48 protein-coding genes and 2 pseudogenes (1 of these 50 running past the window's edge) are annotated in these 56,720 nt (G+C 69.1%); 30 read left to right on the forward strand and 20 right to left on the reverse strand.

Translation table 11 applies throughout. The annotated features are described in order from the left end of the window. The coding region (locus tag ABB34_RS15545; protein ID WP_211258203.1) for a hypothetical protein at positions 1-224 on the reverse strand (224 nt) is incomplete at its 3' end. Positions 225-238: 14 nt separating this feature from the next. On the opposite strand from ABB34_RS15545, the gene ABB34_RS11685 reads away from it, so the two are divergent. Both ABB34_RS11685 and ssb read left to right on the forward strand, forming a co-directional pair. Next, positions 239-832: a DUF2239 family protein gene (locus tag ABB34_RS11685; RefSeq protein ID WP_057641507.1), complete on the forward strand. Its 594-nt coding sequence runs from the start codon at positions 239-241 to the stop codon at positions 830-832. Positions 833-968: 136 nt separating this feature from the next. Then, on the forward strand, positions 969-1,499 hold the full coding sequence (gene ssb / locus ABB34_RS11690; RefSeq protein WP_057641508.1) for a single-stranded DNA-binding protein: 531 nt from the start codon (positions 969-971) through the stop codon (positions 1,497-1,499). Between the two features lie 151 nt (positions 1,500-1,650). On the opposite strand, the gene arsH is transcribed toward ssb, so the two are convergent. After that, positions 1,651-2,382, reverse strand: a complete 732-nt coding sequence (gene arsH, locus ABB34_RS11695) for an arsenical resistance protein ArsH (protein WP_057641509.1) — start codon at positions 2,380-2,382, stop codon at positions 1,651-1,653. Between the two features lie 17 nt (positions 2,383-2,399). On the opposite strand from arsH, the gene ABB34_RS11700 reads away from it, so the two are divergent. From ABB34_RS11700 to arsB, 3 genes are read left to right on the forward strand one after another with little or no spacing between them, the layout of a single operon-like run. Beyond that, the gene (locus tag ABB34_RS11700) at positions 2,400-2,732 is read left to right on the forward strand and encodes an ArsR/SmtB family transcription factor (protein WP_057641510.1); all 333 of its coding nucleotides are present in this window, start codon (positions 2,400-2,402) and stop codon (positions 2,730-2,732) included. Between the two features lie 54 nt (positions 2,733-2,786). Next, positions 2,787-3,299, forward strand: a complete 513-nt coding sequence (locus ABB34_RS11705; RefSeq protein WP_057641511.1) for an arsenate reductase ArsC — start codon at positions 2,787-2,789, stop codon at positions 3,297-3,299. A gap of 13 nt (positions 3,300-3,312) precedes the next feature. Next, on the forward strand, positions 3,313-4,344 hold the full coding sequence (gene arsB, locus ABB34_RS11710) for an ACR3 family arsenite efflux transporter (RefSeq protein WP_057641512.1): 1,032 nt from the start codon (positions 3,313-3,315) through the stop codon (positions 4,342-4,344). Between the two features lie 44 nt (positions 4,345-4,388). Here the strand turns inward: arsB and ABB34_RS11715 are convergent, their stop codons facing one another. Continuing rightward, entirely contained in the window at positions 4,389-6,167 is a 1,779-nt protein-coding gene (locus ABB34_RS11715) for a peptide MFS transporter (protein WP_057641513.1), read from the reverse strand. 170 nt (positions 6,168-6,337) lie between these two features. On the opposite strand from ABB34_RS11715, the gene ABB34_RS11720 reads away from it, so the two are divergent. From ABB34_RS11720 to ABB34_RS11730, 3 genes are all read left to right on the forward strand, one after another. Then, positions 6,338-8,296 carry an OPT family oligopeptide transporter gene (locus ABB34_RS11720; protein ID WP_057641514.1) on the forward strand — a complete coding sequence of 653 codons (1,959 nt, stop codon included), beginning with the start codon at positions 6,338-6,340 and terminating at the stop codon, positions 8,294-8,296. A gap of 163 nt (positions 8,297-8,459) precedes the next feature. Next, positions 8,460-10,568, forward strand: a complete 2,109-nt coding sequence (locus ABB34_RS11725; protein WP_057641515.1) for a S9 family peptidase — start codon at positions 8,460-8,462, stop codon at positions 10,566-10,568. A gap of 294 nt (positions 10,569-10,862) precedes the next feature. Beyond that, positions 10,863-12,113: a DUF819 family protein gene (locus ABB34_RS11730; RefSeq protein WP_057641516.1), complete on the forward strand. Its 1,251-nt coding sequence runs from the start codon at positions 10,863-10,865 to the stop codon at positions 12,111-12,113. A 182-nt stretch (positions 12,114-12,295) separates the two neighbouring features. Here the strand turns inward: ABB34_RS11730 and ABB34_RS11735 are convergent, their stop codons facing one another. Both ABB34_RS11735 and ABB34_RS11740 read right to left on the reverse strand, forming a co-directional pair. Beyond that, entirely contained in the window at positions 12,296-12,520 is a 225-nt protein-coding gene (locus ABB34_RS11735) for a YbdD/YjiX family protein (protein WP_057641517.1), read from the reverse strand. Further along, positions 12,520-14,586, reverse strand: a complete 2,067-nt coding sequence (locus ABB34_RS11740; protein WP_057641518.1) for a carbon starvation CstA family protein — start codon at positions 14,584-14,586, stop codon at positions 12,520-12,522. The genes ABB34_RS11735 and ABB34_RS11740 overlap by 1 nt, the downstream gene beginning before the upstream one ends. A gap of 223 nt (positions 14,587-14,809) precedes the next feature. On the opposite strand from ABB34_RS11740, the gene ABB34_RS11745 reads away from it, so the two are divergent. Next, positions 14,810-15,655 carry a pirin family protein gene (locus ABB34_RS11745; RefSeq protein ID WP_057641519.1) on the forward strand — a complete coding sequence of 282 codons (846 nt, stop codon included), beginning with the start codon at positions 14,810-14,812 and terminating at the stop codon, positions 15,653-15,655. A gap of 110 nt (positions 15,656-15,765) precedes the next feature. Here the strand turns inward: ABB34_RS11745 and ABB34_RS11750 are convergent, their stop codons facing one another. From ABB34_RS11750 to nfi, 4 genes are all read right to left on the reverse strand, one after another. Then, positions 15,766-16,221 (reverse strand): hypothetical protein, encoded by a 456-nt coding sequence (locus ABB34_RS11750; protein ID WP_057641520.1) that lies wholly within the window; start codon positions 16,219-16,221, stop codon positions 15,766-15,768. A gap of 214 nt (positions 16,222-16,435) precedes the next feature. After that, positions 16,436-17,158, reverse strand: a complete 723-nt coding sequence (gene aqpZ / locus ABB34_RS11755; RefSeq protein WP_057641563.1) for an aquaporin Z — start codon at positions 17,156-17,158, stop codon at positions 16,436-16,438. Between the two features lie 171 nt (positions 17,159-17,329). After that, positions 17,330-18,193 (reverse strand): pirin family protein, encoded by an 864-nt coding sequence (locus ABB34_RS11760; protein WP_057641521.1) that lies wholly within the window; start codon positions 18,191-18,193, stop codon positions 17,330-17,332. A gap of 94 nt (positions 18,194-18,287) precedes the next feature. Further along, a complete protein-coding gene (gene nfi / locus ABB34_RS11765; RefSeq protein ID WP_057641522.1) occupies positions 18,288-18,968 on the reverse strand; it encodes a deoxyribonuclease V in 681 nt (226 codons plus the stop codon). Between the two features lie 108 nt (positions 18,969-19,076). Between nfi and gpmA the strand changes: the two genes are divergently transcribed. From gpmA to ABB34_RS11795, 6 genes are all read left to right on the forward strand, one after another. Continuing rightward, a complete protein-coding gene (gene gpmA / locus ABB34_RS11770) occupies positions 19,077-19,826 on the forward strand; it encodes a 2,3-diphosphoglycerate-dependent phosphoglycerate mutase (protein ID WP_057641523.1) in 750 nt (249 codons plus the stop codon). Between the two features lie 263 nt (positions 19,827-20,089). Continuing rightward, positions 20,090-22,219 (forward strand): TonB-dependent siderophore receptor, encoded by a 2,130-nt coding sequence (locus ABB34_RS11775; RefSeq protein ID WP_057641524.1) that lies wholly within the window; start codon positions 20,090-20,092, stop codon positions 22,217-22,219. Between the two features lie 19 nt (positions 22,220-22,238). Then, positions 22,239-24,383, forward strand: a complete 2,145-nt coding sequence (locus ABB34_RS11780; RefSeq protein ID WP_083490178.1) for a TonB-dependent siderophore receptor — start codon at positions 22,239-22,241, stop codon at positions 24,381-24,383. 200 nt (positions 24,384-24,583) lie between these two features. Then, positions 24,584-24,904 carry a hypothetical protein gene (locus ABB34_RS11785; RefSeq protein WP_057641526.1) on the forward strand — a complete coding sequence of 107 codons (321 nt, stop codon included), beginning with the start codon at positions 24,584-24,586 and terminating at the stop codon, positions 24,902-24,904. 26 nt (positions 24,905-24,930) lie between these two features. Beyond that, positions 24,931-26,604 carry a PepSY-associated TM helix domain-containing protein gene (locus ABB34_RS11790; RefSeq protein ID WP_057641564.1) on the forward strand — a complete coding sequence of 558 codons (1,674 nt, stop codon included), beginning with the start codon at positions 24,931-24,933 and terminating at the stop codon, positions 26,602-26,604. Continuing rightward, the gene (locus ABB34_RS11795) at positions 26,597-26,926 is read left to right on the forward strand and encodes a DUF3325 domain-containing protein (protein ID WP_057641527.1); all 330 of its coding nucleotides are present in this window, start codon (positions 26,597-26,599) and stop codon (positions 26,924-26,926) included. The genes ABB34_RS11790 and ABB34_RS11795 overlap by 8 nt, the downstream gene beginning before the upstream one ends. Before the next feature lie 101 nt (positions 26,927-27,027). Here the strand turns inward: ABB34_RS11795 and ABB34_RS15270 are convergent, their stop codons facing one another. Beyond that, positions 27,028-27,441, reverse strand: coding sequence for a helix-turn-helix domain-containing protein (locus ABB34_RS15270; protein ID WP_057641528.1), 414 nt, complete (start codon positions 27,439-27,441; stop codon positions 27,028-27,030). A 192-nt stretch (positions 27,442-27,633) separates the two neighbouring features. On the opposite strand from ABB34_RS15270, the gene ABB34_RS11805 reads away from it, so the two are divergent. Both ABB34_RS11805 and ABB34_RS11810 read left to right on the forward strand, forming a co-directional pair. Beyond that, a complete protein-coding gene (locus ABB34_RS11805) occupies positions 27,634-28,005 on the forward strand; it encodes a PilZ domain-containing protein (RefSeq protein WP_057641529.1) in 372 nt (123 codons plus the stop codon). A gap of 234 nt (positions 28,006-28,239) precedes the next feature. Beyond that, a complete protein-coding gene (locus tag ABB34_RS11810) occupies positions 28,240-30,339 on the forward strand; it encodes a M13 family metallopeptidase (RefSeq protein WP_057641530.1) in 2,100 nt (699 codons plus the stop codon). Between the two features lie 257 nt (positions 30,340-30,596). Here the strand turns inward: ABB34_RS11810 and mfd are convergent, their stop codons facing one another. From mfd to ABB34_RS11825, 3 genes are all read right to left on the reverse strand, one after another. Then, entirely contained in the window at positions 30,597-34,121 is a 3,525-nt protein-coding gene (gene mfd / locus ABB34_RS11815; RefSeq protein WP_057641531.1) for a transcription-repair coupling factor, read from the reverse strand. A 170-nt stretch (positions 34,122-34,291) separates the two neighbouring features. Further along, a complete protein-coding gene (locus tag ABB34_RS11820) occupies positions 34,292-34,837 on the reverse strand; it encodes a GNAT family N-acetyltransferase (RefSeq protein ID WP_057641532.1) in 546 nt (181 codons plus the stop codon). A 93-nt stretch (positions 34,838-34,930) separates the two neighbouring features. Further along, positions 34,931-35,788 carry a 23S rRNA (adenine(2030)-N(6))-methyltransferase RlmJ gene (locus tag ABB34_RS11825; protein WP_057641533.1) on the reverse strand — a complete coding sequence of 286 codons (858 nt, stop codon included), beginning with the start codon at positions 35,786-35,788 and terminating at the stop codon, positions 34,931-34,933. Positions 35,789-35,833: 45 nt separating this feature from the next. Here ABB34_RS11825 and creB point away from each other — a divergent pair, with 45 nt between their 5' ends. Then, complete coding sequence (creB, locus tag ABB34_RS11830; RefSeq protein ID WP_057641534.1) at positions 35,834-36,526, forward strand: two-component system response regulator CreB; 693 nt, start codon at positions 35,834-35,836, stop codon at positions 36,524-36,526. Between the two features lie 471 nt (positions 36,527-36,997). Next, complete coding sequence (gene creC, locus ABB34_RS11840) at positions 36,998-38,434, forward strand: two-component system sensor histidine kinase CreC (protein WP_057641536.1); 1,437 nt, start codon at positions 36,998-37,000, stop codon at positions 38,432-38,434. Positions 38,435-38,519: 85 nt separating this feature from the next. Here the strand turns inward: creC and ABB34_RS11845 are convergent, their stop codons facing one another. Next, the gene (locus ABB34_RS11845) at positions 38,520-41,549 is read right to left on the reverse strand and encodes a bifunctional diguanylate cyclase/phosphodiesterase (RefSeq protein WP_057641537.1); all 3,030 of its coding nucleotides are present in this window, start codon (positions 41,547-41,549) and stop codon (positions 38,520-38,522) included. 217 nt (positions 41,550-41,766) lie between these two features. Here ABB34_RS11845 and creD point away from each other — a divergent pair, with 217 nt between their 5' ends. Further along, positions 41,767-43,095, forward strand: a complete 1,329-nt coding sequence (gene creD / locus ABB34_RS11850; protein ID WP_057641538.1) for a cell envelope integrity protein CreD — start codon at positions 41,767-41,769, stop codon at positions 43,093-43,095. Continuing rightward, positions 43,092-43,478, forward strand: a complete 387-nt coding sequence (locus tag ABB34_RS11855) for a hypothetical protein (RefSeq protein ID WP_057641539.1) — start codon at positions 43,092-43,094, stop codon at positions 43,476-43,478. The genes creD and ABB34_RS11855 overlap by 4 nt, the downstream gene beginning before the upstream one ends. 182 nt (positions 43,479-43,660) lie before the next feature. Here ABB34_RS11855 and ABB34_RS11860 read toward each other — a convergent pair whose 3' ends face one another. Then, the gene (locus ABB34_RS11860; protein WP_057641540.1) at positions 43,661-44,488 is read right to left on the reverse strand and encodes an inositol monophosphatase family protein; all 828 of its coding nucleotides are present in this window, start codon (positions 44,486-44,488) and stop codon (positions 43,661-43,663) included. Positions 44,489-44,608: 120 nt separating this feature from the next. Between ABB34_RS11860 and ABB34_RS11865 the strand changes: the two genes are divergently transcribed. From ABB34_RS11865 to ABB34_RS15855, 4 genes and pseudogenes are all read left to right on the forward strand, one after another. After that, positions 44,609-45,376 (forward strand): RNA methyltransferase, encoded by a 768-nt coding sequence (locus ABB34_RS11865; protein ID WP_057641541.1) that lies wholly within the window; start codon positions 44,609-44,611, stop codon positions 45,374-45,376. Positions 45,377-45,440: 64 nt separating this feature from the next. After that, positions 45,441-46,361, forward strand: coding sequence for a phosphate/phosphite/phosphonate ABC transporter substrate-binding protein (locus tag ABB34_RS11870; protein ID WP_057641542.1), 921 nt, complete (start codon positions 45,441-45,443; stop codon positions 46,359-46,361). 53 nt (positions 46,362-46,414) lie between these two features. Beyond that, positions 46,415-47,671, forward strand: a pseudogene (locus ABB34_RS15850) (diguanylate cyclase domain-containing protein); the annotation flags it as partial. A gap of 69 nt (positions 47,672-47,740) precedes the next feature. After that, a pseudogene (locus ABB34_RS15855) lies at positions 47,741-48,493 on the forward strand (putative bifunctional diguanylate cyclase/phosphodiesterase); the annotation flags it as partial. Positions 48,494-48,789: 296 nt separating this feature from the next. On the opposite strand, the gene epmB reads toward ABB34_RS15855, so the two are convergent. Continuing rightward, entirely contained in the window at positions 48,790-49,833 is a 1,044-nt protein-coding gene (epmB, locus tag ABB34_RS11880) for an EF-P beta-lysylation protein EpmB (RefSeq protein WP_057641544.1), read from the reverse strand. A gap of 101 nt (positions 49,834-49,934) precedes the next feature. On the opposite strand from epmB, the gene efp reads away from it, so the two are divergent. The 5 genes from efp (at position 49,935) to ABB34_RS11905 (ending at position 54,164) form a co-directional block, all read left to right on the forward strand. Beyond that, positions 49,935-50,501, forward strand: coding sequence for an elongation factor P (efp, locus tag ABB34_RS11885; RefSeq protein ID WP_057641545.1), 567 nt, complete (start codon positions 49,935-49,937; stop codon positions 50,499-50,501). Between the two features lie 194 nt (positions 50,502-50,695). Next, complete coding sequence (locus ABB34_RS11890) at positions 50,696-52,033, forward strand: TRZ/ATZ family hydrolase (protein WP_057641546.1); 1,338 nt, start codon at positions 50,696-50,698, stop codon at positions 52,031-52,033. A 26-nt stretch (positions 52,034-52,059) separates the two neighbouring features. After that, complete coding sequence (gene ubiG, locus ABB34_RS11895) at positions 52,060-52,782, forward strand: bifunctional 2-polyprenyl-6-hydroxyphenol methylase/3-demethylubiquinol 3-O-methyltransferase UbiG (RefSeq protein WP_057641547.1); 723 nt, start codon at positions 52,060-52,062, stop codon at positions 52,780-52,782. Further along, a complete protein-coding gene (locus ABB34_RS11900) occupies positions 52,779-53,456 on the forward strand; it encodes a phosphoglycolate phosphatase (protein ID WP_057641548.1) in 678 nt (225 codons plus the stop codon). The genes ubiG and ABB34_RS11900 overlap by 4 nt, the downstream gene beginning before the upstream one ends. Before the next feature lie 24 nt (positions 53,457-53,480). Further along, positions 53,481-54,164, forward strand: coding sequence for a hypothetical protein (locus ABB34_RS11905; protein WP_057641549.1), 684 nt, complete (start codon positions 53,481-53,483; stop codon positions 54,162-54,164). Between the two features lie 26 nt (positions 54,165-54,190). Here the strand turns inward: ABB34_RS11905 and ABB34_RS11910 are convergent, their stop codons facing one another. The 4 genes in view from ABB34_RS11910 to ABB34_RS11920 are tightly spaced (at most 53 nt apart) and all read right to left on the reverse strand, a layout consistent with a single transcriptional unit that may run on beyond the window. Continuing rightward, positions 54,191-54,583 carry a GFA family protein gene (locus ABB34_RS11910; RefSeq protein WP_057641550.1) on the reverse strand — a complete coding sequence of 131 codons (393 nt, stop codon included), beginning with the start codon at positions 54,581-54,583 and terminating at the stop codon, positions 54,191-54,193. Positions 54,584-54,636: 53 nt separating this feature from the next. Further along, positions 54,637-54,759: a hypothetical protein gene (locus tag ABB34_RS15795; protein WP_275452845.1), complete on the reverse strand. Its 123-nt coding sequence runs from the start codon at positions 54,757-54,759 to the stop codon at positions 54,637-54,639. Further along, the gene (locus ABB34_RS11915) at positions 54,759-55,604 is read right to left on the reverse strand and encodes a M23 family metallopeptidase (protein WP_057641551.1); all 846 of its coding nucleotides are present in this window, start codon (positions 55,602-55,604) and stop codon (positions 54,759-54,761) included. Before ABB34_RS11915 ends, ABB34_RS15795 begins: the two co-directional genes overlap by 1 nt. Next, positions 55,604-56,720: the 3' portion of a dihydroorotase gene (locus ABB34_RS11920; protein WP_057641552.1), read on the reverse strand. Its footprint extends 230 nt past the window's final position; 1,117 of the gene's 1,347 nt are visible here — the last part of the coding sequence; its start codon lies beyond the right edge, outside the window; the stop codon is at positions 55,604-55,606. The genes ABB34_RS11915 and ABB34_RS11920 overlap by 1 nt, the downstream gene beginning before the upstream one ends.

Below are 56,720 nucleotides of genomic sequence, written 5' to 3' on the forward strand. Positions count from 1 at the left end.
TTTTTGCCCTTGATGACCACCTTTGCCGGCAGCGTGAAGAAGCCGGCCATCATGCCATGCGCGATTGCTTCCGCGGCCGGTGGTGGCGTGGCGCTCCCTCCCTCCCTCCCTCCCTCGATGGACGGGCCGGGTCGCGCGATGCCTGCGACAACCTGCGTTGCTGGCGTCGTCGCATCAAAAATATTGCCCGGGTAAAAACATGGCGTTAATATCATCCGGGTCAAATTAGGAGGAAGCCATGAACGACACATTGGAAGCCCCCCACGCGCTGTTCGCGGGCAACCGCCTGCTGGCCCGGGGCAGCTTGCAGGACGTGGTGCAGGAAGCCGCCGCACGCGCGGGCGTCGGCGCGGACGGACGTCCCTTGCTGCTGCTGGACGACCGCAGCGGCCAGACGCTGGATGTCGACTTGCGGGGCGATGCCGGGACGGTGCTGGAGCGCCTGCGGGCGCGGTTCCCGGCCGCCGACGACAAGGCCACGCCCGCGCCGAGGGAGCGCGGCCGGCCCCGGCTGGGCGTGGTGGCCCGCGAGGTCACCCTGCTGCCGCGGCACTGGGAATGGCTGGCGGCGCAGCCCGGGGGCGCCTCGCAGGCGTTGCGCAGGCTGGTGGAAGAAGCGCGGCGGCGCGAGGGCGGGGCCGGCGAGTTGCGCCAGCGCCGCGAGGCGCAGTACCGGGCGATGCTCGCCCTGGCGGGCGACCTGCCGGGCTTCGAGGAAGCCAGCCGCGCCCTGTTCGCCGGCGACGAGGCCGCTTTCGCCGGATTCCTCCGGCAATGGCCCGCCGACGTAGGCGATTACCTCGCCAGCCTGTCGGCGCAGGGCGCCGGATGAAGGAAGCAGGGTGGGCGCGGGATGGCGGGGTTGCTACCATCCCACGTCCCGTTCCCTCCCGGCGCCTGCACCGGGAACCACGGATGCCGGCCGCAGCCGGCATAAACCCCGGCACACAACGCAAAGAGCGAATCACATGGCCCGCGGCATCAACAAAGTCATCCTGGTCGGCAACCTCGGCAACGACCCGGACGTGAAATACACCCAGAGCGGCATGGCCGTGACCCGCATCAGCCTGGCCACCACCAGCGTGCGCAACGATCGCGACGGCAACAAGCAGGAGCGCACCGAATGGCACCGCGTGGTGTTCTTCGGCAAGCTCGGCGAAATCGCCGGCGAGTACCTGCGCAAGGGCTCGCAGGTCTACGTCGAGGGCGAGCTGCGCTACGACAAGTACACCGGCCAGGACGGCGTGGAGAAGTACAGCACCGACATCGTCGCCAACGAGATGCAGATGCTCGGCGGCCGCGGTGAAGGTGGCGGTGGCGGCTACGGCGGCGATCGCCCGCAGCGCCAGCAGGCCCCGCGCCAGCAGGGCGGCGGTGGCGGCTACGGCAATCAGGATCAGGGCGGCGGCTACGGCCAGCGCCCGCAGCGCCAGGCCCCGGCCCAGCAGCCGGCCGCACCGCCGATGGACGACTTCGCCGACGACGACATCCCGTTCTGAATGACATCTTCCTGAAGTTGTCTGGTTTTTCCCGGAAAGCCCTCGGTTTCGAGGGCTTTTTCTTCGTCCGGCTTTTGGAGGTTGCCTTGCCCTCCACCTCCAAAAGCCGGGGGTGCCCTGCATGCCGGGTGTCCGGTACCGCGGCAGGGCGTTACTCTGCGACTGCCGCGGCCCTCGATATGTGCCGCGCTTCCTCCGCTCCCTTGCGTTCGCTGTAGCGATCGACGAGGTAGTCACTGCGGCCACGCACCAGCAGCGTGAACTTCATCAGTTCTTCCATGACGTCCACCATGCGGTCGTAATAGGCCGATGGCTTCATGCGGCCGTCGTCGCCGAACTCCTGCCAGGCCTTGGCGACGGAGGACTGGTTGGGGATGGTGACCATGCGCATCCAGCGGCCGAGGACCCGCAGGGAGTTGACCACGTTGAAGGACTGCGAGCCGCCGTTGACCTGCATCACCGCCAGGGTCTTGCCCTGCGTCGGCCGCACGCTGCCGTCTTCCAGCGGCAGCCAGTCGATCTGGTTCTTGAACACGCCGGTGATCGTGCCGTGGCGCTCCGGCGACACCCAGACCTGGCCCTCCGACCACTGCGACCACTCGCATAGCTGCCCCACCTTCGGGTGGGTCTTGTCGACGCTGTCCAGCATCGGCAGGTCGTGCGGATCGAACACCCGGGTCTCGGCGCCGAGGTGCTGCAGGATGCGCTCGGCTTCCAGCGCCAGCTTTCGGCTGAAGGACTGCGGACGCAGCGAGCCGTACAACAGCAGGATACGGGGCGGGTGCATGTCGCTGGTGCCCAGTACCTCGTGCACAGGCGTGGGGAGCAGGCCGGCGTCCAGGTAGGTGGGAAGGTCTAAGGGGGATTGTTCGGACTTGTTCATTCTATTATTCTAGAAAAATGGAAATGAAAGATGCAATCGCCTCCCTGACTGCCCTGGGCCATGCGACCCGCCTAGCTGCCTTCCGTCTGCTGGTCGAAGCCGGCCCCGCAGGCCGCATGGCCGGTGACATCGGCGAGGCACTGGGCGTTCCCGGCGCAACGCTGTCCTTCCATCTGAAGGAGCTGGTACATGCCGGCCTGGTGGAGGGCGAGAGCCAGGGCCGCTATGTCTGTTATCGCGCCAACTTCCAGGCAATGAACGGCTTGATCGAGTACCTCACCCACAACTGCTGCGCCGGTTCGGGCGATGCCGAATGCGCGCAGGTGACCGATTCCACCTGCGGCTGCTGACCAAGCGACCGTTCTCCTGCGGCGTCCCGCCTTCCTCCACACGACACCCTCGCCATGACCCACAACGTCCTCTTCCTCTGCACCGGCAACAGCGCCCGCAGCGTCCTGGCCGAGGCCACGCTGCGCGCGTGGGCCGGTAACCGTTTCAAGGTGTTCAGCGCCGGCAGCCAGCCCACCGGCACCGTAAACCCGTTCGCGCTGGCCCAACTGCAGGCGGAGGGGATCTCCACCGCCGGGCTGCGCAGCAAGTCCTGGGACGAGTTCACCACGCCGGGGGCGCCGCGCATGGACTTGGTGGTGACGGTGTGCGATTCGGCAGCAGCAGAAACCTGCCCGGTGGTGTTTGGGGATTTCCTACGCACCCATTGGGGGTTGCCTGACCCGGCGGCGACCGGTGGCAGCGATGACGACAAGCGTGCGGCGTTCAAGCAGGCCCATCGTGTCATCCAGGCCCGACTGATGGCCTTCTTGGCGCTTCCTTCATCGGTCTGGGAGGACCGCGCACGACTCAAGGTCGCCCTGGACAGGATCGGTTTTGTCGAAGCCGGGGACGAAGCCGGTGAGTGACGCTGCGCCCCGCATGGGGTTCTTCGAGCGCTACCTGACCCTGTGGGTGGCGCTCTGCATCGTGGTGGGCACGTTGCTGGGCCACCAGTGGCCTTCCGTTTTCATACGCCTGGGAAGCATCGAGTGGGCGCAGGTGAACCTGCCCGTGGCCGTGCTCATCTGGGTGATGATCGTGCCCATGTTGATGAAGGTCGATTTCGGCGCGTTGCGCCAGATCGGCCAGCACTGGCGCGGCATCGGCGTCACCTTGTTCATCAACTGGGCGGTGAAGCCGTTCTCGATGGCCCTGCTGGGGTGGTTCTTCCTGCGCCATGTCTTCGCGCCGTGGCTGCCGGCCGAGCAGGTGGATTCCTACGTCGCCGGCCTCATCCTGCTGGCGGCCGCACCGTGCACCGCGATGGTGTTCGTGTGGAGCAACCTGTGCCGCGGGGATGCGGCCTTCACCCTCAGCCAGGTGGCCTTGAACGACGCCATCATGGTGGTGGCGTTCGCTCCGCTGGTCGCGTTGCTGCTCGGCATTTCCTCGATCATCGTGCCGTGGGCCACGCTGGCCATCTCGGTAGGGCTGTACATCGTGGTGCCGGTGATCATCGCCACGTGCCTGCGCGCCTGGGTGATGCGCAATGGTGGACAAGCGCGGCTCGACCGCTGGCTGGCCAGGCTCGGCCCGCTTTCGCTGACGGCCCTGTTGCTGATGCTGGTATTGCTGTTCGGCTTCCAGGGCCGGCAGATCATGGCGCAGCCGCTGGTCATCGCCATGCTGGCCATACCCATCCTCATCCAGGTCTATTTCAATTCCGGGCTGGCCTACCTGCTGAACCGCAGGCTGGGCGTGGCCCATTGCGTGGCGGGTCCATCGGCCCTGATTGGCGCGAGCAATTTCTTCGAGCTGGCGGTGGCGACGGCGGTAAGCGTTTTCGGTGTCCACTCGGGGGCTGCGCTGGCAACGGTCGTCGGCGTGCTGGTCGAGGTGCCGGTGATGTTGTCCGTGGTCCACATGGTCAACCGGTCACGGGGTTGGTATGACCGGCGCAGCGTGGGCTGAAGGGCGGCTTGCCGGGGCCCGTGTCCGCGCGCGGCGGGGGCGGCTCAGCGCATCCCGTGCATCATCCGCTTGAGCAGCGGCGAGGCCAGCAGGGCGAGCAGGGCGCAGCCCAGGCCGATCCACATCAGCAGCCAGAACAGGTGTTCGTAGCGGGCGGCGGCCTCGGCGAGGTTCATCACCTCGCCTTCGGGCACGTCGATGGCGGCGAGCTTGCCGAACAGCGCGGCCAATGTCTCGGAGAACGCGGTGGCGAGGAACCAGGTGCCCATCATCAGGCTGACCACGCGCGGCGCCGCCAGTTGGGTGACCGCCGACAGGCCCACCGGCGACAGGCACATCTCGCCGATTTCGAGGATCAGGTAGGCCAGCACCAGCCACCACACGCTGGCCATCTGCCCGGTGGCGCCGACGTGCTGCGCGGCCAGCGCCAGCGGCACGAACGACAGCGCGCCGAACAGCAGGCCGAACGAGGACTTCACCGGCTTGGACGGGTCCAGCCGGCGCTTGTCCAGCCACGCCCACAGCGCGGCGAACAGCGGTGCCAGCAGCACCAGGAACAATGCGCCGAGGTAGGTCAGCGAGCCGGCGCTCTGCGGCAGCACCAGGCAGTCGCGCACCAGCATCACCAGCATCGCCGCGACGATGATGGCGAACAGCAGGCGCGGCGCGTTCGAGGCCGGGTTGCGGTCGGACAGCCTTGCCGCCACCACGAAGCCCAGCGGTGCCAGCAGCAGCGAGGCGATCGACCACGGCAGCGGGGTGCCGTCGCGCACCACCAGCGCCGGCACCAGGTCCTTGCTCAGCAGGCGGTCGGTGAAGGTGACCCACGAACCATAGGTCTGCTCGTACAGGGTGAAGAACACCAGCGCCATGAAGATCAGCACCATCAGCGCGATCATCTGCTGGCGCTGCACCGGCGTGCACTGGGTGCCGGTGAACCAGGCGAACCACAGCAGCACGCCGGCCAGCACCACGATCATCAGCATCAGCGCCAGGCTGAGTTCGCCGCCCAGCGCGAACGCGCCGTTGGCCGCGGCCCACATCAGCGCCGCCACCGGCAGCACGCCGACGAGGGCGGCGGCATAGATCAGCCATTCGCGCGGCAACCCGGCCACGCGCTCGCGCAGCGCCACCGGTTGCGGCGGCTCGGCATGGCCGTGCAGGTATTTCTGGCCCCACAGGAACATCGCCAGGCCCACCAGCATGCCGATGCCGGCGGCGCCGAAGCCGTATTTCCAGCCGTAGGCCTCGCCGATGAAACCGCACACCAGCGAGGCGAACAGCGCGCCGAGGTTGATGCCGGCGTAGAACAGCGAGAAGCCCGAGTCGCGGCGCGGGTCCCCGCTTCCATCGGCACGGTCCGGGTAGAGCTTGCCGACGATGGTGGAGATGTTGGGCTTGAGGAAGCCCACGCCCATGATGATCAGCGCCAGCGACAGGTAGGTCACGGTCAACGCGGCTTCGTCGCGCACCACCTCGCCGCCGACGCGGGTTGCCTCATGGCCTTCGAATGCCATGCCGACGTGGCCCAGCACCAGCAGGATGCCGCCGAACACCACCGCCTTGCGCATCCCCAGCCAGCGGTCGGCGAGCAGGCCGCCGAACACCGGGATGCAGTACACCAGCCCGCCGTAGGCGCCGAGCAGGTCCAGCCCGGCCTTGTCGCCGAACAAGTGGTACTTGGTCAGGTACAACAGCAGCAGCGCCTTCATCCCGTAGAAGGAGAAGCGCTCCCACATCTCGGTGAAGAAGCAGACGTAGACGCCCTTGGGGTGGCCGAGGAAGTCGTCCGTGCGCGGGGCGGGCAGGGGAATGGCGGACATGGGCGAGCGCTGGCGGCGGAAAGTCCGCGAGTATAGGCGCGGACCCGCCGCCGGCACCGGGCCGTGGCATGCCCGTGCGCGGCCCCGCCGGCGATTGCCGCATCGCGGCTGGACTTGCCGTCGGGCAAACGGTTAGCGTTGCAACGATTTTTGCCAGTGGGAACTTCCCGATGAACAACGCTGCACCCCGGCAGCTCACCTTTCGCGCGGTGCTGCTCGCCGTCGTGCTGGCGGTGATCCTGTCCGCCGCCAATGCCTACCTCGGCCTGTTCGCCGGCCTGACCATCGCCACCGCCATCCCGGCCGCCGTCGTCTCGATGGGCGTGCTGCGCCTCCTCGGCGGCGGCACCATCCTGGAGAACAACATCGTCCAGACCGGCGCCTCGGCCGGCTCGTCGATCGCCGCCGGCGTGATCTTCACCATCCCGGCGCTGGTCATCATGGGCTACTGGCCGGACTTCAAGTACTGGTGGGTGCTGGGCATCGCCGGCCTCGGCGGCCTGCTCGGCGTGCTGTTCTCGGTGCCGCTGCGGCGCTCGATGATCGTCGAGGACCCGCTGCCGTTCCCTGAGGGCAAGGCCGCGGCCGAAGTGCTCAAGGCCGGCGAGAACCCCGGCCCGGGCATGAAGATCCTGGGCCTGTCGGCCGCCATCGGCGGGCTGGTCAAGCTGGCCGCGGCCTCGGGCCTGCGCCTGCTGCCCGATGCGTGGACGCAGTCGGCCTACGTCGGCGGCTCCAGGGTCACCGCCTTCATCGGCACCAACCTGTCGCCGGCGCTGCTGGGCGTGGGCTACATCGTCGGCTTGAACGTCGGCATCGTGGTGGTGTCCGGCTCGATCCTGTCCTGGCACATCGCCATCCCGCTGTACCAGGCGTTCTTCATCGACGGCAACCCGGCGCTGGCCGGCGCCATCGCCGATGCCGGCGCCAGCGACGCGGCGTTCGCGATCTGGGGTTCGCAGATCCGCTACCTCGGCGTGGGCGCGATGCTGATCGGCGGGGTGTGGACGCTGTTCTCGCTGCGCAAGTCGCTGCTCAAGGGCATCAAGAGCGGCTTCGCCGCCGCGCGCAAGAGCGCCGGCGCGGTGCAGCTGGCCGAGACCGAGCGCGACCTGCCGATGAAGTGGATGCTGGTGGCGCTGGTGGCCTTCACCCTGCCGCTGCTGGGCCTGTACCAGGCCATCGTCGGGCAATGGCACGTGAGCATCCCGATGACGATCATCATGATCGTGGCCGGCTTCCTGTTCGTGTCGGTGTCGGCCTACCTGGCCGGCCTGATCGGCTCGTCCAACAACCCGGTGTCGGGCATCACCATCTCCACCATCCTGTTCGCCTCGGCGGTGCTGGTGCTGCTGATGGGCCGCGACTCGGCGCTGGGCCCGGTGGCGGCGATCATGATCGGCGCGGTGGTGTGCTGCGCGGCCGCGGTCGGCGGCGACAACCTGCAGGACCTCAAGGCCGGCTACCTGGTCGGTGCCACGCCGTGGAAGCAGCAGCTGATGCTGGGCATCGGCGCGTTCTCCTGCGCACTGATCATGGCTCCGGTGCTGAACCTGCTGGCCCACGCCTATGGCATCGGCGCGCCGACCGCCGAGCACCCGAATGCGCTGGCCGCACCGCAGGCCAACCTGATGGCTTCGGTGGCGCGTGGCCTGTTCGGCGGCAAGCTACCGTGGACCATGATCGCGCTGGGCGCCGGCGTCGGCGCGGTCATCATCGCCATCGACGAATGGCTGAAGAAGACCGGCAAGCGCTTCCGCGTACCGGTGCTGGCCGCGGCCATCGGCATCTACCTGCCGCTGGAACTGATGGTGCCGATCTTCCTCGGCGGCCTGCTGGCGCACCTGGTCGAGCGTTTCCACAAGCTCAAGCCCGACGACGAGGACGGCCGCGACCGCGTGCACCGCCCGGGCGTGCTGTTCGCCGCCGGCCTGATCACCGGCGAGGCGCTGATGGGCATCGCCATCGCGATCCCGATCGTGGCCAGCGGCCGCGGCGACGTGCTGGCGGTGCCGCTGGGCGGCTTCGCCGGCATCTGGGCCGGGCTCTCGGCCTGGGTGGGGTTGTTCGTGCTGTTCCTGGTCGGCCTGCTGCTGTACCGGATCGGCAAGAAGGGCGAACAGGCGTGATGGGGCGAGGAACGAGTGAAAGCAAGGTCGAAGCAATGACCGCGCGTTTGCCGTTGTTCCTGCGCTTTCTCGTTCCTCGTTCCAAAGCATGACTTCATGCCTTTGCATGGCGGCAAGACCACCACCTACCATCCGTTTTTCGCTCTTTCCGGGGAGGTAACCCATGAAGCTCCGTCACGCCCTGTTGCCGTTGTGCCTGCTCGCCGCGCTGCCCGCGCTGGCCAATGCGCGCGGTTTCGAAGTCCGCGACATGGTCAAGCTGGACCGCGTGTCCGCGCCGCTGCTCACCGCCGAGGGCGCGCAGGTGATCTTCGCCAAGCGCGTCGTCGATGCCGACCTGAAGGCCAGCAGCAGCCTGTGGATCCGCGACCTGCGCACCCGCGACATGGCGCCGCCGAAGCAGCTCACCCCGGCAGGCTGGAGCGTCAATTCGGCCTCGCTGTCGGCCGATGGCCGCACCGTGTATTTCCTCAGCGGCAAGAACGGCAGCCAGCAGCTGTACGCGATGCCGGTGGCCGGCGGTGCGGCGCGCCAGCTGACCGATTTCGCGCTGGACGTGGACGGCTACCATGTCTCGCCGCAGGACGACCGCGTGCTGTTCAGCACCGCCGCGTTCCAGGACTGCGGTTCGGACCTGGGCTGCACCGCCGCGCGCCTGAAGGAGCGCGAGGCGGCGAAGAACAGCGGCGTGGTGTTCGAGAGCATGTTCGTGCGCCATTGGGACACCTGGGCCGACGGCCGCCGCAACACCCTGTTCGTGGCGCCGCTGCCGGCTGCCGGCGCGGGCCCGGTGAAGGGCGCTTCGGCGATCAGCGCCACCCTGGCCGGCGACGCGCCGTCCAAGCCGTTCGGCGGCAATGACGACTTCACCTGGTCGCCGGACGGCACCTCGGTGGTCGCCAGCATCCGCGTGGCCGGCAATGAAGAGCCGTGGTCGACCAACTTCGACCTGTACCAGCTCGATGCCGCCGGCAAGAAGGCGCCGGTCAACCTGACCGCCGGCAACCCGGCGTGGGACGCCGGCCCAGTGTTCAGCGCCGACGGCAAGACCCTGTACTACCGCGCGATGAAGCGCCCGGGCTTCGAGGCCGACCGCTTCGGCCTGATGGCGCTGGACCTGGCCAGCGGCCAGCTGCGCGAGATCGCCCCGCAGTGGGACAGCTCGGCCGACGGCATCACCCTGTCCGCCGACGGCGGCACGATCTACACCACTGCGCAGGACATGGGCGAGCACCCGTTGTTCGCGGTGAAGGTCGCCGATGGCGCGGTCAGCAAGGTGGCCGGCGAGGGCAGCATCTCCGCGTTCGAGGTTGCCGGCGACACCCTGGCCTTCACCCGCAACACCCTGCAGAGCAACGACCAGGTGGTGGTCGCCTCGCTCGCGCAGATCGACGAGTTCCAGCGCCAGCGCGCCGATGGCCAGTCCGTGGCCGGCCCGTACCGCGCCATCACCCCGGCCGTCACCGACCTGCTCAAGGACGTGCGCATGGGCGGGTTCGAGCAGTTCAGCTTCAAGGGCTGGAACGACGAGACCGTGCATGGCTACGTGGTCAAGCCGCACGACTATCAGGAAGGCAAGAAGTATCCGGTCGCGTTCCTGATCCACGGCGGCCCGCAGGGCAGCTTCGGCAACGGTTGGAGCTACCGCTGGAACCCGCAGACCTACGCGGGGCAGGGCTATGCGGTGGTGATGATCGATTTCCACGGTTCCACCGGCTACGGCCAGGCTTTCACCGATGCGATCAGCCAGCACTGGGGTGACCGCCCGCTGGAAGACCTGCAGAAGGGCTGGGCCGCGGCGCAGCAGCAGTACGCCTTCCTCGACGGCGACAAGGCCTGCGCGCTGGGCGCCAGCTACGGCGGCTTCATGGTCAACTGGATCGCCGGCAACTGGAACGAGCCGTGGAAGTGCCTGGTCAACCATGACGGCGTGTTCGACCAGCGTGCGATGGGCTATGCCACCGAGGAACTGTGGTTCACCGAGTGGGAGCAGGGCGGCACGCCGTATGACGTCCCGCAGAACTACGAGAAGTTCAACCCGGTCAACCACGTCGCCAACTGGAGCAAGCCGATGCTGGTGGTGCAGGGCCAGCAGGACTTCCGCATCCCGGTGGAGCAGGGCCTGGCCACCTTCACCGCGCTGCAGCGCAAGGGCATCGAGTCCAAGCTGCTGTATTTCCCGGACGAGAACCATTGGGTGCTCAAGCCGCACAACAGCATCCAGTGGCACGACACCGTCAATGCCTGGCTGAAGCAGTACATCGGCCAGTAAGCTGCACGCGGGACGCGCCGGCAACGGCGCGTCTTTTTTTCCTTCTCCCTCCGGGAGAAGGTGCCCGAAGGGCGGATGAGGGTACGGGGCGAAGCCCCGCAGTGTATTAGTGCATTGAGGCTTCGCCCGTATCCTCACCCCAACCCCCGCTCCGCGCCCCGGCCCACGCCAGCGGCGTGGGCGCTCAACCCGCACGCGCGCCAGTGGCGCGCAAACCGTGCGGCCTCGCCCCGGTGGGAGAGGGGCTTGAAAGCCTCACCGCGTCACCGTATTCGATCGACAGGAGCAGGCTTGATGCCGACCGACAGCACTACCGCCCTCATCAGCAACGACATCGTCGGCCTTGGCCTGATCGCCGCGACGCTGGCATTGATCTTCTGGCTGGCCAGCGGGCCGACGCCGTTCTGGAAGAAATTCTTCGCCTGGGTGCCGGCATTGCTGCTGTGCTACTTCGTGCCGGCCATCTACAACACCGCCGGCATCATCGACGGCCACGGCACCAAGCTCTACAACCCGATCGCCCGCGACGTGCTGCTGCCGGCGGCGCTGGTGCTGCTGACCCTGTCCATCGACCTGAAGGGCATCATCCGCCTCGGGCCGAAGCTGCTGCTGATGTTCGTCACCGGTACCGCGGGCATCGTGCTGGGCGCGGCGGTGTCGTTCCAGATCATGAAGTTCATCCATCCGCAGACCGTGGCCGGCGACACCTGGGCCGGCATGGCCGCGCTGGCCGGCAGCTGGATCGGCGGCGGCGCCAACATGGCCGCCATGCGCGAGACGTTCAACGTCGATGCCACCACCTTCGGCCAGTTCGCGGTGGTGGACGTGGCCTGCGCCAGCCTGTGGATGGCGGTGCTGCTGTGGCTGGCCGGGCGCTCGCCAGCCATCGACGCGCGCACCGGCGCCGACACATCGGCGATCGACGACATGAAGCGCCGCATCGCCGAGTACGAGGCGAAGAGCGCGCGCAACCCGAGCCTGACCGACCTGATGGTGATCGTCGGCGTCGGCCTGGGCGTGGTCGGGCTGGCGCATGCGCTGGCGGTGCTGCTGGCGGCGTGGTTCGGCGCCAACGTCAGCTGGGCCGGTCGCGCCTCGCTGGATACGGCCTTCGTCTGGGTGGTGATGCTTTCCACCGTCACCGGGCTGCTGCTGAGTTTCACCCCCGTGCGCAACCTGGAGGCGGCCGGCGCCTCGAAGATCGGCACCCTGTTCCTGTATTTCCTGATCGCCTGCATCGGCATGCAGATGGACCTGCTGTCGCTGGCCGACCGGCCGTGGCTGTTCCTGCTGGGGGTGATCTGGATGGGCGTGCACATCGGCCTGCTGTACCTGGTGGGCCGGCTGCTGCGCACGCCGCTGTTCTTCTTCGCCATCGGCTCGCAGGGCAACATCGGCGCGGCCGCCTCGGCGCCGGTGGTGGCCGCGGCCTTCCACCCGACGCTGGCGCCGGTGGGCGTGCTGCTGGGCACGGTGGGCTACGCCACCGGCACCGTCATCGCCTACATGACCGGGCTGATGCTCAAATGGATGGCCGGCGCGTAGGGCCGCTGCCGTAGGTCGGGGTTACATCCCCGACGCTTCCGGCAGCAGCGTCGGGGGTGTAACCCCGACCTACCTGCCCGCGTAGGTGCGGGGCTTTATCGATGAAGCCCCATGCGGAGCAGACTCCCGACATGAGAAGGCCGCCTTTCGGCGGCCTTCCGTGTTCCTGCATCATTGCCGGCTCAGCAGCAGCGGAACCCGCCCCTGCCGCCGAAGCGCGCTTCCTGGCGCTCGCGGAAGAAGGTTTTGTAGTCCATGACCTCGCGCTCCGGGTGCTTCTCCTGCATGTGCCGCACGTAGTTGTCGTAGTCCGGCACGCCACAGCACAGCCGCGCGGTCTGCACCAGGCGCCGCCAGGTGCGGCGGAACGCCTGGTGCTGGCCGGCCGGGACCAGCGCGGTGCCCATTACAGGTCCACCTCGTGCGGCTTCAGCGCCACATATGGCGTTTCATGGTCGGTGCGCACCGGCGAGCGACGCGCGGCAGCAATGGTCTTGATCGAATACACCAGCACCGCGAACACCACGAACAGGAACAGGGCGGTCAGCCCGGCATTGATGTAGTTGTTGACCATCACCTGGTGCATCTGGTCGAAGTCCTTCGACGGCGGCAGCAGGTTACCGGCGGCGATGGCGTCGCGGTACTTGTGCGCCTGCGCGAGGAAACCCACCGCCGGTTCATCGGAGAAGATCTTGATGAAGCCGGCGGCGGTGGTGCAGACCAGCAGCCAGATCGCCGGGATGACCGGTACCCACGCGTACTTCTCCTTCTTCGCCTTGAACAGCACCACCGTGCACAGCAGCAGCGCCACGCCGGCCAGCATCTGGTTGGCGATGCCGAACAGCGGCCACAGCATGTTGATGCCGCCCAACGGGTCGGTCACGCCCTGGTACAGGAAGTAACCCCACAGCGCCACGCAGCCGCCGGTGGCGATGAAGCTGGCCACCCACGAGTCGGTGCGGCGCAGCGCCGGCACGAAGTTGCCGAGCAGGTCCTGCAGCATGAAGCGGCCCGAGCGGGTGCCGGCATCGACCGCGGTGAGGATGAACAGCGCCTCGAACAGGATCGCGAAGTGGTACCAGAACGCCATCATGCCGTCGCCCGGCAGCACCGCGTGCAGGATCTGCGCGATGCCCACCGCCAGCGTCGGCGCGCCGCCGGCGCGAGAGAGGATGCTGTGCTCGCCGATCTCGGCGGCGGTGGCGGTGAGCTGCTCGGGCGAGATCGCGAAGCCCCAGTTGCTGACCACCTGCGCGGCGTTGGCCACGTCGGTGCCGATGATGGCCGCCGGGCTGTTCATCGCGAAGTAGATGCCCGGCTCGATGATCGAGGCGGCCACCATCGCCATGATCGCCACGAACGACTCCATCAGCATGCCGCCATAACCGATGTAGGCGGCGTGGCCCTCGTTGGCCAGCAGCTTGGGCGTGGTGCCCGAGCTGATCAGCGCGTGGAAGCCGGACACCGCGCCGCAGGCGATGGTGATGAACAGGAACGGGAACATGCTGCCCTTCCACACTGGGCCGGTGCCGTCGGTGAACTGGGTCAGCGCCGGCATCTTCAGTTCCGGCATCACGATCAGGATGCCGATCGCCAGGCCGACGATGGTGCCGATCTTGAGGAAGGTGGACAGGTAATCGCGCGGGGCCAGCAGCAGCCACACCGGCAGCACCGCGGCGACGAAGCCGTAGCCGATCAGCATCCAGGTGATCTGGGTGCCGGTGAAGGTGAACATCGGCCCCAGCACCGGGTCGGCCGCGACCCGGCCGCCGTACCAGATCGCCGCCAGCAGCAGCACCAGGCCGACGACCGATATCTCGCCAATCCTGCCGGGCCGCACGTAGCGCATGTACAGGCCCATCAGGATCGCGATGGGCATCGTCGCGATGACGGTGAACATGCCCCACGGGCTGCCTTCCAGCGCCTTCACCACGATCATCGCCAGCACCGCGAGGATGATGATCATGATCATGAACACGCCGAACAGGGCGATGGTGCCGGGCACCTGGCCCATCTCCTCGCGCACCAGGTCGCCGAGCGAGCGGCCGTTGCGGCGGCTGGAGATGAACAGGATCATGAAGTCCTGCACCGCGCCGGCCAGCACCACGCCGGCGATCAGCCACAGCGTGCCGGGCAGGTAGCCCATCTGCGCGGCCAGCACCGGGCCGACCAGCGGGCCGGCGCCGGCGATCGCGGCGAAGTGGTGGCCGAACAATACGTGCTTGTTGGTCGGCACGTAGTCCAGGCCGTCGTTGTTGATCACCGCCGGGGTGGCGCGGGTCGGGTCCACGCCCAGCACCTTGTTGGCGATGAACAACCCGTAGTAGCGGAACGCGACCAGGTACAGCGACACCGTCGCGGCCACGATCCACAGTGCGTTGATGTGTTCGCCGCGGCGCAGTGCCACGACGCCCAGGCAGCATGCGCCGATCAGGGACAGCACTGCCCATCCGGCCTTGGAGAAACCTTTCATCGAGTCACCTCGCGGGAAAACCGCAGCAAGGGTCGCTCCCGCGGTGGCCGGGGGTCAACGACGACGGCCGTTTCGCGGATGCAACTTTGGTCGTAGACCGCGGTGCCCGCGCGACTGAATGCGCGGGCGTCGCGCCGGTGGCGGAACGATCGGTTGCGCTGCCGGCGCTTGGCGCCGCCGGCCCTTGCCACCATCGTGCAGTCATTCCCCGTGAGGACGGACCATGAACAACCCCACCCGTGTCCAGCGCATCGTCCGCGGCATGCCCACTTCCGACGGCGCCGGCGTGCGCCTGACCCGCGTGATCGGCGGCCCGGCGCTGCCGGAGCTGGACCCGTTCCTGCTGCTGGACGAATTCGGCACCGAGCGCCCGGAAGACTACATCGCCGGTTTCCCGGAGCACCCGCACCGGGGCTTCGAGACCGTCACCTACATGCTCGACGGGCGCATGCGCCACCGCGACAACCACGGCAACGAAGGGCTGCTCACGCCCGGCAGCGTGCAGTGGATGACCGCCGGCCGCGGGCTGGTGCATTCGGAGATGCCCGAACAGGAATCCGGGCGCATGCGCGGCTTCCAGCTGTGGGTAAACCTGCCGGCGCGCGAGAAGATGACCGCGCCGCGTTACCAGGAATATGCGCCCGAACGCATTCCGCGGGTCGAGCCTGCCGCGGGCGTGGCGGTCAAGGTGATCGCCGGCCAAGTAGGCGACACGCAGGGGCCGATCGTGCAACCGGCCACCGGGCCGCTGTACCTCGACGTGGAGCTGGCGGCGGGGTGCGGCTGGTCGTACCTGCTGCCGGAGGGCCACAACGCCTTCGCCTACGTGTTCGAGGGCGGGCTGGTGCTGGGCGAGGGCGAAGCCGCGCGTGACGTGGGCCGGCATGAACTGGCGGTCCTCGGCGGCGGCAACGACCTGCGCCTGCAGGCGGGCGGCGAGGGCGCGCGGTTGATCCTCGTCGCCGGGCGCCCGCTGCGCGAACCGGTCGCGCGGCACGGGCCGTTCGTGATGAACACCCGCCAGGAGCTGATGCAGGCCTTCGTCGATTTCCAGGAAGGGCGTTTCTGACGGGGGAAAGGACAGCCAGCCGCAGGAGCGACGTGGGCCGCGACCGGGGATTCCCGCGACACCGGTCGTGATCCACGTCGTTTCCGTGACCGGAAGTCAGGTTTGCCGGCTCACTCCCCGGCGAGGTTCATCGCGCTGTCGCTCAGGTTGCTGGTCAGCTGCTGCAGCGTGGCCAGTTCGCCGGTGTTGGCTGCGTCGATCCAGATCTGCGCGTAGCGGTTCTTTGCCAGCTTGACGGTGGTGATGCGCCGCGATTCCAGCCCGGGCAGGTCGCGGCCGCCCATGTCGGGGTGGTACCAGTAGAGCGATTCGCCGGAGAAACTGCCTTTCTCGGCGCGCAGGTTGCGGCTCAGCACCAGTTCCGGGTCGCGCGCGGTCAGCATCAGGTTCAACACGGTGCGGCCGTCCTCGGTGGCGGCCTTGCACAGTACGAAGTCGCTTTGTGCCTGCGCTTCCCACTGCAGGCCGCTGCCCGGCGGCAGTTGCGGGCACTGGCCCGCCTGCTGGGCGTTGGCGCTGCCGGCCAGCAGCAGCGAACAGGCAAGGATACGAACGGATTTCACCATGCATTCCCCCAAGCACCGGCCGTGGCGGCGGACGGTGGTCATGTCGTCTGTCTGAGTTGGATCCCGCCGCGGGCCCTGTTCCCCGGCCCGATGCGCGCGTCCCCGTTGCGCGCGAGCAGTGTTTCCACGGTATTACAAAAGCGCGGCCGCTGACAAACGCAGGCGTGGCGACGGCCCCGGATGGGGCCGTCGCTTTCGTGCATGGTGCGCGAATTCAGCGATTCTCGTTGCCGATCCAGCGGCAGGCGATGCCGCCGATCAACGCCCCCAGGAACGGGGCCACCCAGAATAGCCACAGCTGGCCGATCGCGCTGGGGCCGGCGAACAGCGCCACCGCGGTCGAGCGCGCCGGGTTCACCGAGGTGTTGGTGACCGGGATGCTGATCAGGTGGATCAGGGTCAGTGCAAGGCCAATGGCGATGGGCGCGAAGCCGGCCGGCGCCTTGCCGTGGGTGGCGCCCATGATCACCACCAGGAACATCGCGGTCATCACCACTTCGCACAGGAACGCGGCGGCCACGCTGTAGCCGCCCGGCGACAGCGCGCCGTAGCCGTTGCTGGCGAATGCGCCGGCCTGGCTGCCGTCGATGGCGAAGCCGGGCTGGCCCTGCGCGATCTGCAGCAGGATGAAGGCCGCGAGGATGCCGCCCAGCACCTGCACGACGATGTAGGGCAGCAGGTCCTTGCCGGCGAAGCGCCCGCCGGCCCACAGGCCGAGGCTGACCGCCGGGTTGAAGTGGGCGCCGGAAACGTGCCCGAACGCATAGGCGCCGGTCAGCACGGTCAGGCCGAACGCCAGTGCCACGCCGTGGAAGCCGATGCCGAGCGGATTGCCGTCGCCGCCGAACTTGGCCGCCAGCACCGCGCTGCCGCAGCCGCCCAGGACCAGCCAGAAGGTGCCGAGGAACTCGGCCGCCAATCGTTTCCCCATGTTCATGTAGTGCATTCCCCAGTCGAAGGCCCGGAAGCGGGCGTGGGAACAGTACGGAATTGCGCCGGAATGCGCGTTTTGAAAGCATTAACGGGCAGGGCCGATGGTTCCCATCGGCTTCCCTGCCCCTGCAGGAGCGACTCGCGTCGCTCCTGCAGACAGACGTCGTGCCTCGCCTCACGCCCCCGGCAGCGGGATGAATTCCTTGTCGTCGCCGGGAATGGTGCCGAAGCGGCCGTCGCGCCAGTCGTCCTTGGCCTGCTCGATGCGTTCTTTCGAGCTGGACACGAAGTTCCACCACAGGTGGCGCGGGCCATCCAGCGGTTCGCCGCCCATCAGCATCGCCTTGAGCGGGGTCTTGGCGCGCAGCCGGCCGCGCGCGCCCGCTTCGGGAATGACCAGGTGCATGGCGGGGATGTCGGTGCCGTCGAGCTGGGCCTCGCCTTCGAGCACGTAGAGCGAGCGCTCCGCGTGGGTGGTGTCCAGGTCGATCTCGGCCCCGGCATCCAGGTCGATGGCGACGTTGAGGGTGTCGGCGAACACCCGCACCGGCGATTCCTCGCCATAGGCGCGGCCGGCGATCACCCGCAGCCAGGCGCCGTCGCGGCGCTGCTGCGGCAACTGCGCGGCGCTGAAGTGGTGGAACTCCGGCGCGGTTTCCTCGTGTGCCTTCGGCAGCGCCACCCAGGTCTGCATGCCGTGCAGCGGGTGGTCGTGCTCGCGCTCGGGCGGCGGCGTGCGCTCGGAATGGGCGATGCCGCGGCCGGCGGTCATCCAGTTGACGTCGCCGGGACGGATGACCTGTTCCGAGCCAAGCGTGTCGCGGTGGCCGATGGCGCCGGACCACAGGAAAGTGACCGTCGCCAGACCGATGTGCGGGTGCGGGCGCACGTCGATGCCCTGGCCGGGGGCGAACACCGCTGGGCCCATGTGGTCCACGAACACGAACGGGCCGACGCTGCGCGCCTGCAGGGTCGGCACCGCACGGCGCACCTGGAAGCCGCCGAGGTCATGGACGCGCGGGTTGATGATCGTGGTCATGGGCGTGCTCCTTGGGCGTGGAATGGCAGGATGGCATGCGGGCTGCGTTGCTGTCGGCCGCGGTGGCGCGACGGATCGTTGCGTCGTGCGTGCCTCAGCGGCGCTCATCGCGGCGCGAGGCGAGGCGGTCGGCCAGCCGCGTCGGTTCCGGCAGGCGGTAGCCGGCCAGGCAGGCCAGCACCAGCGGCAGGCAGGCCTCCACCGAGACGCGGTGGCCGGGCGAGATGAACAGCGGATTGCAGCGCGGCTTGCTGCGCAGCACCCAGCCGACCTGCCGGCCACGGTGGCGCAGCGGCGAATGGTCGCCGCGCTGCGGGCCGGGTTCGTCGTAGTCGCCGACCAGCCGGCTCTTGCCGACGCCGATGCTGGGCAAACCGGTCAGCACGCCCAGGTGCGCGGCGATGCCCAGCCCGCGCGGGTGGGCGATGCCGTGCCCGTCCACCAGCACCAGTTGCGGTTGTTCCGGCAGTTGCCGCAGCGCCTGCAGCACCGCCGGCAGCTCGCGGAAGCTGAGCAGGCCGGGGATGTAGGGCAGGGCGGTGGGCAACCGCGCGAGCGTCGATTCGCGCGGCTGCAGGCTGGGGCCATCGACCAGCACCGCCACCGAACGGGTGGTGCGGCCCTCGTCCTCGAAACCGCTGTCGACCCTGGCCACGCGTTGCGGCAGGCCGGGCAGGTGGTCGTGCAGGTCCACCTGCGCCGCCAGTTCGGTCTGCATGCGGCGCAGCTCGGCCAGGGGGGCGGGGGCGACATCGGCGGCGGGATGGAAGCGCATGCGCGCAGCCTGCCACTTTTGCCGCGGCCATGCCGTGCAGGCGGGGCGCCGGCACGATGCGGCTACAATCGGCCGGTTGCCTTCCCCCCACGACCGGAGACCCCCGCAGTGACCCGCAAACTAGTGCTGTTGCGCCACGGCCAGAGCCAGTGGAACCTCGATAACCGCTTCACCGGCTGGGTGGACGTGGAACTGACCGCGCAGGGCCGCGCCGAGGCCGCCGCCGCCGGCCGGCTGATGAAGGAGGAGGGGCTGCAGTTCGACGTCGCCCACACCTCGGTGCTCAAGCGCGCCATCCACACCCTGCAGGGCGCGCTGGCCGAGCTGGACCAGGACTGGCTGCCGGTCAGCAAGAGCTGGCGCCTGAACGAGCGCCACTACGGCGGCCTGCAGGGGCTGGACAAGGCCGAGACCGCGGCGAAGCACGGCGAGGAGCAGGTCAAGGTGTGGCGCCGTTCCTACGACATCCCGCCGCCGCCGATGGACCTGGAAGACCCCGGCCACCCCAGCCACGACCGCCGCTACGCCGGGCTGGACCGCAACGCGCTGCCGGCCACCGAGTCGCTGGCGACCACGCTCGAACGCGTGCTGCCGTACTGGTTCGACGCCATCGCCCCGCAGCTGAAGGACGGCAAGACCGTGCTGGTCACCGCCCACGGCAACTCGCTGCGCGCGCTGTACAAGTACCTCAACGGCGTGAGCCGGGAAGAGATCCTCGAACTGAACATCCCCACCGGCATTCCGCTGCTGTTCGAGCTGAACGACGACCTGAGCGTGCAGTCGTTCCGCTACCTGGGCGACCCGGAAGCGGCGAAGCGGGCGGCCGAGGCCGTGGCCAACCAGGGCAAGGCGAAGTAACCCCGCCGCCCCGTGGCAGCCCCGACACCCGGCCCCGGCCGGGTGTTTTCGTTTGCGGGGCAGGGGAGGCAGGAGCTGGTGCAGCGGTGAACAGTGATGTGAACTTTCTTGAAAATCGAGAATGATTCGCATCTAATAACGCATCTCAATCAACCGGCATGCCACCCCGGCACGCCGCACCGGCAACCGAAAAGGCCACTCCCCGCATGTCCCCGAACCGCTCCCTCCGCGCGCAACCCGCGTCCGTCGCTGCTTTCCGTCCGTTGACCACCGGTACCCTCGCGCTGGCCATCGGCATCGCCCTGGCCGGCCTGCCGCTGTTGGCAGCGGCCGATGCCGTGTCCGGCGACGCCAGCGCCACCGACCTGGACGCGGTGCTGGTCGTGGCCCACCGCGCCGAGCGCGTCAGCAGCGGCGCCACCAACCTCGACCTGGCGATCAAGGACACCCCGCAGTCGATCAGCGTGGTCAGCAGCGAGCAGATGCGGCAGTTCGGCGCCGACAGCGTCAACGAAGCGCTGAAGCTGGCCACCGGCATCCAGGTGGACGAGTGGGAAACCAACCGCACCAGCTACAGCGCACGCGGCTTCGACATCCTCAACACCCAGATCGATGGCGTCGGCCTGCCCAACGGCTGGGGCATCGCCACCGGCGCCACCGATACCTTCGGCTACGAGAAGGTGGAAGTGATCCGCGGTGCCAACGGCCTGCTCACCGGCGTCGGCAATGCCGCCGGCACCATCAACTACGTGCGCAAGCGCCCGACCAACGAGCGCCAGGGTTCGCTGGGCGTCAGCTACGGCTCGTGGGGCACCACCCGCGCCGAAGTCGATTACTCGACCCCGTTCACCGCCGACGGCAGCTGGGCCGGGCGCGTGGTGGCCGCGCACGAGGACGGCGACTCCTGGCTGCGCGCCAACGAGAACACCCGCAACCACTTCTACGGCGTGGTCGACGGCCAGATCGGCGAGAACGGCACCCTGACCCTCGGTTATTCGTATCAGCGGGCCAAGTCCGACGGCATCATGTGGGGCGCGCTGGCGTTCATGAACAGCGACGGCACCCAGCGTGAGTGGCCGACCAGCGCCTCGACCACGCAGGACTGGACCTACTGGAACACCACCACCCACAACGCCTTCGCCGAATACACCCACCGGCTCGGCGCGGACTGGCAGCTGAAGGCCTCGTACAACTACCGCCGCGCCACCGGCGACGAGAAGATGTTCTACGCCTACCTGCCGGACCCGGATTTCGACGGCATCTCGATCGGCCTCGACCCGGCCACCGGCCTGGGCTTGGTCGGCTACCCGTGGGGCGGCAGCGACAAGGCCACCACCCACCTCGGCGCGGTGACGCTCAACGGCCACTTCCAGCTGTTCGGCCGCGACCAGGAAGCCATGCTGGGCGTGAGTCTGGCCCGCAGCGAATCGAACAGCTGGGAGCGGAGCGCGGACTTCTCCTCGCCGGCCTGGGGTGCGCTGCCGGCGTTCCCGTATGCCCCCGATGCGCTTCCCGAGCCGGACTGGAGCGATTCGGCGCAGTATTCGATGCTGAACCAGCACCTGAAGCGTGCCTACGGCGCCACCCGGATCGCGCTGAGCGACCGCCTGAAGGCCGTCGTCGGCGCCAACTATGCCCAGTACCGCCGCGACGGCTGGTCCTACGACCTCACCTTCGACCAGACCACCAGCCACACCAGCCCCTACGGCGGCCTGACCTTCGACTTCAACGAGCACGTGCTCGGCTACGTCAGCTACTCGGACATCTACCAGCCGCAGGACCAGGTGGACGCCAACGACCGCTACCTCGACGCCAGCAAGGGCGTGAACTACGAGGCCGGCATCAAGGCCGACTGGCTGGACCAGCGCCTGCTGACCACGCTGGCGGTGTTCAAGGCCGACCAGGACGGGCTGGCCACGCCGACCGGCCAGTACAACCAGTACGGCCAGTCGATCTACGCCCCGGTGGACGTGCGCTCCAAGGGCGTCGAGCTGGAGGCGGTCGGCAAGCTGGGCGACAACCTCGACCTGGTACTCGGCTACACCGCGCTGAAGCTGGACGGCCTCAACGGCAGCGACACCTATTCGTGGGTGCCGCGGCGCACCGCCAACCTGCTGCTCAGCGGCCGCCTGCCCGCTTGCGAGGCGCTGTCGCTGGGCGTCGGCGGGCGCTGGCAGAGCGTGATCTCCAACGTGGAGTCCAGCGGCTACCGCGTGCGCCAGGACAGCTACGCGGTGCTCAACGCGTTCGCCGCCTGGGACTTCCTGCCCAACGCCACGCTGCAGCTCAACGCCAACAACATCACCGGCGAGAAGTACATCAACACCCTGCGCTACAGCGGCTATTACGGCGCCCCGCGCAACTACACGCTGAGCCTGAACTGGCGGTTCTGACGGATCGCGGAGCCGAACGATGGCCAATACCTCTTCCCGTCCGCCGCGCGTGTCCCTGCTGGCCGCCGGCCTGCTGCTCGCCGCCCATGCCCACGCGCAGGACGGCGGCACGACGCCGAAGGACGACGTCACCGAGCTGGACCGCGTCGTCGTCACCGCCAACCAGCTGGGCACGGTGACCGAAGGCAGCGGCACCTATACGCCGGGGACCATCGCCACCGCGACGCGGCTGGTGCTGACCCCGCGCGAGACGCCGCAGTCCATCAGCGTGGTCACCCGCCAGGAGATCGAGGACTTCAACCTCAACTCGATCGACAGCGTGATGGCGCACGTCCCCGGCCTGTCCATCGTCACCTACGATAGCGAGCGCACCGAGTACTACGCGCGCGGCTTCCCGATCAACAACTTCCAGTACGACGGCATCCCGATGAAGCGCGATTCGTCGTACTCGTCGGGCAACACGCTGGCGGACATGGCGATCTACGACCGCGTGGAAGTGCTGAAGGGCGCGGCCGGCCTGCTCGCCGGTTCCGGCGACCCGGGCGCGGTCATCAACCTGGTGCGCAAGAAGCCCATGCGGCAGTTCCAGGGCCACGCGACGCTGGGCGCGGGTTCGTGGCAGGAACGGCGCGCGGAGTTCGACGTCGGCGGGCCGCTCAATGCCGACGGCAGCGTGCGCGCCCGCGCGGTCGCCGCATGGGACGACCGCGAATCCAGCCTCGACCGCTGGAAGCGCAGGAGCACGGTGTTCTACGGCATCCTCGAAGCCGATCTGCCCGACGGCACCCTGCTGACCGTGGGCGCCGACGCGCAGGACAACGACCCGCGCAACTCCACCTGGGGCGGCATCCCGCTGTTCAACGCCGACGGCGGGTTCAACGCCATGCCGCGCGCGTTCAACAACGGCGCGACGTGGAGCCGCTGGGAGCAGTACACCCGCACCGCGTTCGCGACGCTGGAACACGGCTTCGACAACGAATGGGTGGCCAAGCTGCAGCTCAACCACCAGATCAACGGCTACGACGCGCTGCTCGGCGCGTCGGCCTCCGGCTTCCCGGACCCGGCCGATGGCGAGGGCGTCGCGCTGTGGATCGGGCAATACGTCGGCGAGACCACCACCGACGCGCTGGACCTCTACGCCAGCGGGCCGTTCCAGCTGGGTGGGCGCCGGCACGAGCTGGTGGTCGGTGGCAGCCTGTCGCGGCGGCGCTGGGTGGGCAACGACTGGTGGGACGCGCCGGGTTACGAGCTCGCGGTCCATGATTACTACCACTGGCGCGGCGACATCCCGCTGCCGGCCTGGAACGCCACGCCCGACGGGCATTCGGACGAAACCACGCGCGAGAACGGCCTCTATGCCGCGGTGCGCTGGAACCCGGCCGACACGCTCAAGTTCATCACCGGCGCGCGCCTTGCCCGCTACCGGCACCCGGTGGTGAGCGAATCGGGCATCGTCCTGCCCTACGTGGGCATGGTGTGGGATGTCGCGGCGACGCAGTCGCTGTACGCCAGCTACACCAGCATCTACAGCCCGCAGCTGTGGGCGCAGGATGCGCAGGGCAAGCCACTGGAGCCGCTGGACGGCATGAACTACGAGCTGGGCTGGAAGGGCGCCTTCGCCGACGGCCGGCTCAACGCCAGCGCGGCGTATTTCCAGCTCGACCAGGACAACTACCCGGTGCCGACCGGCGAGCTCACGCCCAGCGGCAGCGACGCCTACCGCGGCGAGCAGGGCTACCGCACCAGGGGCTGGGAGCTGGAGGCCTCCGGCCAGATCACCCCGCGCTGGAACGTGCACGCCGGCTACGTGCACAAGACGACCCGCCAGCAGGGCAGCAAGGTGCAGACGGAGTCGCCGGAAAACCAGCTGACGCTCTATACCTCGTACAGGCTCGGCGACTTCACCTTCGGCGGCGGCGCACGTTGGCAGGACAAGACCTGGGGCGACGCCTACCACCCGAGCGGCGAATACGTCACGCATACCATCGGCAGCTACTGGCTGCTCGATGCGAGCGCGAGCTGGCGGTTCAGCGACCACCTCTCGGCCGCGCTCTCGGTGAACAACCTGCTCGACGAGAAGTACTACACCGTCTTCAGCTGGTACAGCACCTACACCTGGGGCGAACCGCGGCGCGTGAGCGCCAGCGTGACGTACCGGTTCTGAGCGACGGCGGGGCCATCCGATGATCCGCGCCTTCCCGCTGGAAAACCCGGCCATCCCGGCCGGCGCCGGCAACGACCTGCTCCGGTACCATCCGGTGGCCGCCCGCGTCGCCGCCACAACGCGCCGCGCAACCACGCGCCCAGCCTGACCCGGCGGTTCCCGACGACCGCCCCCATCCGCACAGACACCAGCCCTACGCCATGTCCCACAGCCCCGCCATCGCCCGTCCCACCCGCTTCCCGCGCCTGCATTTCGCCGCGCGGGTAGCCGCCGCCGTGTTCGGTGGCTACGCCTTCACCTGGGGCTTCATCGCCGCCGCGATGGCCCTGCTGTTCAAGGCCGGGATGGAGTTCCACGACGCCGAGTTCCTCGCCAGCGCGGTGGGCCTGCTGGTGTTCCTGGTGCTGTTCCTGAATGTCGTTGCCAGCCGTCGCCGGCTGGCGCTGGTCTGGCTGGCGCTGGCCGGCGGTGGCGCGGCGCTGGCCGCGGTCGCTTCGCTGGTGCAGGCCAGCGTGGCCTGAGCGACATGCAGCAGGGAGAATCCATCGTGTTCCATAGTTTCCGCCAGGTCATGGCCTGGTTGCATACGTGGTTCGGCCTGGTGCTGGGCTTCGTGTTGATGGCGGCGTTCTTCTTCGGCGCGCTGTCGGTGTTCGACCGCGAGATCGACCGCTGGTCGATCCCGGCCAGCCGCTTCGAGCCGCAGCCAATGCCGTCGTTCGAGAAGGTGCTGCGGCCGGCGTTCGAGCGCATGCAGCCGCTGCCGGCGGTGGTGGACGCGATGCGCCCGCGGGTGGACGGGCCGATGCCCGGGCATTTCGACACCGTGGCCTACTGGAGCGCCTACACCACCCACCGCGACCCGGTGCTGGCGCTGTATGCCGGTTACCAGATACCGGGCGCGAAGGACCCGGAAGACCTGGTCTGGGGCGAGGCCACCATCGACCCGCGCGACGGCCGGGTGCTGCCCGACGACCAGCTCAAGATCGGCAGCGGCTTCTTCTACCCGCTGCACTACAGCCTGACCCTGGACTGGAAGAACCTCGGTTTCTGGATCGTCGGCTTCTCGGCGCTGATGATGCTGGTCGCGCTGGTCAGCGGCGTGGTCATGCACCGCAAGCTGTTCCGCGAGCTGTTCACCTTCCGCCCCGGCAAGGCGCGGCTGCGCAGCGTGCTGGACCTGCACAACCTCACCGGCGTGGTGGCGCTGCCGTTCCACTTCTTCTTCGCCTTCACCGGGCTGGTGATCTTCGCCAGCACCTATTACTTCCCGATCGGCCACACCCAGCTGCACGACCTGCACGAGCTGCACGAAAAGCACGAGGCGCAGGAACTGGGCCTGCCGCACGGCCGCGCCGGGGTGCCGGCCGGGCTGGCCAACGTCGATGCGATGGTGGCCGAGGCGCAGCGGCGCTGGGAGGCGCGTGGCATGGCCGGCGACGTCGGGTTCCTGGTGCTGCAGCACGTCGGCGACGCCAATGGCTACGTCAGCATCTACCGCGCCGGCACCGACCGCATCGCGCTGGTCGGGCAGGGCATCCACTTCAAGGCGTCCACCGGCCAGTTGCTGCGCGAGGACCCGCCGGCCACCGCGGTCGGCCGCATCAGCGAATTCCTCACCGGCCTGCACCTGCAGCATTTCCGCCATTGGCTGCTGCGCTGGTTGTACGTGTTCGGCGGGTTGGCCGGCTGCGTCTGCATCGCCACCGGCTTCGTGTTCTTCGTCGAGAAGCGCAAGCGCCAGCACGCCAAACAGGGCAGCCAGGGCGTGCGTGTGGTCGATGCGCTGGCCGTGGCCACGGTGACCAGCATGGTCGTGGCCACGCTGGGCCTGCTGGTCGCCAACCGGCTGCTGCCCGAGGCGCTGCCGATGCGCGGGGATTGGGAGCGGTACGCATTCTGGGGTTGCTGGCTGCTGGCGTTGCTGCACGCGGCCTGGCGCAGCGCGCCGGTCGCCCGTGGCCTGCCCAACCCGGCCTGGCGCGAGCAGGCGTGGGCGATTGCGGTGCTGGCGCCGCTGGCGGTGCTGCTGAACTGGGTCACCACCGGCGACCACCTGCTGCGCACGCTGGCCGCCGGCTACTGGCCGGTGGCCGGGCTGGACCTGGCGCTGCTGGCCGTGGCCGTGATCGCCGCCGCCAGCGCCCACCGGCTGGGCCGTCGTGCCGAGGCGCGCGCCCACGACCTCGCCCGCGAGCAGCAGGAGGCCGCCCATGCATGACCCGGCATCCGCCGGCTGGCTGCTGGCTGCTGCGCTGGCCGCCTGCCTTGCCGGCATGGGCTGGCTGGCGCTGGGCATGGACGTGCATGCGCGTCAGGCCTGGGGCCGCGGCTTGTCGCCGGTCGAAACCCGCAGCCTGCGTGGACTGGGCTGGCTGGCGCTGGCGGCGGGATTGGGCCTGTGCCTGCGGGTGGACCACCCGAGCATGGCGGCGCTGGTCTGGGTGATGGCGCTGGCGGGCTCGGCGCTGGCGGTGGCCTTCGTTCTGGCCTGGCAGGCACGTTGGCTGGGCGTGCTGGCGCCGTGGGTGCGGCGCCAATGATGGCGGCACTGCTCCCGTAGGAGCGACGTCAGTCGCGACCGGGCTTTACCGGGGATGCCCCATCGCGACTGACGTCGCTCCTACAGGTTCCCGCATGCGGATCAGCGGTCGCAATTGGCCGGATCGGCCTTGCAGGCCTGGTTGATCCGGTTGTCGCGCCGGGCCGCATCCTTGCCCAGGGTGTAGCCGGCCACCATCTGCAACATGACCACGGCCAGCACGAGGCTCACGATCCACAGGATGATCCGCGCGCGTTCGGCCGCGGTCATCCCGTTGGCGGCCGGTGCCGGCAGCGGCGGCACCCCATCCGCTTCCAGCAGGTGCCCGGGCTCGACCCCGAATGCCGACGCCACCGCCATCCGCGACTCGTGCGAAGCCCGGCCGTCGCTTTCCAGCCGCTGCACGGTGCGCGGGCTCAGGCCGGCCACGGCGGCCAGATGCTCCTGCGACCAGCCGCGCGCCTCGCGCAATGCCTTGACCCGGTGGGCGTCTATCTTCATCGGTTCGTTGTTCACTGACGGTGGCTCCGGACGATGCTAATGGAGCCCGGAAACTGCCGCGACCGCGGGCGCAGCGCCACGACAGCAATCCGCCAGTTTCGCGCCATGCCTTGCCATGCAATGGTTTGCATGGCTGCCCGCGTTCGGCGGCCATCCGGCTGGCGTATGCTGCGGCCGGGCTTTCCATCCAACGCACAGGGGGACCGCATGAACAGCTCCGAGGATCGCCGCCATTTCTGGCGCGTACCCTTCCACTCCGCCGCGAGCGTGGTCGCCGCCGATGGGGTTACCCATGCGGGGCGCCTGCACGATCTCTCGCTGAAGGGCGCCCTGTTCGAGGTCATCGACGCCTGGCCCGGCGCGGCGGGCGGGCAATGCCGCTTGCAGGTCGAATTGTCCGAAGACACACCGATCCACATGCAGGCCACGGTGATGCACGTGGAAGGGCGCAACATCGGCCTGCGCTGCGATGAAATCGACCTCGACAGCATCACCGCGCTGCGCCGGGTGATCGAGCTCAACGCCGCCGATCCGGCGCTGCTGGAACGCGAGCTCGGCGCGCTGGTGCAGGGCGGCTGATTTTTGCCCCTCTCCCTTCGGGCACCTGCATTCGGTACATCCTTGTGCCTCACCTTTGGGCGGCTTCGCCGTGCAGGTTGGCAATCCTGCCAACCTGTCTCCCGAAGGGAGAAGGGAAGCATGAGGAATCCAGCAGGCCATGACCTTTGGCCCATCGGCAGGCGGTAGCCATCGCCTAGGCTCGGGGATTGGCCGCGCAACCAGCGCGGCATTCCTGCAAGGCCGGAGAACCGCATGACCCTTTCCAAGCTCGCCCCGCTGTCCCTGACCGTCGCCATCGCCGCCTCGCTGGCGGCCTGCGGCAAGACCGAGGCGCCCGTGGCGGCCGTGGCGGCCGACACCGCCAAGCCGGCGTTCGACATGGCGCAGATCAAGACACCGTCGGTGGCGTTCAACGTCGCCGACCTGGACCCGACGGCTTCGGCCTGCGCCGACCTCAACGGTTTCGTCAACGGCACGTGGCTCAAGGCCAACCCGGTGCCGGGCGACCAGACCACCTGGGGCAGCTTCGAGATCCTGCGCGAGCGCTCGCTGGAAGTGCAGCACGCGCTGGTCGAGCAGGCCGCCACGGCCGACGCCAAGGCCGGCACGGTGGAAGCGCAGATCGGCGACATCTGGAAGACCGGTTCGGACGAGGCCGCGATCGAGGCCGCCGGCATCGCCCCGCTGCAGCCGGAACTGGAGAAGATCGCCGCGCTGGGCGACAGCGCCGCCATCGCCGGTTACCTGCGCGATGCCTACGCGCAGGGGCAGGGCTTCCTGTTCTCGCTGTATGCCAGCCCGGACTTCAAGGATTCGGGCAACGTCATCGCCTACGTCGGCCAGGGCGGGCTGGGCCTGCCGGAGAAGGGCTATTACTTCGACGAATCGCAGGCGAATATCCGCGACGCCTACGTGGCCTACATCGAGCAGTTGCTGGCCCTGTCCGGCGTCGACGCCGCGCAGGCGAAGGAGCAGGCCAGGGCGGTGATGGACTTCGAAACCCGCCTGGCCAAGGCCTCGCTGTCGCGCATCGAGCTGCGCGACCCGGCCAAGCGCTACAACCCGGTCAGCGCGCTCGACGCCGACAAGCTCACCCCGAACTTCAGCTGGACCGCGCTGTTCGACACCCTGAAGGTGCCGGCCAAGGACAAGTTCTCGCTGGCGCAGCCGGGCTTCTTCGGCGAGCTGGACAAGATGCTGGCCGACGTGCCGGCCGCCACCTGGCAGGCCTACCTGCGCTTCCACACGGTGGACAACGCCGCGCCGTATTTGAGCAAGGGCTTCGAGCAGGCCAACTTCGACTTCTACAGCAAGACCCTGCGCGGCCAGCAGGAAATGCAGCCGCGCTGGAAGCGGGTGCTGGAGTCGGTGAACGGCGCGATGGGCGAGGCGCTGGGCCAGCTGTACGTGGAAGCGGTGTTCCCGGCCGAATCCAAGGTCGAGATGCAACACCTGGTGGAGAACCTTTCCGCGGCGTTGAAGACGCGGCTGGAGAACCTGCCGTGGATGGGCGAGGAGACGAAGAAGAAGGCGCTGGAGAAGTGGGCCAGCTTCACCCCGAAGATCGGCTACCCGGACAAGTGGCGCGACTGGTCGGGACTGACCACCAGCGGCGACAGCTACCTGGGCAACATGCGCGCCGCGCGTGCATTCAACTACCGCTACATGCTCGACAAGATCGGCAAGCCGGTGGACAGGACCGAGTGGGGCATGACCCCGCAGACGGTGAATGCCTACTACAACGCGACCAAGAACGAGATCGTGTTCCCGGCCGCGATCCTGCAACCTCCGTTCTTCGACGCCAAGGCCGATCCGGCGCTGAACTACGGCGGCATCGGTGCGGTGATCGGCCACGAGATGATGCACGGCTACGACGACTCGGGCAGCCAGTTCGCCGCCAACGGCAACTTCGACAACTGGTGGACCGACGCCGACCGCAGCGCCTTCAACAGCCGCACCGACAAGCTGGTGGCGCAGTTCGACGGCTACGAGTCGCTGCCGGGCGTCAACGTGAAGGGCAAGCTGACGCTGGGCGAGAACATCGGCGACCTCGGCGGCCTGACCGTGGCCTTTGATGCATTGCAGATGGCGCTGAAGGAGGACCCGTCGAAGAACGTGGCCATCGACGGCTACAGCCAGGACCAGCGCTTCTTCATGAACTGGGCCACGGTGTGGCGCCGCAACTTCACCGAGGGCGAGCTGCGCGTGCGCCTGAACACCGACCCGCACGCCCCGGCCAACTTCCGCGCCAACGGCGCGCCGTCGAACATGCCCGCGTTCGCCGCCGCGTTCGAGTGCAAGGCCGGCGATGCGATGGTGCGCGGCGACGACACGCGCGTGGTGATCTGGTGATCGCCATCGTGTGAGTTGTAAACAGGAAGGCCCGGCAATGCCGGGCCTTTCACGTTTTGGGTGGTGTGCTGGTTGGTGGTTTTGCAGGCATGGCGCATGGAAGCAGTTCAGCACGAAGCTTCGATTTCGAAGCCCCTCTCCCTTCGGGAGAGGGGTTGGGGTGAGGGGCGAACGAAGTCCGGATGGTTCGACCATCACTGATTCCGTTCGCCCCTCATCCGCCCTTCGGGCACCTTCTCCCGAGGGGAGAAGGGGAATCAACTGCCGCCCGGCCGCAAGGTCAACAACATCGCCCGCGCGGCGTTGAAGCGGTCCTCGGGCAACGGCAGCGGGTGCTTGATGCGCAGCTTGTCCGGGCCGTCCATCTGGTAAAGCTTCGGCTGCTTCTGGATCAGCTGGATCACCGCCATCGGGTCGATGTCCGGCTTGCTTTCGAACACGATGCGGCCGCCGTTCTCGCCCAGCTCCAGCTTGCGGATGCCCAGCGCGTTGGCCTGCAGCTTCAGCTCGGCGATGGCGAACAGGTATTTGGTCGCATCCGGCAGCAGGCCGAAGCGGTCGATCATCTCCACCTGCAGCTCGCGCAGGGCCTCGCCATCGCGCGCGCTGGAAATGCGCTTGTACAGCGTCAGCCGCGTGTGCACGTCGGGCAGGTAGTCCTCGGGGATCAGCGACGGCACGTGCAGCTGGATTTCGGCGCCGCGTGCTTCCTCGCCGGCGTCCACGTCCGGCAGCTTGCCGGCCTTGATCGAGCGCACCGCGCGTTCCAGCAGCTCGGTGTAGAGGCTGAAGCCGACCTCGGCCATCTGCCCGCTCTGGTCCTCGCCGAGCAGTTCGCCGGCGCCGCGGATTTCCAGATCGTGCGTGGCCAGGGTGAAGCCGGCGCCGAGTTCGTCCATCGAGGCGATGGCGTCCAATCGCTTCTGCGCGTCGGGGGTGATCGCACGCTTGTCCGGCACCAGCAGGTAGGCGTAGGCGCGGTGGTGCGAGCGGCCGACGCGGCCGCGCAGCTGGTGCAGCTGGGCCAGACCGAAGCGATCGGCGCGGTTGATGACGATGGTGTTGGCGTTGGGGATGTCGATGCCCGATTCGATGATGGTGCTGGCCAGCAGCACGTTGAAGCGCTGCTTCTGGAAATCCAGCATCACCTTTTCCAGCTCGCGCTCGGGCATCTGCCCGTGGGCCATGCCGATGCGCGCCTCGGGCACCAGCTCGGACAACTCGCGCTGCATGCGGCCCATGCTTTCCACGTCGTTGTGCAGGAAATACAGCTGGCCGCCGCGCGACAGCTCGCGCTGGAACGCCTCGCGCAACTGCGCGTTGTCCCACTGGGTGACGAAGGTCTGCACCGCCAGGCGGTTCGGCGGCGGGGTTGCAATGATCGACAGGTCGCGCAGCCCGGCCATCGCCATGTTCAGCGTGCGCGGGATCGGCGTGGCGGTGAGCGTGAGCAGGTGCACGTTGGCGCGCATCGCCTTCAGCGCTTCCTTCTGGCGTACGCCGAAACGCTGTTCTTCATCGACGATGACCAGCCCGAGGTCCTTGAACTTCACGTCCGGCTGCAACAGCCGGTGGGTGCCGACGATCACGTCGATGGTACCCTCGGCGACCTTGTCCAGTTCGGCCTTGATCTCCTTGGCGGACTTGAAGCGCGACAGCACCTCCACCTTCAACGGGTAATCGGCGAAGCGGTCGCGGAAGTTGCGGTAGTGCTGCTCGGCCAGCAGCGTGGTCGGCACCAGCACCGCCACCTGCTTGCCACCGCTGGCGGCGGCGAAGGCGGCGCGCACGGCCACCTCGGTCTTGCCGAAGCCGACGTCGCCGCAGACCACGCGGTCCATCGGCTGGCTGGATTGCAGGTCGCGCAGGGTGGCTTCGATCGCGGCCAGCTGGTCCGGCGTTTCCTCGAACGGGAAACCGGCCGCGAACGGTTCGTACATGGCGCGGTCGATGTCCAGCGCCAGCCCGGCGCGGGCCTGCCGCCGCGCCTGGATTTCCAGCAGCTCGGCGGCGACGTCGCGCACCTTCTCGGCGGCCTTGCGCTTGGCCCTGGCCCACTGCTCGCCGCCCAGCGAATGCAGCGGCGCGGTTTCCGGCGAGGCGCCGGAGTAGCGGCTGATCAGGTGCAGCTGCGCGACCGGCACGTACAGGCGGTCGCCCTTGGCGTATTCGATCTCGAGGAACTCGCCGGGCATGCCGCCCACGTCCATCGCGATCAAGCCGCGGTAGCGGCCGACGCCGTGGTCCTCGTGGACGATGGGCGAACCTTCGCTCAGCTCGCCGAGGTCGCGGATGATCGCTTCCGGCTCGCGTCCCGCACGGCGTGTCCTGCGCGGCTGGCCGGCACGCTCGGGGAACAGCTGGCGCTCGGTGAGCACCGCCAGCGGAGGTTCGGCCAGCGCGAAGCCGTCGTCGAGCGGGGCGACGGTGATGGCGAACTTCGGCGCATCGTCGGCGAGGAAGGCGGGCAGGCTGGCGACCACCGGCGGGCGCAGTTCGGCGGCCTGCAATACCTCCAGCAGGGCTTCGCGGCGGCCCGGCGAATCGGCGGCGACCAGCACCCGGCCGGGGTAGTGGTCGAGGAAGGATTTCAGCGCCTGCCCGGCCGGGGCGTCCTTGGCGGCCACCGGCAACGGCGGCAGCGGCTGGTCGCCCAGCGCCTGCGCCTCGGCGATGCGCGGGTGGTCGGCCGGCCAAACTTCCACGCGCGGCTGCTTGTTGAACTGCTCGCGCAGGCTGTCCGGCGACTGGTAGATCTCGTCCGGCGGCAGCAGCGGCCGCTCGATGTCGTGGCGGCGCTGCTCGTAGCGGCCGCAGGTCTGCTCCCAGAACGCATCGGCGGCGTCGCCGACGCCGGGGGCCACTACCGTCAGGAAGCCTTCGGGCAGGTAGTCGAACAGCGTCGCGGTGCCTTGATGCGAGTCCCTCGCAGAAGCCCGCACATCCTTGTGCGGGGATTCAAAAAACAGCGGCAGGAAATACTCGATGCCCGAAGGCAGCACGCCGGCCTTCAGGTCCTGGTAGAGCGGGCTGCGCCGGGTATCGACGTCGAAGCGCTCGCGCAGCGTGGCCAGCACCTTCGACAGGCTGGCCTCGTCCATCGGCACTTCGCGGCCGGGCAGCATCTTCACCGCCTCGACCCTGTCCAGCGAACGCTGCGATTCGGGGTCGAATGCGCGGATCGAGTCGATGTCCTCGTCCAGCAGCTCGATGCGCAGCGGCGCGTCCGCGCCCATCGGGTAGACGTCGAGCAGGCCGCCGCGCACGGCGAAGTCGCCCGGGTCCATCACCTGCGGCACGTTGCGGTAGCCGGCGCTTTCCAGCCGGCGTTTCTCCGCGTCCATGTCCAGCCGCTGGCCGACCTTCAGGTCGAAGCTGCCGCCGACGATGTAGCTCAATGGTGCGAGGCGTTGCAGCAGGGTCTGCACCGGCACCACCACGATGCCGCGCGCCAGCGAGGGCAGGCGGTGCAGCGCGCTCAGGCGCTGGCTGATGATGTCCGGGTGCGGGCTGAACTGGTCGTAGGGCAGGGTTTCCCAGTCGGGGAACGGCACTACCGGCAGCGCGGCGGCATCAAGGCCGAGCAGGGTCTGCAGGTCGGCGACGGCCTGGTGCGCGCCGTGGTTGTCGCGCGTGACCAGCAGCAGCGGCTTGCCGTGCGCCTGCGCGGCGCGGGCCACGTGCCAGGCCAGTGCGCTGGTCGAAGCGGGGGCGCGCCACCAGGCGCGGAGCTGGCCCGCACGGGGCAGCGGCGGAACGGGGTAGGGGACGTGATGCGGCATGAGGCCGCCGATTTTACCGCAGCGCCGGCCTTGGGCCGGCACCCCGCGATCCGGCGTCACCGTAGGTCGGGGCTACGCCCCCGACGCTTGATGTCCGGATACCCCGAGCGTCGGGGGCGTAGCCCCGACCTACGGCAATGATCGGCAATGGGTCATGTCCCCGGCCGCCATCAGCTACCCAGTTCCAGCACCATCCGCACCAGCCCCGGCGTGCCGGCCGGGTGCGGCACCTGCCGGAAGCCCAGCGACGCGGCCAGTTGCAGCATCGGCTCGTTGTCCTGCGCGATATCGCCGTACATGCGGTCCAGGTACTTGCCGCGCGCCCACTTCACCAGCTTGCGCATCAGCTGCCGGCCCAAGCCCTGGCCGACCAGGAAACGGCTGACCAGGATGGCGTATTCGGCATCGCGGGTGCCGGGGATGATCGAGGCGCGCGCCACCGCGCCGACCACGGCCTCGCCCGGCGGCAGCGGTTCGGCGACGACCAGCGCGATTTCGGTTTTCGGGTTCGGGTGGGTCAGGCGCTGGGCGGTCTCGTCCGACAACACGTCCACCGCCTGCAGGAAGCGGTCACGGACTTCTTCCGGCCCGAACAGCGCGAAGGCGCCTTGCAGCGGCGCGCCGTCTTCGGGGCGGATGGGGCGGATCAGCAGTTCCCGGCCACTGGGAGCCTTGAAGTTTTCATGCCACGGGGGCATGCGGTTGCGGGTAGCCATGCTGTGGTTCCTCCGGAGTCCACCGATTCTTGCATCTGTGGTGCGAAATTCCGTGAACGTGGTTCAACCGTGGCGGGGGCGCCGGCAGGGGGCTCAGTCGCCGGCCTTGAGCCATTCCAGCCGGGTCGAGGCGCCCTTTTCGCCCAGGTGTTGTTTCAGCACCGGCATGGCCGGCGCCAGTACCCGGTCGAACTGCCACGGTGCGTTCAGCAGCAGCATGCCGCTGCCATTCAGGCGCAGCGGCGAGTCGTCCGGGCGCACCAGCAGTTCGGCCAGCAGCGCGGACTTGATCGGCAATGCGGCCGCCTTGCGGAAGAAGTGCAGGATGCTGCGGCGCTGCTTGATCGGGAACCATACCGCGCAGGTGGCCTGCGGCCAGCGCGACAGGGTTTCGGCCAGTGCGGCGAGGATGCGCTGGTATTCGGCGTCCTGCGCCTCGTAGGGCGGGTCGATCAGCACCAGCCCGCGGCCGATCTTGTCGCCGTTGGCCTTGGGCGGCAGCAGCGAGCGCAGCAGGGCATAGCCATCGCCCGGGTGCACGCCGACGCGGCCATCATGGGCGAACAGGGCCTTGAGCGCGGCGGCTTCCTCTTCCTGCAGTTCACAGGCGGCCATGCGGTCCTGCGGGCGCAGCGCCTGCGCGGCCAGCAGGGGCGAGCCGGGGTAGCAGATCATGCTGCCGACCGGGTTGTCGGCCTGCACCGCCTTGAGGTAGCGCTCGACCACCGGTGGCAGTTGCGGCTGCGCCATCAGCCGCATCACGCCGTCCTCGATTTCCAGCGTCTTGCGGCTTTCCTCGCTGGCCAGCAGGTAGCGGCCGCGCCCGGCGTGGGTGTCGAGCACGAAGAACGGGGTTTCCTTGCGCTTGAAGGCGTCGATCAGCGCCAGCAGGACGATGTGCTTGAGCACGTCGGCGTGGTTGCCGGCATGGAAGGCGTGGCGGTAATTCATGCGCGGAGTGTACGGGCGCGGCGGCGGGCCGGCTATGCTGGCGGCATGTCCGAACCCGCCGCCCGCGTGCTCGTCGTCGAGGACGAGGCCGCCATCGCCGATACCGTGCTGTACGCGCTGCGCAGCGAGGGCTACGCCGCCGAGCATCGCGCGCTGGGGCGGCCGGCGCTGGAACGGTTGCGCGAAGGCGGCGTCGACGTGGTGGTGCTGGACGTGGGCCTGCCGGACCTGGGCGGCTTCGAGGTCTGCCGGCAGCTGCGTACCTTCAGCCAGGTGCCGGTGATCTTCCTCACCGCGCGCAACGACGAGTTCGACCGGGTGCTGGGGCTGGAGCTGGGGGCGGACGACTACGTGGGCAAGCCGTTCTCGCCGCGCGAGCTGGTGGCGCGGGTGCGGGCGCGGCTGCGGCGGCCGGCGCCGGTGGGCGCGGGCGATGCGGGATGGGTGCGGCAGGGGGCGTTCGCGATCGACCGCGAGGGGCGGCGGGTGCGTTACCGCGATTCGCCGCTGGACCTGACGCGCTACGAATATGCCTTGCTGGCGGCGTTGTTGCAGCGGCCGGGGGCGATCCTGAGCCGGGCGCAGTTGATGGAGCGCGGGTGGGACCATGCCAGCGACAGCGCCGACCGGACCGTGGATACGCACGTCAAGACGTTGCGGGCGAAGTTGCGGGCGGCCGGGGCGGTAGGGGACCCGATCCGGACGCATCGCGGGTTGGGGTATGCGTTGGATGTCTAGGACTCCAGCAATCCTGATGCGCGCGCGCGGGGAGCATTTTAAGCCCCTCTCCCGCCGGGAGAGGGGTTGGGGTGAGGGGCGATGGAGTCCAGATGCTTGGTCGATAGGTAAAGCGAGAGCTTTCGCTCCCGCTACGCGTGAGCGAGCTACTTTGACCAGCCATTCGGCTGTTGAAAAAGCGCCTCTTTGCTCGTGCAAAGAAAAGGTAGCCAAAAGAAAGCACGCCCTGCCTCCGCGCCCAACGCGCTACGCGCGTTGGGTCCACTCCGCCGCCGGGATTTTTCGACACGACATCCCTGTCGTGTCGAAAAACGACGTGCATCCATGCACGTCGCCCCTTGCGGGGTCTTGTCCGTCGGCTCCGTCGCTGCGGAAGGGAACCCAGAAAAGCGGAAGCAACGGCAAAATCACGAGCAACAGCAACAGCAACAGCAACAGCAACAGCAACAGCGCTGGTCATGCGGGGTGGATATGCGCCTCGGCCTGAAACTCTTCCTCGGTTTCTTCCTGATCGTCGGCATCGCCGCGTTCTTCGTGATGCGGGTGTTCGTCGGCGAGGTGAAGCCCGGCGTGCGCCAGGCGATGGAGTCCACGCTGGTCGACGCGGCCAACGTGCTGGCGGTGATGGCCGCGCCCGACCTGAAGGCCGGGCGCATGGCCGATGGTGATTTCGCCGCGCAGCTGGCCGCCGCGCAGCGGCGCGATCCCGGGGCGATGGTGTGGCGCTTTCCCAAGCGCAGCATCGATTACCGGGTCACCGTGACCGATGCGCGCGGCATCGTGGTGTACGACTCGCGCGGGCAGGACGTGGGCCGCGACAACTCGCGCTGGAACGACGTCTACCGCACCCTGCGCGGCCAGTACGGTGCGCGCTCCAGCCCCGAGGTGCCCGGCGATGAAACCCGCACGGTGATGCACGTGGCCGCGCCGGTGCGCGACCCGGGCGATGGTCGGACCCTGATCGGGGTGCTTACCCTGGCGCAGCCCAACGACAGCATCGCCCCGTTCATCGCCGCCAGCCAGCGCGCCATCGTCGCGCGCGGGGCATGGCTGATCGGCCTGTCGGCACTGATTGGGTTGCTGATGACGTGGTGGCTGGCGCGCGGCATCGGCGGCTTGAGCCGCTATGCCAGGGCGGTCAGCGCCGGCGAGCCGGTGCCGCCGCCGAAGCCGCGCCGCGACGAGATCGGCGAGCTCGGGCAGGCGCTGGAAACCATGCGCCGCAAGCTGCAGGGCAAGGCCTACGTCGAGCAGTACGTGCAGTCGCTGACGCACGAGATGAAGAGCCCGCTGGCGGCGATCCGCGGCGCCGCCGAGCTGCTGCAGGAACCGCTGCCCGAAGCCGAGCGGCAGCGTTTCGCCGCCAACATCGCGCAGCAGGAACGGCGCCTGACCGAAACCATCGACCAGTTGCTGCGGCTGGCCGAGGTGGAGCAGCACGGCTGGCTGCAGCACCGCGCGGCGCTGGACCTGTGCGTGCTGTGCCGGCAACTGGCCGAGGAGGCCGGGCCGCGCCTGCAGGCGGCGCGGCTGCGGCTGGAGTGCGGACTGCCCGGGCGGGCGCCGGTGCAGGGCGATGCGTTCCTGCTGCGGCAGGCGCTGGGCAACCTGCTGGACAACGCCATCGCGTTCTCGCCGGCCGGCGCGACCATCCTGCTGCGGGTGTGGCGGCAGGACGCGGGCTGGGAGGTGACGCTGGCCGATGCGGGCCCGGGCGTGCCGGACTACGCGCTGGAGCGGGTGTTCGAGCGCTTCTATTCGCTGGCGCGCCCAAACAGCGGCCAGCGCAGTTCCGGGCTGGGGCTGCCGTTCGTGGCCGAGGTGGCGCGCCTGCATGGCGGGCGGGCGTGGTTGCGCAACCGCGCCGCGGGCGGCGCGGAGGCGAGTCTGTGGTTACCAACGACGTAGGTGCCGGGCTTGCCCGGCACGGGGCTTCACCGGGAAAGCTTCATGCGGGGCAAGCCCCGCATCTACGCCAGTGGCGAGGCAGTCCCTATGCAGGGCTGTCGACGAAAGCTGGGTGGTCGGCCCGTGGCCGGCCCAGGTGGTAGCCCTGCACCATGTCCACGCCCATCTCGCGCAGCATCTGCAGGGTCGCCTCGTTCTCGACGAATTCGGCCACGGTGAGCTTGCCCATGCCGCGCGCCACCTCGATGATGGCGCGCACGAACACCTGGTTGTCGCGCTCGTCCGGCAGGTTGCGGATGAACATGCCGTCGATCTTGAGCACGTCGGCCTGCAGGTTCTTGAGGTAGGCGAAGGACGAGAAGCCGGTGCCGAAGTCGTCCAGGCAGATCGGACAGCCGGTGTCGCGCAGGGCGGCGATGAAGCGCGCGGCGTCGCCCATGTCCGAGACCGCCGAGGTCTCGGTCAGTTCCACCAGCAGGCGGCGCGGCTCGACGTGGTGCTGCCGCAGCTGGCTGGCGATGTATTCCGGCAGCTCGGGGTCGTCGAAGGAGCGGCCGGAGATGTTGATGGCGATGGCCGGCAGTTGCGGGTGGGCGGCCAGCAGGCGGATGCTTTCGCGGATCACCCAGCGGTCGATCTCGAGGATCTTGCCGCTCTTCTCGGCCGGCTCGATGAATTGCGCGGGCATGACGAGCCGGTCGGGGCTGGCTTCGTCCACCATGCGGATCAGGGCTTCCAGGTGCGCCAGCCGGCCGTCGCCGGCATGGTGCACGCCCTGGAAGTGCAGGCGCAGCAGGTCGTGTTCCAGTGCCCGCGCGATGCGGTCGTTCCAGGCCAGGCGGGTGGCCATTTCCCGCGAGCTGTCGCGGTCGGGGCGGTACACGTTCCAGCGGTTCTTGCCCAGGTGCTTGGCCTGGTACATCGCCGCGTCGGCGTGGGCGACCAGGTCCTGGGCGTTGTCGGCGTGGCCGGGGCAGTGGGCGATGCCCAGGCTGGTGGTCAGGCGCACGGTCTGCTCGTGCAGGCACAGCGGGGTCTGCGCGATCCGCTGCACGATGCGTTCGGCCAGGTGGCGGGCGTCGTCCAGGCTGGCGTGCGGCATCAGCACGGCGAATTCGTCGCCGCCCAGCCGGAACAGGGTTTCGCCGGCGCGGACCAGCGTGCGGATCTCGACCGCCATGCGCCCGAGCACGCTGTCGCCGGCGCGGTGGCCGTAGGTGTCGTTGATGTACTTGAACTCGTCCAGGTCGAAGAACAGCAGGGCGACCTGGCTCGGCGTGCGCTCGGCATCGTGGAAGAAGCGGGCAAGCTCGTCCTCGAAACGGCGCCGGTTGTAGAGGTTGGTCAGCGGGTCGTGCTGGGCCAGGCGCACCAGCTGCTCGGCGGTGCGGCGCTCCTCGGTCACGTCCTCCTGTACCCACAGCCGGCCGATGTAGTGGCCCTGCGCGTCATGCACCGGGTAGGCGTTGTGCATGATGATGCGGTTGTCGTGCAGGCGGATTTCCAGCTGCCGGGAGGCGTCCGGCGAGGCGATGGCGTCTTCCAGTCGTTCCAGCACCGCCTGCGGGTCGACCATCTGTGCCCGCGCCGCTTCCAGCCCTTCGTGGGTGGTCTGGCCGATCAGCGTCCTGCTCGCAGGCAGTTTCCACATCGCCAGCATGGCGGCGTTGCAGTAGGTCACCCGGTTCTCGTTGTTGACGAACAGGATGCCCAGGTCCATCGCCCCGAGCAGCGCCAGCAGGCGCGCGCGCTCCTCTTCCAGCCGGGTCATGAACTGGCGGCGCTCGTCCACCTCGTTCTGCAGGGCCTGCGCATGGGCCGCCTGCAGGGAGCGCTGCTGCACCAGTTCGCCGACCATGTCATCGAACGCGCCGGCCAGGCGGCCCAGCTCGTCGTCGCCCTGCATGGCGATCGGCGTGGGCTCGCCGCCCTGGCCCAGTTCGTCGACCGCGCGGGTCAGGCGGTCCAGCGGCACCGCGAACAGCGAATGCACCCGCCGGCGCAGCAGCCACGTCGCTGGCAGCAGGCAGATGATGCCGAAGCCGGACAGGGCCAGCAGCCCCCACATCAGCAGGTGGTTCACCCGCGCCTGCGGCAGCAGGTAGACCTGGTACCAGCCCGGCCCGTGGATCTTCGACCAGGCCACCCACTGGCTGCCGTCGGGGGAGCGCCCGGCGCCGCTGTCGGCGCCGGATTGGCGGATCATCCGGTGCGCCTGCGCCAGCAGCGGGTCGTCGAGGGTGGACAGGCGCAACTGGCCGTCGGCGGCGGCGATGCGCTGGCGCAGGCGCGGGTGGGCGATCAGGTCGCCGCCGGCGCTCATGACCAGTTGCGTGCCCTGGTCCGCGTCGCCGCCATCGGCGCTCCGGTCGACCAGCGTCTGGATCGAGACGTCGTGCCCCAGCGTGCCGGCCCAGCGCCCCTGCCAGTCCAGCGGCTTGATCACCGACACCATCCACGTGTCGGCCTGTTCGTCCAGGTAGACCGGGGTCCAGAACAGCGTGCGCTGCGGGTTGCGGCGTGGGTCGGCGCCGAGCATCGTCGGGTAGCCGGTGTTGGTGGCGCTGGCGTCCGCGCCGCTGCCCCAGTCCACGCCGGGCGAATACACCATCAGCCCGTCCTCGACGAAATCCATGTAGACCGAGAAGAACGGCGGCGCCAGCGCCGGCCCCTGTTCGCGCAGCAGGTCGTAGGCGATGACCGCGCGCAGCCGCGCCGATTCGTCCAGCCCCTGCGCTGGCTGGTGCAGGTAGAGGGTGGGGGCGTGATCGGGGTCCACGTGCTCGGGGCGCAGCCGCCACAGGCCGTCGGCGTTGCGTGCGAACAGCGTGTCGAAGCGGGCGAGGGCGTCGGCGTGGTCGGCGGCTTCCAGCCGCCGCAGCAACTCGCGGTGCAGGCGCCGCACGCTTTGCTCGGCTTGCAGGAACAGCCCTTCGCTGGCCCGCGCGCGCAGTTCGACGGTGTGCTGCGCCACCAGCGGCACCACCTTGTCGGCGGCCATGCGCATGGCCAGGTAGCCGAGGGCGGAAAGCAGCAGGAGGAGGGTGAGGAACAGGCCCCAGATGCTCAGTGACAGCCGGTGGATCAGCGAAGCGCGGGGCCGTGGGTGCAGCACGTGGGGTTCCTTCGGGGGAATGGAATGCTGGACGACCGGAAGCGCATGAATACGCATTCATACTATGCTGCACGGGCAGCCGCAAGCATCCGAGAGCATTTGCGATTGACTTTGTGCCGCGCTGTATCCGCGCGACTTCACGCCCACTTCAAATTCGCCACAAACCCCGCTCACCGGCCGCGCCGAAGCTGCTCCCGTTTCCACACGAGGACGGGACATGAATTCCATGAAGCTGTTGTTGCGGTTCGCCATCGTCGGCGGGCTGGTGGTGTTGCTGCTGGTGCCGCTGCTGCTGATCCGCGGCACGATCAACGAGCGCGAGCGCTACCGCGACCAGGCCATCGAGCGGGTGGCGCAGAGCCGGGCCGGCGAGCAGTCGCTGGTGGGGCCGGTGCGGGTGCTGCCGTGGACGCAGCAGCGCGAGGTCGAGGTGGTCGACGCCGGCGGCCTGCGCAAGACCGAGCTGCAGACCGAGCGCGGCTACGAGCTGCAGATGCCCCGGCATCTGCGGGTACAGGGCGATATGCGCCCGGACGAGCGCCGCATCGGTCTGTTCCGGGTGCCGGTGTACAGCTGGCATGCGCGGGTGCAGGCCGAGTTCGACGACCTGCCCTATGCGGCGGTGCCCGGCCGCCACTACGAGCAGCCCTATCTGGCGCTGGGCATCGCCGACGTGCGCGGCCTGGTCGGCACGCCCAACCTGCGCGTGGATGGCCGCGCGCTGGCCCTGCAGGCCGGCTCCGGCGTGCTGGAGGCGAACAGCAAGGGCCTGCATGCGCCGCTGGCGCCGCAATTCGATGAGCGCGGCGGCACGTTGGCCGACGGCCGCAAGGTCGAGCTGGAATTCGTGCTCGACGGTACCCGCTCGCTGTCGGTGGTGCCGGTGGGCGACGACACCCGCGTGGCGCTGTCCTCGCCGTGGCCGCACCCGCTGTTCGGCGGCAGCTTCCTGCCCAACGAGCGCAGCATCGACGATGCCGGCTTCAAGGCCGAATGGGCGGTGTCCTCGCTGGCCTCGGCGGCGCAGGCGCAGTTGCGCCGGGACCTGGTGGCCGACGCGGTGGTCGAGTCGCTGCAGGTGGCGCTGGTCGACCCGGTCGATGTCTATACCCAGGCCGACCGCGCCAGCAAGTACGGCATCCTGTTCGTGCTGCTGACCTTCGTCGGCTTCGTGCTGTTCGAGCTGATCAAGCGCCTGAAGATCCACCCGCTGCAGTACCTGCTGGTGGGGCTGGCGCTGGCGATCTTCTTCCTGCTGCTGCTGAGCCTGTCCGAGCACGTCCCGTTCCTGTGGGCCTACCTGGCCTCGGCGGCCGCGTGCATCGGCCTGCAGGGCTTCTACCTGAGCGGCGCGCTGCACAGCTGGAAGCGCGGGCTGGGGTTCTCGGCGATGCTCACCCTGTTGTACGGCGTGCTCTACCTGCTGCTGGATTCGGAGAACAACGCGCTGCTGCTGGGCTCGCTGCTGCTGTTCGGCATCCTCGCGGCGATCATGTGGATCACCCGCAAGGTGGACTGGTACGACGTCGGCGGCAGCCTGCGATGAACCCCATGCGCCTGCGCATCAGGCTCCTGCGGCGGCTGCGGCAATGGCTGCCGCCGGGGCTGGCGGAAAAGGTGGCGCTGGCCGAGCCGGGCGCAGGCTGGCCCGGTTCGCCACTGGCGCGGCTGGCGCTGGGAGCGGGCGGCAGCGGCCGCCTGCGCCTGCGGCTGGAACATGGGGTCGCGGCGGCGATCCGCCGGCGGGGCATGGAGGGCCTGCCGGCCGCGCCGGACTGGGGCGGCTGGCAGTCGCTGGGCCGTCGCCGGCTGCACTTCAAGGCGGTTCGGCCGGAAGGGCGGCAGGTGTTGCTGCTGGATGCACTGCACGAATGCGTATGGCTGCTGTGGCGCGAACCACCACCGGTGCGGATGAACCGGAAATATTGAGTGCCGTTGAGCGCTTCTCCCCCGAGGGAACGGGGGAGAGCGTTGCACCGTAGGTCGGGGTTACATCCCCGACGGCTGCAGACTCGAAGCGTCGGGGGTGTAACCCCGACCTACGGCGCAGGCGGCCGCAACGAAAAACGGCACCTTCGCGGTGCCGTTCTTCATGAAGCCAGGCGCATCGATCAGAACTTCGGGTCGAACTCGGCGGCGTGGCCGGTGTTGACGATCACCTTCTGCAGCGCTTCGCAGACCTTCAGGTTGCCGGCGACGACCTGCTGGGCTTCCGGGCCCTTGTCGTCCATGCGTGCCAGCGTGGCGCCGCGGTAGTTGCAGACCTTGCCGCCGGCCTCGCGCACCAGCAGCACGCCGGCGGCGATGTCCCACGCCTTCACCCCGGCCTCGAAATAGGCGTCGGCGCGGCCGCAGGCGACGTAGGCCAGGTCCAGCGCGGCCGAGCCGGTGCGGCGGATGTCCTCGGCCTGCGCCAGCAGCGCCTCGACGGTCTTGAGCTGGCTGCCGGCCCGGGCGCGCTCGCGCGGGGCGAAGCCGGTGTGGATCGTCGTGCCTTCCAGGTCCTTGCGCTCGGCCACGCGGATGCGGCGGTCGTTCAGCACCGCGCCGTTGCCGCGCGAGGCGGTGAACAGCTCGTTGCGCAGCGGGTCGAAGATCACCGCGTCGGTCGGCTCGCCGTTCTCGACCAGGGCGATGGACACGCAGTAGTGCGGGAAGCCGCGCAGGTAGTTGCTGGTGCCGTCGAGCGGGTCGATCACCCACATCTGCCGGCCGCTGCCCTGCACGCCGCCTTCCTCGCCATAGATGCCGTAGTCGGGATAGGCGCGCTTGAGTTCCTTGACGATGACCTTCTCGGCATCGGCATCCACCTCGCTGGCGTAATCCATCCGGCCCTTCTGCACCACGTTCAGCGCTTCGAGCTTGTTGATGTTGCGCAACAGGACGTTGCCGGCGAGGCGTGCGGCCTTGACCATGACGGTGACGGCGGGTTTCTGCATGGCGGAAGGCTCCCGGGGAGGCGAAAGGATGGATTGGCGGGGGAAAAGAGCGGCGCCGGCGCGCTGGCCGGCCGCGCAGTTTACCATCTGCGGCTGTCCCGCTCCTGACTTTCGCCCGCCATGCCGTCCTCGCCGTCCCGCACCGCCCGCATCCGCTTCGTCCTCGTCGGTACCCAGCACCCGGGCAACATCGGCGCCGCGGCCCGGGCGATGAAGACGATGGGCCTGTCGCGGCTGGTGCTGGTGGCGCCGGAAAAGCCGCTGGACGAGGTGGCCTACCGCCGCTCGGCTGGCGCCGAGGACGTGCTCGGCGACGCCCCGGTGTTCGCCGCGCTGGCCGAGGCGGTGGCCGATTGCCGGCTGGTGCTGGGCTGCACGGCGCGCTCGCGCCGCGTGCAGCTGGAGGAGTTGCTGCCGGAGGTCGCCGGCCAGCGCGCCGTGGCCAGGGCCGCCGAACCGGCCGAGGTGGCCTTCGTGTTCGGCCGCGAGCGCACCGGCCTGAGCAACGACGAACTGCAGTTGTGCCACGCCGCCGTGCACATCCCGTCCAACCCGGAGTTCAGTTCCTTGAACCTCGCCGCGGCGGTGCAGGTGCTGGCCTACGAGGTGCGCATGGCCGGGCTGGAGGGCGTGGCGCCGGCACCGGCTGGGCCGGGCCACGGCGAGGCAGCGGCCAGCCATGCCCAGGTCGAGGGGCTGTTCGGGCAGCTGGGCGACACCCTCGAACAGATCGACTTCCACAAGGGCCGCGCGCCGGAATCGGCGATGCGCAAGCTGCGGCGCCTGTTCATGAAGGCCGAGCTGTCCGAGCAGGAGGTGCGGCTGCTGCGCGGCATCCTTTCCGACGCCCAGCGCATGGCGCGGCTGGCGACGGACGGGAAAAACTGAGAACTGCGTCATCCGGGGAAAATTTTCGGCTAGTCTTTGCGGACACTCTTGGGGAGTTGCCGGTTTGCACGTTTCACGATGGCTCCGGGGAGCCGTGTTGTTGTTGTCCGTCGCGTTGCCGGTGGTGGGGCTGGCGGCCGATCGTTCGGTACTGGTGCTGGGGCGCCTGAGCGACGATCCGAAGTCCCATTACGAACAATTGAAACCGTTGCTGGACTACGTGGTCCCGCGGATGCGCGACGTGGGGATCGTCGAGGGCCGCATCCTGATGGCCAAGGACCTGCAGCAGATGGCCAGCTACCTGCGCCGCGGCCGGGTGGACTGGGTCACCGAAACCTCCGGCACCGCGATGGCCCTGCGCCAGCGCAGCGGCGCCGAACCGCTGCTGCTGACCGAACGCAACGGCGTGGCGCGCTACCACAGCGTGTTCTTCGTCCGCCGCGACAGCCCGGTCAACACCCTGGAGGACCTGAAGGGGCGCACGCTGGCGATGCAGAGCGCGTGGTCCACCAGTTCCTACCTGGTGCCGGCGATGGAGCTGCTGGCCCGCGGCATCCGCCCGGAGATACTGCTGACGCCGCAGGACACGCCCACCGCCGACACCGTGGGCTACGTCTTCGCCCGTTCCGAACTGAACATCTCCACCTACGTGCACAAGCGCGTGGTCGATGCCGGCGTGATCAGCAACATCGACTGGCAGAACGAGCAGCGCATGCCGGCGGTGTTCCGCCGCGACATGCGGATCCTCTATGAAAGCGGGCAGGAAGTGCCGCGCGCGGTGGAAATGGTGCGCACCGGGCTCGACCCGGCGGTGCGCGCGCGGCTGCAGGAAGTGCTGCTGGAAGCCAGCCACGACCCGGTCGCCGGCCCGGCGCTGCACAAGTTCTTCGGCACCACCGCCTTCCACCGCATCGACCCGGCCAGCCAGCAGGCGCTGGAACGCCTGCGCGGCGGCCTGGCGCGGGTGCGCCTGGAGGTGGAATGAAACCGCTGCGCTTCGGGTTGCAGGCCCGTTTCCTGTGCGTGGCCGCCGCGGTGATGCTGGTGGTGGTGGCGATCGTCGCGGCGCTGCTGGCGGGGCAGGCGGCGACCCAGCGCGAGGTATTGCGCGCCAGCAATGGCGTGGTCGACCAGGTATTCGACCGCAGCGCCCGCGAGCAGGGCACCGCGCTGGCCACGTCGCTGGCCGATGCGCTGGTCAACCCACTGTATTTCTCCGACCTGGATGCGGTCGGCGCGCTGGTGCGCAGCACCGCCAGCCAGAACGCGGTCAGCTACGTGCTGGTGCACGACACCGAGGGCCGTCTGCTGCACGACGGCTCCATCGAGGTGGCCGGCTACGGCCGGCAGATGCAGGACCCGCTGGCGGCGGGGGCGGTGGCGGCCGATGCACTGAAGGTGCAGGAGTCGTCGATGGTGCTGGAGGTGGACGTGCCGATCCGCATCGGCGACCAGCGCATCGGCGGGCTGCGGGTCGGCATGGACCTGGTGCCGGTGCGCGCGCAGCAGGCCGAGACGATGGCGATGCTGGAGCGCGGCGCGAACAAGGCCAACCGCCGGCAGCTGCTGTGGCTGGGGCTGGTGATGCTGGCGCTGGTCGGGCTGGTCAGCCTGCTGGCGCTGTACGTGCAGCGCACGCTGGTGCGGCCGGTGCGCTGGCTGGGCGACGCCACCCGGCGCATCGAGGCCGGCGACTACCAGGTGCAGCCGCAGGCAACGCGCCGCCGCGACGAGATCGGCGAACTGCTGCGCAGCTTCGGGCGCATGGGCGAGAGCATCGCCCGGCACGACCGCGAAGTGCGGCAGATGGCCTACACCGACGCGCTGACCGGGCTGACCAACCGGCTGGCGTTCCGCGAGGCACTGGACCACGAACTGCTGGGCGCGCGCACCTCCGGCCGCGGGCTGGCGCTGCTGTTCATCGACATCGACGAGTTCAAGCGGGTCAACGACACCCTCGGCCACGAGGCCGGCGACGAGGCCCTGCTGCAGTTCGCCCAGCGCATCGCCGCGCTGGTCGAGCAGGATGGCGGCAGCGATGCGCTGCTGGCCCGCTTCGGCGGCGACGAGTTCGTCATCCTGATCGGCAGCGACGCCGGCCGGGTGGAGGGCGTGGCCACGGTGCTGGCCAAGCGGCTGGTGGACGAGCTGAGCCTGCCGCTGCAGGTGCAGGACCGCGAGATCTTCCTCGGCAGCTCGATCGGCATCACCCTGTTCCCGGAGGACGCCACCGACGCCACCGGCCTGCTGAAGAACGGCGACATCGCCATGTACCAGGCCAAGCTGGCCGGCAAGAACTGCTTCCGCTACTACAGCCGCGCGCTGGACAATGCGGTGGAGCGGCGCCTGCACATGGAGCAGGAACTGCGCGGGGCATGGGAGCGCGGCGAGCTGCGGCTGGTCTACCAGCCGATCTTCCGCACCCACGACCGCGTGCTGGTCGGGGTCGAGGTGCTGCTGCGCTGGCAGCATCCGGAGCTCGGCTCGGTGCCGCCGTCGATGTTCATCGACATCGCCGAGCAGAGCGGGTTGATCCAGGTGCTGGGGCCGAAGGTGCTGCGCGCGGCCTGCCTGCAGGCCCAGCAGTGGCCGCGCAACGCGCTGGACGAGGAGCTGTTCGTCTCGGTCAACGTGTCGCCGCGGCAGCTGCGCAGCGGCGACCTGGCCGCCGCGGTCGAGGACTGCCTGCGCGAGTCCGGGCTGGACGCCTCGCGCCTGCACCTGGAACTGACCGAAACCGCGGTGATCGGCGACGAGATGATGGCCGCCTCGCTGCTGGAGAAGCTGCACCGCACCGGGGTCAAGGTGTGGCTGGACGACTTCGGCACCGGCTTCTCCGGCCTGAGCCACCTGCGCCAGGTGCCGGTGGACGGGGTCAAGATCGACAAGAGCTTCGTCTCCGACCTGCAGCGCGACGCCGACGACCTGGCGCTGACCACGGCGATCATCGCGATGGCGCACGCGCTGGGAATCACGGTGGTGGCCGAGGGCATCGAGCAGCAGGCCCAGTTCGACCTGCTCAACCAGCGCGACTGCGACCTGGTGCAGGGCTACTGGCTGGCCAAGCCGCTGAGTTCGGACGAACTGGTCGGCCTGCTGCAACCGGCGCACCGGTAACGGCGCACCCGCCTGCGGCGGTTGCAGAAGCGCCGCAATCCGTAGGTCGGGGCTACGCCCCCGACGGCTTCATGCCCGATGTGCGGAGCGTCGGGGGCGTAGCCCCGACCTACGGCCTGACCGCACAATCCCGCTTCGACCGAGCCGTAGGTGCCGGGCAAGCCCCGCATCCACGGCGCATCGGTTTCTGCAACACCCCGGTGGGTGCCGACCGTTGGTCGGCACTATCGGCACGATTGCGGTAACACCCCGACGCCACGTGCCGACACCCGACCAACGGTCGGGTGCCACAGGGTTCACGATGCGGATGCCTGCAACGGGCGCTTGCCGGTGTCGCCGGCGACCTCACGCACCAGCTTCGGCACCAGGTAACCGGACAGCCGTGCCATCAGCTGCGCATGCAGCGCCAGTGCGCGTTCGTCGTCCACTTCAAAGTGGGCCACGCCCTGCACCCGGTCCAGCTGGTGCAGGTAGTAGGGCAGCACCCCGGCGGCGAAGCTGCGCTCGCTCAGCGCCGCCAGCGCCTCGATGTCGTCGTTGACCCCGCGCAGCAGCACCGCCTGGTTGAGCAGTTGCGCGCCGACGCCGCGCAGGCGGGCGAGGGCGGCATCGACGTGGGCGTCGAACTCGTTGGCGTGGTTGGCGTGGATCACGAACGCCAGCGGCCACGGCAGGCCGGCCAGCCATTGCAGCAGTTCGTCGTCCACCCGCTCCGGCAGCACCACCGGCAGGCGGCTGTGGATGCGCAGACGGCGGATGTGCGGGATGCCGGCCAGCGCGTCGGTCAGCTCGGCCAGCTTGGGCGTGGCCAGCGACAGCGGATCGCCGCCGGACAGGATCACCTCGTCGATCGTCGGATCGGCGGCGATGGCCGCCACCGCCTCCCGCCAGCCGCCCTTGGCGGCGTTCTCGCCGGCATAGTCGAAATGGCGGCGGAAGCAGTAGCGGCAGTTGATCGCGCAGCTGCCGGTGGCGACCAGCAGGGCGCGGCCGCGGTATTTCTGGATCACCCCGGTGCTCTTCTTCGCCGCGCCGTCGCCGACCGCGTCGAGGCTGAACCCGGGCGCCAGCCGCATCTCGGCATCCACCGGCAGCACCTGCCGCAGCAGCGGATCGGCCGGGTCGCCGTGGCGCATGCGGGCGACGAAGCCGCGCGGCACCCGCAGCGGGAACTGCGCCAGCGCCGCATCGGATACACCCAGGTCGGCGGCCTCCAGCCCCAGTGCGGCCAGCAGTTCGGCCGGGGCGCGCAGCGCCTGCCGCCACAGCGTCTGCCAGCGGGGGGCGGGCAGCGGGATGGGGCTTTGCTGTGGAGCGGGGGCGAGGGCTGCGGTTATCATGGGCGACCAGAAAAACAGATGCCCGCCTTCGATGGCGGGCGTTCCATTCTAATCCGGCCGCCCCGCGCGCGCCGGTTTTGCCACTTCTCAGGAGTTCCAGCATGGCCAGCTACGGCATGAACGACGTCAAGAACGGGATGAAGATCCTGGTCAACAACCAACCGGCGGTCATCATCGACACCGAGTACGTCAAGCCGGGCAAGGGCCAGGCCTTCACCCGCGTCAAGTACCGCCTGATCAAGGACGGCCGCACGCAGGAAGTGACCATGAAGTCCACCGATTCGGTCGACGCCGCCGACGTGGTCGATACCGACATGAACTACATGTACAGCGACGGCGAGTACTGGCACTTCATGGACCCGGAGACCTTCGAGCAGGTGCAGGCCGACAAGGCCGGCATGAACGGCGCCGAGAAGTGGCTCAAGGGCGAGGAATCCTGCGTGGTCACGCTGTGGAACGGTTCGCCGATCGACGTCACCCCGCCGAACTTCGTCGAGCTGAAGATCACCGAGACCGACCCGGGCGTGCGCGGCGACACCTCCGGCGGCGGCGGCAAGCCGGCCACGCTGGAAACCGGCGCGGTGGTGCGCGTGCCGCTGTTCGTCAACCAGGACGAAGTGATCCGCGTCGATACCCGCTCCGGCGAATACTCCGCGCGCGTCAAGTAAGCCGCACGATGCAGGCGCCGCCTCCTTCGCCGCGCAGCCACCGGCTGCCGGTGCCGGGGATGCGGCGCCTGTTCGCATCCGGCGGATGCATTCCCCTGTAGGAGCGACGCCAGTCGCGACCGGGGCATTACCGGTAAAGCCCATCGCGACTGGCGTCGCTCCTGCAAAAAAACGAAACTCGAAGGTGAACCGGCATGAGTGAACTCCAGCCAGAGCAGTGCGACCTCCTGATCGAAGCCGGCTACGTCGTCCCGGTCGAACCGCATGCGGTGGTGCTGGAAGACCATGCCGTGGCGGTCAACGGCGGCGTCATCGCCGCGGTGCTGCCGCGCGCCGAGGCGCGCGCGCGCTTCACGCCGAAGCAGGTGGTGTCGCGGCCGGAAGCGGCGCTGATCCCCGGCCTGGTCAACGCCCACACCCACAACCCGATGACCCTGCTGCGCGGCGTCGCCGACGACCTGCCGCTGATGACGTGGCTGCGCGAGCACATCTGGCCGGTGGAAGCGGCGGTGATCGGCCCGGAGTTCGTCGCCGACGGCACCACGCTGGCGATCGCCGAGATGCTGCGCGGCGGCACCACCTGCGCCAACGAGAACTACTTCTTCGCCGACGTGCAGGCCGCCGTCTACAAGAAGCACGGCTTCCGCGCGCTGGTCGGCGCGGTCATCATCGACTTCCCCAGCGCATGGGCGAAGAGCGACGACGAATACTTCGCCCGCGCCGGCGAGCTGCATGACCAGTGGCGTGGCGATGCGTTGATCGGCACCGCGTTCGCGCCGCACGCGCCATACACGGTCAACGACGCCAACTTCGAGCGGGTGCGGATGCTGTCCGACCAGCTCGATGTCCCGGTGCACCTGCACACCCACGAAACCGCGCAGGAAATCAGCGACTCGCTCAAGCTGCACGGCCAGCGCCCGCTGGCGCGGCTGGACCGCCTTGGGCTGGTCAACGACCGCCTGATCGCGGTGCACATGACCCAGCTCACCGAGGGCGAGATCCATCTGTGCGCCGAGCGCGGCGTGCACGTGGTGCATTGCCCCGAATCAAACCTGAAGCTGGCCTCGGGCTTCTGCCCGGCCTGCGCGCTGCTCCGTGCCGGCGTGAACCTGGCCATCGGTACCGACGGCTGCGCCAGCAACAACGACCTGGACATGTTCAGCGAGAACCGCACCGCGGCCATCCTCGCCAAGGCGGTGGCCAACGACGCCACCGCGCTGGACGCGGCGACCACGCTGCGCGCGGCCACGCTGGGCGGTGCGCGCGCGCTGGGTTTCGGCGACAAGATCGGTTCGATCGAAGTGGGCAAGCAGGCCGACCTGGCCTGCGTGGACCTGTCGGCGCTGGAAACCCAGCCGCTGCACCATGTGCTGTCGCAACTGGTCTACGCCGCCGGTCGCCACCAGGTCAGCGACGTGTGGATCGCCGGCCAGCCCAGGCTGGTGCAGCGCGAACTGGTCGGTATGGACGTGGCGGCGATCACCGCCAACGCACGCCAGTGGCGCGACCGTATCCGTTCCAGTCGCGCCTGACGCGGCGGTTCCAAGAGGATCCCGAAATGACTGCAACTTCGACGTCCAACAACTTCGATCAGGCCGAACTGGACAAGTTCGCCGCGCTGGCCAACCGCTGGTGGGACGCCGACGGCCCGCAGAAGCCGCTGCACGCGCTCAACCCGGTGCGGCTGCGCTATGTCGCCGAGCGCGCCGCGCTGCGCGGGGCGAAGGTGCTGGACATCGGCTGCGGCGGCGGTCTGCTCAGCGAGGCGCTGGCGAAAGAGGGCGCGCAGGTCACCGCCATCGACCTGGCGCCGGAACTGGTCAAGGTCGCGCGCCTGCACGGGCTGGAATCGGGTGTGCAGGTCGATTACCGGGTGCAGTCGGCCGAAGACCTGGCCGCCGACCAGCCCGGCGCATTCGACGTGGTCACCTGCATGGAAATGCTGGAACATGTGCCCGACCCGGGCGCGATCGTCGGCGCCTGCCAGCGCCTGCTCAAGCCCGGCGGCAAGCTGTTCCTGTCCACCATCAACCGCACCCCGGCCGCGTTCGCGGTGGCGGTGGTCGGCGCCGAATACATCGCCCGGCTGCTGCCCAGGGGCACGCACCATTACCAGGACTTCATCAAGCCGGCCGAACTGGGCGGCTGGCTGCGCGAGGCCGGGCTGCAACTGCAGGACGTCAGCGGCATGGCCTATGAACCGTGGCGCAACCGCGCGCGGCTGGGCCGCCGCACCGACATCAACTACTTGGCCTTCGCGGTCAAGCCGGAACAGGCATGACCGCAGCGTCGTTCCCGGCGGCGGTGCTGTTCGACCTGGACGGCACCCTGCTCGACAGCGCGCCGGATTTCGTCGTCACCCTAGACCAACTGCGGCAAGCGCGTGGCCTGCCTCCGGTGGCACCGACGCGCGTGCGCGAGGTGGTGTCGAAAGGTTCGCGGGCGATGCTGGGCGCTGCGTTCCCGCAGCTGGATGCCGCCGCGCGCGATGCGCTGGTGCCGGCGTTCCTCGACACCTACGAAGCGCTGATCGGCCAACATGCACGGCTGTTCGACGGCATCGCCGAGATGCTGCAGGCGCTGGAACAGGCCGGCAGCCGCTGGGGCATCGTCACCAACAAGCCCGAGTACCTGGCGCAGCTGATCCTGCCGCAACTGGGCTGGGAGCGGCGCTGCGCGGTGTTGATCGGCGGCGACACCCTGGCCGAGCGCAAGCCGCACCCGCTGCCGTTGCAGGTGGCCGCGCAGCGCATCGGTGTCGCCCCGGAAGCCTGCGTCTATGTCGGTGACGACGAGCGCGACATCCTGGCCGCGCGCGCGGCCGGCATGCCCTCGGTGGCGGCGTTGTGGGGCTATCGGCTGGAGGGCGACGACCCGCTGGCATGGCAGGCCGACCGCCTGTGCGAACAACCGCAACAACTCTGGCAGGCGGCCGCGTGGCCGGCGACGGCCTGAAGTCCCGACGATCCGAGGTATGACGTGAGCAGTGCGCTGGACAGCTTCCTGGGCAAATGGCAGCAACGCTGGCCGGAATGGGCGTTCGTGGAGCGCTTCGTCGCCGGGGCGGACCGGACCCGGGCGGTGGCGTGGTTCGCGCTGCTGCAGGAGTTCGACGACATGCTCAACATCAGCGGCGACCCGCTGCCGAGCAACGCCAAGCTCGGTTGGTGGGGCGAGGAACTGCGCAGTTGGGCCGGGCAGCGCTCGCGGCATCCGCTGGGGCGGGTGCTGGAGCCGGTACGGGCGCCGTGGATGCAACTGGCCGAGGCGTTGCCGGACTTGATCGAGGCGCGCGAGCCCGCAACCGACCCGGCGCAGGCGCGGCATGCGTTGCAAGGCTTCGCCGAGGCGGTGGCCGCGGTGGAAGCAGCGCTGTTCGATGCCCCGGTGCAGCCGCATGCCGCCGGTGCGGTGTTGACCCAGGTACTGGCGCAGCGGGTGCAGGAACTGGGCGCCGCGGTGGTGCCGGCTGGCGCGGGCGGCGAGCATGCATGGCAGCAGGCGCTGCTGGCGCAGTGGCCGGCGCGCGTGGCCGGGCCGCGCCCACGCCGGCTGCTGGCCGCGTTGGCGCGCGGCCGCCTGCAGGCCCGGTTGCGCGGTGGCGAGTACCGGCCGAGCCCGGCCGGGCTGCTGTGGCGCGCATGGTGGGCCGCGCGCGGCTGATCCGCGCATGACCCCGGCTGGCGCCATCACCCTTCGGAGCGGCTGGCGCCATCGCGATCCCGCGGGTAATGCCTGTCGAGCGGGAATGGCGGCAGCCACGCATCGCGGCGGATCGTCCACAGCTCGTAGGTCGGCCGCAACTGGTCGGGGGCATCCAGCGACCCGAGGTTCACCTCGATCTCGTCCCCGCTGCAGCCGAACACCGACGAGCCGCAGCGTGGGCAGAAGTGGCGCCCGGCGTAATCGCGGGCTTCTCCCTGCACCACCACCGCGTCGCGCGGGAATACCGCCGAGGCATGGAACAACGCGCCGTGGTGCTTGCGGCAGTCCATGCAGTGGCACAGGCCGACCCGGTAGGGGCGGCCGGAGGCCAGCAGCCGCACTTCGCCGCACAGGCAACCCCCGCTGAACCGTTCCATTCATGTCTCCTTGGCGGGCATGGCCCGCCATGCGTTCCGGGATCTTTATTGAATCAGGTGGCGTGGAGGAGGGTTGCTTTCGGCGTTCCGCGCCAGGCGGGAGATGCGGCGCGACCAATGATGAAGAACGCGCCGCCGCGCGCCTGTATGGCGAACGACGGGCTGTCGCCTTCCATTACTTTCCACGCTCCAGCACCAGCAGCGGATCGATCCGCACATCGAACCAGTTCATCCCCCAATGCAGGTGCGGCCCGGTCGCGCGCCCGGTGGCGCCGACCGCGGCGATCACCTGTCCTTGCTCGATGCGGTCGCCGACCTTCACGTCGATGCGCGACAGGTGCAGGAAGTTGGAGCTGATGCCGTAGCCGTGGTCGAGCACCACGGTGCCGCCGGTCAGGTACAGGTCCGGGTCGGCGAAGGTGACGACACCGGCGGCCGGTGCCTTCACCGGGGTGCCGGCCGGCACGGCGATGTCCATGCCCGAATGGCCGGCGCCGGGCTGGCCGTTGTAGACGCGGGCGTTGCCGAAGCGGCCGCTGATGCGGCCCTGCACCGGCCAGGCGAAGGTCTGGGTGAAATCGGTGCGGGCGTCGTCGCGCTGGCGCGCGGCGGTGACCCGCGCCTGTTCGCGGGCGATGCGCTCGGCGATCGCCGGCGGCGGGTTCACCGTCTTCGGCGGCACGCCGTCGACCCGCTCCAGTGGCCAGTCGCGGGCGGTGACGGCGATGGCCGCGGTTTCGCTGCTGCCGTCCGGGCGCCGTACCTGCACCTGCAACGGTCCCTTCTCGTCGCGGCCGATGCCGAACACCACGCTGCCGTAGCCGCTCACCCGCAGGTCGCGGCCGGCGTAATGCACCGTGCTGCCGGCCGGCACCTTGCCGATCACCATCGCCCCCTGCGAGGCACTGGCCGGGAACACGATGCGGTTGTCGATCAGTTCGCCGATGCCGTCCTGGGCGTGGCCGGGCAGGGCCGGGAGCAGGGGGGCCAGCAACACCCCGGCCAGCAACGCGCGGCGCATCAGCGGTCGAAGGTCAAGCGCCGGCCGGCCGGCTGGCCGACCAGTTCGCGGCCGTTCCATACCTGCTGGCCGTTGACCCAGGTGGAGGCGATGCGCGAGCGGAAGGTCATGCCTTCGAACGGCGACCACGCGCACTTGGACAGGATGTCCTCGCGCTTGACCGTGAACGGGATGTCCTCCACCAGCACCAGGTCGGCGAAACAGCCTTCGCGCAGGAAACCGCGCTGCTCCACGTCGAACAGCTGCGCCGGGGCGTGGGCGAACTTCTGCACCACCTGTTCGATGCGCAGCTTGCCTTCGTGCACCAGCTCCAGCGCGGCCACCAGCGCGTACTGCACCAGCGGCAGGCCCGAGGGCGCCTGCGGGTAGGGCTTCTGCTTCTCCTCCCAGGTGTGCGGGGCATGGTCGGTGGCCAGCACGTCGATCACGTCCTCGACCAGCGCGGCGGTCAGCGCCTGGCGGTCGCTGGCCTCCTTGATCGCCGGGTTGCACTTGATCAGGTTGCCCAGCCGCGCGTAATCACCGCGGTCGAAGCGCAGGAAGTGGATGCAGGTTTCGGCGGTGATCTGCTTGCGGCTGCCGTCGGCGCGGATCAGCGGGCCCTTCTCGAACAGCGCCAGCTCGTCGGCGGTGGAGATGTGCAGCACGTGCAGGCGGGTGCCGTGCTTCTTCGCCAGCGAGGTGGCCAGCAGCGAGGACTTCAGGCAGGCCTCGCGCGAGCGGATGTCCGGGTGCTGCTCGGCGCCGAGCGCGTCGCCGTATTTCTCGGCGAACGCTTTCGCGTTGGCGTCGATCATCGGCGTGTCTTCGCAGTGGGTGATGATCGGCGTCGGCGCATCGCGGAAGATCGCGTCCAGCGTTTCCGGGTTGTCCACCAGCATGTTGCCGGTGGAGGCGCCCATGAACACCTTGATGCCGGGCGCGGTCTTCGGGTCCAGCGTCTGGATGTGCTCCAGGTTGTCGTTGCTGGCGCCCATGTAGAAGCCGTAGTTGCCCCAGGCGCGGCCGGCGGCGGCGTCGTACTTGGCCTGCAGCGCCTGCGCGTTCAGGGTGGGCGGGTTGGTGTTGGGCATGTCCATGAAGCTGGTCAGGCCGCCGGCCACGGCCGCGGCCGAT

It is taken from the genome of Stenotrophomonas daejeonensis (assembly GCF_001431505.1).
In the GTDB taxonomy this organism is placed as follows: Bacteria; Pseudomonadota; Gammaproteobacteria; order Xanthomonadales; family Xanthomonadaceae; genus Stenotrophomonas; species Stenotrophomonas daejeonensis.

Excerpts from the sequence above, each read along its gene's own strand:
- ABB34_RS11685 (WP_057641507.1), top strand. The coding sequence starts at position 239 with ATGAACGACACATTGGAAGCCCCCCACGCGCTGTTCGCGGGCAACCGC.
- ssb (WP_057641508.1), top strand. The coding sequence starts at position 969 with ATGGCCCGCGGCATCAACAAAGTCATCCTGGTCGGCAACCTCGGCAAC.
- arsH (WP_057641509.1), bottom strand. The coding sequence starts at position 2,382 with ATGAACAAGTCCGAACAATCCCCCTTAGACCTTCCCACCTACCTGGAC.
- ABB34_RS11700 (WP_057641510.1), top strand. The coding sequence starts at position 2,400 with ATGGAAATGAAAGATGCAATCGCCTCCCTGACTGCCCTGGGCCATGCG.
- ABB34_RS11705 (WP_057641511.1), top strand. The coding sequence starts at position 2,787 with ATGACCCACAACGTCCTCTTCCTCTGCACCGGCAACAGCGCCCGCAGC.
- arsB (WP_057641512.1), top strand. The coding sequence starts at position 3,313 with ATGGGGTTCTTCGAGCGCTACCTGACCCTGTGGGTGGCGCTCTGCATC.
- ABB34_RS11715 (WP_057641513.1), bottom strand. The coding sequence starts at position 6,167 with ATGTCCGCCATTCCCCTGCCCGCCCCGCGCACGGACGACTTCCTCGGC.
- ABB34_RS11720 (WP_057641514.1), top strand. The coding sequence starts at position 6,338 with ATGAACAACGCTGCACCCCGGCAGCTCACCTTTCGCGCGGTGCTGCTC.
- ABB34_RS11725 (WP_057641515.1), top strand. The coding sequence starts at position 8,460 with ATGAAGCTCCGTCACGCCCTGTTGCCGTTGTGCCTGCTCGCCGCGCTG.
- ABB34_RS11730 (WP_057641516.1), top strand. The coding sequence starts at position 10,863 with ATGCCGACCGACAGCACTACCGCCCTCATCAGCAACGACATCGTCGGC.
- ABB34_RS11735 (WP_057641517.1), bottom strand. The coding sequence starts at position 12,520 with ATGGGCACCGCGCTGGTCCCGGCCGGCCAGCACCAGGCGTTCCGCCGC.
- ABB34_RS11740 (WP_057641518.1), bottom strand. The coding sequence starts at position 14,586 with ATGAAAGGTTTCTCCAAGGCCGGATGGGCAGTGCTGTCCCTGATCGGC.
- ABB34_RS11745 (WP_057641519.1), top strand. The coding sequence starts at position 14,810 with ATGAACAACCCCACCCGTGTCCAGCGCATCGTCCGCGGCATGCCCACT.
- ABB34_RS11750 (WP_057641520.1), bottom strand. The coding sequence starts at position 16,221 with ATGGTGAAATCCGTTCGTATCCTTGCCTGTTCGCTGCTGCTGGCCGGC.
- aqpZ (WP_057641563.1), bottom strand. The coding sequence starts at position 17,158 with ATGAACATGGGGAAACGATTGGCGGCCGAGTTCCTCGGCACCTTCTGG.
- ABB34_RS11760 (WP_057641521.1), bottom strand. The coding sequence starts at position 18,193 with ATGACCACGATCATCAACCCGCGCGTCCATGACCTCGGCGGCTTCCAG.
- nfi (WP_057641522.1), bottom strand. The coding sequence starts at position 18,968 with ATGCGCTTCCATCCCGCCGCCGATGTCGCCCCCGCCCCCCTGGCCGAG.
- ABB34_RS11780 (WP_083490178.1), top strand. The coding sequence starts at position 22,239 with ATGGCCAATACCTCTTCCCGTCCGCCGCGCGTGTCCCTGCTGGCCGCC.
- ABB34_RS11785 (WP_057641526.1), top strand. The coding sequence starts at position 24,584 with ATGTCCCACAGCCCCGCCATCGCCCGTCCCACCCGCTTCCCGCGCCTG.
- ABB34_RS11795 (WP_057641527.1), top strand. The coding sequence starts at position 26,597 with ATGCATGACCCGGCATCCGCCGGCTGGCTGCTGGCTGCTGCGCTGGCC.
- ABB34_RS11805 (WP_057641529.1), top strand. The coding sequence starts at position 27,634 with ATGAACAGCTCCGAGGATCGCCGCCATTTCTGGCGCGTACCCTTCCAC.
- ABB34_RS11810 (WP_057641530.1), top strand. The coding sequence starts at position 28,240 with ATGACCCTTTCCAAGCTCGCCCCGCTGTCCCTGACCGTCGCCATCGCC.
- mfd (WP_057641531.1), bottom strand. The coding sequence starts at position 34,121 with ATGCCGCATCACGTCCCCTACCCCGTTCCGCCGCTGCCCCGTGCGGGC.
- ABB34_RS11820 (WP_057641532.1), bottom strand. The coding sequence starts at position 34,837 with ATGGCTACCCGCAACCGCATGCCCCCGTGGCATGAAAACTTCAAGGCT.
- ABB34_RS11825 (WP_057641533.1), bottom strand. The coding sequence starts at position 35,788 with ATGAATTACCGCCACGCCTTCCATGCCGGCAACCACGCCGACGTGCTC.
- creB (WP_057641534.1), top strand. The coding sequence starts at position 35,834 with ATGTCCGAACCCGCCGCCCGCGTGCTCGTCGTCGAGGACGAGGCCGCC.
- creC (WP_057641536.1), top strand. The coding sequence starts at position 36,998 with ATGCGCCTCGGCCTGAAACTCTTCCTCGGTTTCTTCCTGATCGTCGGC.
- creD (WP_057641538.1), top strand. The coding sequence starts at position 41,767 with ATGAATTCCATGAAGCTGTTGTTGCGGTTCGCCATCGTCGGCGGGCTG.
- ABB34_RS11855 (WP_057641539.1), top strand. The coding sequence starts at position 43,092 with ATGAACCCCATGCGCCTGCGCATCAGGCTCCTGCGGCGGCTGCGGCAA.
- ABB34_RS11860 (WP_057641540.1), bottom strand. The coding sequence starts at position 44,488 with ATGCAGAAACCCGCCGTCACCGTCATGGTCAAGGCCGCACGCCTCGCC.
- ABB34_RS11865 (WP_057641541.1), top strand. The coding sequence starts at position 44,609 with ATGCCGTCCTCGCCGTCCCGCACCGCCCGCATCCGCTTCGTCCTCGTC.
- epmB (WP_057641544.1), bottom strand. The coding sequence starts at position 49,833 with ATGATAACCGCAGCCCTCGCCCCCGCTCCACAGCAAAGCCCCATCCCG.
- efp (WP_057641545.1), top strand. The coding sequence starts at position 49,935 with ATGGCCAGCTACGGCATGAACGACGTCAAGAACGGGATGAAGATCCTG.
- ABB34_RS11890 (WP_057641546.1), top strand. The coding sequence starts at position 50,696 with ATGAGTGAACTCCAGCCAGAGCAGTGCGACCTCCTGATCGAAGCCGGC.
- ubiG (WP_057641547.1), top strand. The coding sequence starts at position 52,060 with ATGACTGCAACTTCGACGTCCAACAACTTCGATCAGGCCGAACTGGAC.
- ABB34_RS11900 (WP_057641548.1), top strand. The coding sequence starts at position 52,779 with ATGACCGCAGCGTCGTTCCCGGCGGCGGTGCTGTTCGACCTGGACGGC.
- ABB34_RS11910 (WP_057641550.1), bottom strand. The coding sequence starts at position 54,583 with ATGGAACGGTTCAGCGGGGGTTGCCTGTGCGGCGAAGTGCGGCTGCTG.
- ABB34_RS15795 (WP_275452845.1), bottom strand. The coding sequence starts at position 54,759 with ATGGAAGGCGACAGCCCGTCGTTCGCCATACAGGCGCGCGGCGGCGCG.
- ABB34_RS11915 (WP_057641551.1), bottom strand. The coding sequence starts at position 55,604 with ATGCGCCGCGCGTTGCTGGCCGGGGTGTTGCTGGCCCCCCTGCTCCCG.